The sequence below is a fragment of the Gemmatimonadota bacterium genome, from assembly GCA_016719105.1.
In the GTDB taxonomy this organism is placed as follows: Bacteria; Gemmatimonadota; Gemmatimonadetes; order Gemmatimonadales; family Gemmatimonadaceae; genus SCN-70-22.
The window spans coordinates 57672-115342 of the sequence record JADKAQ010000003.1; the positions used below are offsets into that span (position 1 = coordinate 57672).

General features: G+C 69.1%; 46 protein-coding genes (2 of these 46 cut by a window edge). 36 read left to right on the top strand and 10 right to left on the bottom strand.

Annotated features, from left to right (window positions below):
- The 12 genes from IPN47_07005 to IPN47_07060 all read left to right on the top strand — a co-directional run.
- On the top strand, positions 1-1009 hold the 3' portion of the coding sequence (locus IPN47_07005) for a hypothetical protein (GenBank protein MBK9407789.1). The gene continues 1283 nt to the left of window position 1, outside the view; the window shows 1009 of its 2292 coding nt (coding positions 1284-2292); its start codon lies beyond the left edge, outside the window; it ends in the stop codon at positions 1007-1009.
- 204 nt (positions 1010-1213) lie between these two features.
- The gene (locus tag IPN47_07010) at positions 1214-2197 is read left to right on the top strand and encodes a hypothetical protein (GenBank protein ID MBK9407790.1); all 984 of its coding nucleotides are present in this window, start codon (positions 1214-1216) and stop codon (positions 2195-2197) included.
- Positions 2194-4809: a tetratricopeptide repeat protein gene (locus IPN47_07015; GenBank protein MBK9407791.1), complete on the top strand. Its 2616-nt coding sequence runs from the start codon at positions 2194-2196 to the stop codon at positions 4807-4809. The genes IPN47_07010 and IPN47_07015 overlap by 4 nt, the downstream gene beginning before the upstream one ends.
- Positions 4806-5564, top strand: coding sequence for a DUF4159 domain-containing protein (locus IPN47_07020; protein MBK9407792.1), 759 nt, complete (start codon positions 4806-4808; stop codon positions 5562-5564). Before IPN47_07015 ends, IPN47_07020 begins: the two co-directional genes overlap by 4 nt.
- Before the next feature lie 79 nt (positions 5565-5643).
- Positions 5644-6681 (top strand): MoxR family ATPase, encoded by a 1038-nt coding sequence (locus IPN47_07025; protein MBK9407793.1) that lies wholly within the window; start codon positions 5644-5646, stop codon positions 6679-6681.
- A gap of 10 nt (positions 6682-6691) precedes the next feature.
- Positions 6692-7645, top strand: a complete 954-nt coding sequence (locus IPN47_07030) for a DUF58 domain-containing protein (GenBank protein ID MBK9407794.1) — start codon at positions 6692-6694, stop codon at positions 7643-7645.
- Positions 7642-9726, top strand: coding sequence for a BatA and WFA domain-containing protein (locus IPN47_07035; protein ID MBK9407795.1), 2085 nt, complete (start codon positions 7642-7644; stop codon positions 9724-9726). Before IPN47_07030 ends, IPN47_07035 begins: the two co-directional genes overlap by 4 nt.
- Before the next feature lie 10 nt (positions 9727-9736).
- Positions 9737-12937, top strand: a complete 3201-nt coding sequence (locus IPN47_07040; GenBank protein MBK9407796.1) for a hypothetical protein — start codon at positions 9737-9739, stop codon at positions 12935-12937.
- Entirely contained in the window at positions 12930-13343 is a 414-nt protein-coding gene (locus tag IPN47_07045; protein MBK9407797.1) for a hypothetical protein, read from the top strand. The genes IPN47_07040 and IPN47_07045 overlap by 8 nt, the downstream gene beginning before the upstream one ends.
- Before the next feature lie 38 nt (positions 13344-13381).
- On the top strand, positions 13382-13915 hold the full coding sequence (locus IPN47_07050; protein ID MBK9407798.1) for a DinB family protein: 534 nt from the start codon (positions 13382-13384) through the stop codon (positions 13913-13915).
- The gene (locus IPN47_07055) at positions 13912-14445 is read left to right on the top strand and encodes a DinB family protein (GenBank protein ID MBK9407799.1); all 534 of its coding nucleotides are present in this window, start codon (positions 13912-13914) and stop codon (positions 14443-14445) included. Before IPN47_07050 ends, IPN47_07055 begins: the two co-directional genes overlap by 4 nt.
- Before the next feature lie 103 nt (positions 14446-14548).
- Positions 14549-15292: a DUF481 domain-containing protein gene (locus IPN47_07060; protein ID MBK9407800.1), complete on the top strand. Its 744-nt coding sequence runs from the start codon at positions 14549-14551 to the stop codon at positions 15290-15292.
- Between the two features lie 103 nt (positions 15293-15395).
- Here IPN47_07060 and IPN47_07065 read toward each other — a convergent pair whose 3' ends face one another.
- Complete coding sequence (locus IPN47_07065; GenBank protein MBK9407801.1) at positions 15396-16259, bottom strand: TerC family protein; 864 nt, start codon at positions 16257-16259, stop codon at positions 15396-15398.
- A 140-nt stretch (positions 16260-16399) separates the two neighbouring features.
- Positions 16400-17314: a M55 family metallopeptidase gene (locus IPN47_07070; protein ID MBK9407802.1), complete on the bottom strand. Its 915-nt coding sequence runs from the start codon at positions 17312-17314 to the stop codon at positions 16400-16402.
- Positions 17315-17473: 159 nt separating this feature from the next.
- Here IPN47_07070 and bstA point away from each other — a divergent pair, with 159 nt between their 5' ends.
- The 12 genes from bstA to IPN47_07130 all read left to right on the top strand — a co-directional run bounded on the left by bstA (position 17474) and on the right by IPN47_07130 (position 28756).
- Positions 17474-18004 (top strand): bacillithiol transferase BstA, encoded by a 531-nt coding sequence (bstA, locus tag IPN47_07075; GenBank protein ID MBK9407803.1) that lies wholly within the window; start codon positions 17474-17476, stop codon positions 18002-18004.
- A gap of 73 nt (positions 18005-18077) precedes the next feature.
- Positions 18078-18638 carry a histidine phosphatase family protein gene (locus tag IPN47_07080; protein MBK9407804.1) on the top strand — a complete coding sequence of 187 codons (561 nt, stop codon included), beginning with the start codon at positions 18078-18080 and terminating at the stop codon, positions 18636-18638.
- A 279-nt stretch (positions 18639-18917) separates the two neighbouring features.
- Positions 18918-19520 carry a hypothetical protein gene (locus IPN47_07085; GenBank protein MBK9407805.1) on the top strand — a complete coding sequence of 201 codons (603 nt, stop codon included), beginning with the start codon at positions 18918-18920 and terminating at the stop codon, positions 19518-19520.
- 247 nt (positions 19521-19767) lie between these two features.
- Positions 19768-20214, top strand: a complete 447-nt coding sequence (locus IPN47_07090; protein MBK9407806.1) for a hypothetical protein — start codon at positions 19768-19770, stop codon at positions 20212-20214.
- 2 nt (positions 20215-20216) lie between these two features.
- Positions 20217-21020 carry an SET domain-containing protein-lysine N-methyltransferase gene (locus IPN47_07095; GenBank protein ID MBK9407807.1) on the top strand — a complete coding sequence of 268 codons (804 nt, stop codon included), beginning with the start codon at positions 20217-20219 and terminating at the stop codon, positions 21018-21020.
- A complete protein-coding gene (locus tag IPN47_07100; GenBank protein ID MBK9407808.1) occupies positions 21017-21928 on the top strand; it encodes a hypothetical protein in 912 nt (303 codons plus the stop codon). The genes IPN47_07095 and IPN47_07100 overlap by 4 nt, the downstream gene beginning before the upstream one ends.
- A gap of 4 nt (positions 21929-21932) precedes the next feature.
- Positions 21933-23267: a fumarylacetoacetase gene (gene fahA, locus IPN47_07105; protein MBK9407809.1), complete on the top strand. Its 1335-nt coding sequence runs from the start codon at positions 21933-21935 to the stop codon at positions 23265-23267.
- Between the two features lie 15 nt (positions 23268-23282).
- Positions 23283-23657 carry a RidA family protein gene (locus tag IPN47_07110; protein MBK9407810.1) on the top strand — a complete coding sequence of 125 codons (375 nt, stop codon included), beginning with the start codon at positions 23283-23285 and terminating at the stop codon, positions 23655-23657.
- A 63-nt stretch (positions 23658-23720) separates the two neighbouring features.
- Positions 23721-25568 (top strand): CocE/NonD family hydrolase, encoded by a 1848-nt coding sequence (locus tag IPN47_07115; protein MBK9407811.1) that lies wholly within the window; start codon positions 23721-23723, stop codon positions 25566-25568.
- 73 nt (positions 25569-25641) lie between these two features.
- Positions 25642-26397 carry a glucose 1-dehydrogenase gene (locus tag IPN47_07120; protein ID MBK9407812.1) on the top strand — a complete coding sequence of 252 codons (756 nt, stop codon included), beginning with the start codon at positions 25642-25644 and terminating at the stop codon, positions 26395-26397.
- 92 nt (positions 26398-26489) lie between these two features.
- On the top strand, positions 26490-27680 hold the full coding sequence (locus IPN47_07125; GenBank protein MBK9407813.1) for an acyl-CoA dehydrogenase family protein: 1191 nt from the start codon (positions 26490-26492) through the stop codon (positions 27678-27680).
- A complete protein-coding gene (locus IPN47_07130) occupies positions 27677-28756 on the top strand; it encodes a phosphotransferase family protein (GenBank protein MBK9407814.1) in 1080 nt (359 codons plus the stop codon). The genes IPN47_07125 and IPN47_07130 overlap by 4 nt, the downstream gene beginning before the upstream one ends.
- A 152-nt stretch (positions 28757-28908) precedes the next feature.
- Here the strand turns inward: IPN47_07130 and IPN47_07135 are convergent, their stop codons facing one another.
- Both IPN47_07135 and IPN47_07140 read right to left on the bottom strand, forming a co-directional pair.
- Positions 28909-30078: a thiolase family protein gene (locus IPN47_07135; protein MBK9407815.1), complete on the bottom strand. Its 1170-nt coding sequence runs from the start codon at positions 30076-30078 to the stop codon at positions 28909-28911.
- A gap of 20 nt (positions 30079-30098) precedes the next feature.
- The gene (locus IPN47_07140) at positions 30099-32405 is read right to left on the bottom strand and encodes an enoyl-CoA hydratase/isomerase family protein (GenBank protein MBK9407816.1); all 2307 of its coding nucleotides are present in this window, start codon (positions 32403-32405) and stop codon (positions 30099-30101) included.
- A 465-nt stretch (positions 32406-32870) separates the two neighbouring features.
- Between IPN47_07140 and IPN47_07145 the strand changes: the two genes are divergently transcribed.
- From IPN47_07145 to IPN47_07155, 3 genes are all read left to right on the top strand, one after another.
- Positions 32871-35462 carry an ERAP1-like C-terminal domain-containing protein gene (locus IPN47_07145; protein MBK9407817.1) on the top strand — a complete coding sequence of 864 codons (2592 nt, stop codon included), beginning with the start codon at positions 32871-32873 and terminating at the stop codon, positions 35460-35462.
- A gap of 11 nt (positions 35463-35473) precedes the next feature.
- Complete coding sequence (locus IPN47_07150; GenBank protein ID MBK9407818.1) at positions 35474-36049, top strand: nucleoside deaminase; 576 nt, start codon at positions 35474-35476, stop codon at positions 36047-36049.
- A gap of 371 nt (positions 36050-36420) precedes the next feature.
- Positions 36421-37692: a hypothetical protein gene (locus tag IPN47_07155; GenBank protein ID MBK9407819.1), complete on the top strand. Its 1272-nt coding sequence runs from the start codon at positions 36421-36423 to the stop codon at positions 37690-37692.
- Here IPN47_07155 and IPN47_07160 read toward each other — a convergent pair.
- Positions 37676-37870, bottom strand: a complete 195-nt coding sequence (locus tag IPN47_07160; GenBank protein ID MBK9407820.1) for a hypothetical protein — start codon at positions 37868-37870, stop codon at positions 37676-37678. The genes IPN47_07155 and IPN47_07160 overlap by 17 nt on opposite strands.
- Positions 37871-37987: 117 nt before the next feature.
- On the opposite strand from IPN47_07160, the gene IPN47_07165 reads away from it, so the two are divergent.
- Positions 37988-38794, top strand: coding sequence for an AraC family transcriptional regulator (locus IPN47_07165; GenBank protein MBK9407821.1), 807 nt, complete (start codon positions 37988-37990; stop codon positions 38792-38794).
- Positions 38795-38842: 48 nt separating this feature from the next.
- Here IPN47_07165 and IPN47_07170 read toward each other — a convergent pair whose 3' ends face one another.
- The 5 genes from IPN47_07170 to IPN47_07190 form a co-directional block, all read right to left on the bottom strand.
- Positions 38843-39160 (bottom strand): hypothetical protein, encoded by a 318-nt coding sequence (locus tag IPN47_07170; protein ID MBK9407822.1) that lies wholly within the window; start codon positions 39158-39160, stop codon positions 38843-38845.
- Between the two features lie 108 nt (positions 39161-39268).
- Positions 39269-40063 (bottom strand): amidohydrolase family protein, encoded by a 795-nt coding sequence (locus IPN47_07175; GenBank protein ID MBK9407823.1) that lies wholly within the window; start codon positions 40061-40063, stop codon positions 39269-39271.
- A complete protein-coding gene (locus tag IPN47_07180) occupies positions 40060-40683 on the bottom strand; it encodes an amidohydrolase family protein (GenBank protein MBK9407824.1) in 624 nt (207 codons plus the stop codon). The genes IPN47_07175 and IPN47_07180 overlap by 4 nt, the downstream gene beginning before the upstream one ends.
- 4 nt (positions 40684-40687) lie before the next feature.
- Positions 40688-41689, bottom strand: a complete 1002-nt coding sequence (locus IPN47_07185; GenBank protein MBK9407825.1) for a nitronate monooxygenase — start codon at positions 41687-41689, stop codon at positions 40688-40690.
- A gap of 110 nt (positions 41690-41799) precedes the next feature.
- Positions 41800-42612: an AAA family ATPase gene (locus tag IPN47_07190; GenBank protein MBK9407826.1), complete on the bottom strand. Its 813-nt coding sequence runs from the start codon at positions 42610-42612 to the stop codon at positions 41800-41802.
- Between the two features lie 97 nt (positions 42613-42709).
- On the opposite strand from IPN47_07190, the gene IPN47_07195 reads away from it, so the two are divergent.
- The 8 genes from IPN47_07195 to rsxC form a co-directional block, all read left to right on the top strand.
- Entirely contained in the window at positions 42710-44893 is a 2184-nt protein-coding gene (locus IPN47_07195; GenBank protein MBK9407827.1) for a S9 family peptidase, read from the top strand.
- 89 nt (positions 44894-44982) lie between these two features.
- Positions 44983-46152 (top strand): glycosyltransferase, encoded by a 1170-nt coding sequence (locus IPN47_07200; GenBank protein ID MBK9407828.1) that lies wholly within the window; start codon positions 44983-44985, stop codon positions 46150-46152.
- A gap of 548 nt (positions 46153-46700) precedes the next feature.
- A complete protein-coding gene (locus IPN47_07205; protein ID MBK9407829.1) occupies positions 46701-48572 on the top strand; it encodes a 2-oxoacid:acceptor oxidoreductase subunit alpha in 1872 nt (623 codons plus the stop codon).
- Positions 48569-49516, top strand: coding sequence for a 2-oxoglutarate oxidoreductase (locus tag IPN47_07210; GenBank protein MBK9407830.1), 948 nt, complete (start codon positions 48569-48571; stop codon positions 49514-49516). The genes IPN47_07205 and IPN47_07210 overlap by 4 nt, the downstream gene beginning before the upstream one ends.
- Positions 49506-50510 carry a hypothetical protein gene (locus IPN47_07215; GenBank protein MBK9407831.1) on the top strand — a complete coding sequence of 335 codons (1005 nt, stop codon included), beginning with the start codon at positions 49506-49508 and terminating at the stop codon, positions 50508-50510. Before IPN47_07210 ends, IPN47_07215 begins: the two co-directional genes overlap by 11 nt.
- 20 nt (positions 50511-50530) lie before the next feature.
- Positions 50531-51373, top strand: a complete 843-nt coding sequence (locus IPN47_07220) for a 4Fe-4S binding protein (GenBank protein MBK9407832.1) — start codon at positions 50531-50533, stop codon at positions 51371-51373.
- Positions 51370-56481: a 2-oxoacid:acceptor oxidoreductase family protein gene (locus tag IPN47_07225; protein MBK9407833.1), complete on the top strand. Its 5112-nt coding sequence runs from the start codon at positions 51370-51372 to the stop codon at positions 56479-56481. The genes IPN47_07220 and IPN47_07225 overlap by 4 nt, the downstream gene beginning before the upstream one ends.
- An 8-nt stretch (positions 56482-56489) precedes the next feature.
- Positions 56490-57671, top strand: partial view of an electron transport complex subunit RsxC gene (rsxC, locus tag IPN47_07230; protein ID MBK9407834.1) — the 5' portion only. 147 nt of this gene lie beyond the right edge of the window; only the first 1182 of its 1329 coding nucleotides appear in the window; its start codon is at positions 56490-56492; its stop codon lies off the right edge, out of view.

A 57671-nucleotide genomic window follows, 5' to 3' on the forward strand; every position in this document is an offset into this window, starting at 1 on the left:
GGGGCTCCTGGTGCTGGGTGGGCGGGATGCGTTAGGCGAAGGGGGATACGGCGGGACGGCGGTCAGCGACGCGCTCCCGCTGGAATTGCAGGGGGTGTCGGGCGATGCGCCGGTCCTTGCCACGCTGCAGGCGACGCCGACGGCGGCTGGGGCGGGGCACGCGGCATTGCAGCTCGCGGGCGACGACAGTGCCTCCCGGGCGCGGTGGACGGCGTTGCCGCCGCTCACCACGGTGAACCGGCTCGGGCGCGCGAAGCCCGGGGCGACGATCCTGCTGACGGGGATGGCGCCCGACGGCGTGACGTCGCGCCCGCTGCTCGCGTACCAGCGCTACGGGCGCGGGAAGGCGATCGTGTTCGGGGCGCAGGACTCGTGGCTCTGGCAGATGGAAGCGTCGATTCCGGTGGACGACCAGACGCACGAGACCTTCTGGCGGCAGATGCTGCGCTGGCTGGTGAGCGACGTGCCGGATCGCGTGGAAACGATCGTCGCGGACGAGAGTGGTCCGGGCGAAGGGGTGTCGCTGCGCGCCGAGGTGAGCGACTCCGGCTTCCTGAAGGCGAATGGAGCGACGGTGCTCGGGACCATCACGCCACCGCGCGGTGTCACGCAGGAGGTGGCGCTGGAGTGGGCGGTGGAGCGCGACGGTGAGTATCGCACGACGTACGTCCCGGACGGGAACGGGGTACACGAGGTGCGGCTCCGAGCGGTGGTCGGGCGGGACACGGTGGTGGGCGAGGCGGCCTATGTTCGCGTGGCGCCGCCGACGCAGGAGTACTTCGGGGCGGAGATGCGGCCGACGCTGCTACGGCAGCTGGCCGAGGAGACCGGGGGGCGCTACTACCCGGCCGATCGCGCGCTCGACGTGGCAAAGGACATGGTGTACAGCGCGAGCGGGGCGACGGTGGTGGAGCGGAAGGACCTGTGGGACATGCCGGTGCTGCTGGGGCTGTTGCTGCTGGCGTTAGGCACCGAGTGGGCGTTGCGGCGACGGCGCGGGGTGGCGTGATGCTCGAGCGAGCGGCGAGGAGGGCGGCGTCGACGTGTCGGACGGCGACGTCGGGACGGCGATGGAGAGCGCGATGACGCGAGGCGAGGCGTGGCGATGATGATGAGCGGGCGGAAATGGTACCGGCACCTTCGGGGGGCGGGGGTAGCGTTGTTGTTGGGGGGGGCCCCCCACGTCACGCTCTCCCGCGTCGCGTCCGCTGCCGTGCCCACCCCGGCCGGTGCTTCCGTCGTCGCCTCGACGGACATCGCGACCGAACCTGCGCCGCGCACCGCCGTGCTCATCGTCGCCGGCGTGAGCGGCGAAAAGCGCCTCGCCGATGCGTTCTATCAGTGGGCCACCACGGTGGCGTCGGCCGCCACCTCGCGCTTCGGCATCCCGGACTCGCTCGTGACCGTGCTCGCCGAGGATTCCACGCGCGCGCGGGTGCGCGCCCGCTCCACACGAGAGAACATCCTGCGGTCCATCACCCGGCTCACCGCCGGGATGACGGCGGGCGATCGCCTGGTGATCATCCTCTTCGGCCACGGCACCACGCAGGGCGACGAGTCGAAGTTCAACGTCCCGGGGCCAGACCTGTCGGGCGAGGATTTCAAGGTCGCCCTCGCCGCGCTGCGGAACGTTGGGCTGATCTTCGTGAACACGACGAGCGCCAGCGGGGACTTCGTGAAGCCACTGGCCGGGGCCAATCGAGTGATCATCACGGCGACGCGCTCCGGGCGCGAGCAGAACGAGACGCTCTTCCCTGCGCACTTCGTCGCCGCACTGACGACCGCCGGTGCCGACAGCGACAAGGACGGGCGGGTGAACCTGCTCGAGGCGTTCACGTACGCCCGGCGTGAGGTGGAGCGCGTGTTCGAACAAGGGAATCGCATCGCCACCGAGCACCCGTTGCTCGAGGACGACGGCGACGGCGTGGGGCACACCGATGCGAGCGAGAAGGGGCCCGACGGCCTGCGCGCGCGCACGGTCTTCCTCGAGCCCTCGGGTGGTGCGACGCTGGCGGCCGATCCGCGCGCGGCGCGACTCCTGACCGAGCGCCGAGAGGTGGAGGGACGGCTGGAGGCGTTGCGTGCCCGGCGTGCGACCATGAACGAAGATGCCTACCAGAAGGCACTCGAGCCCTTGCTGGTCGAGCTGGCGGAGAAGACGCGCGCCTTGCGGGCGCTCGAGGTGAAGAAGCCATGAGTGTGTACCGGCGTTGGGGAGTGCTGGCGCTGCTCGTGCTCGCGCCGCCCACGGCGTGCGCGCAGGAGGGCGACGCGGCATCGCTGGTGGCACAGGGGACGACGGCGCGGCAGGCCGGGCGATACGACGACGCGATCCGACTCGCGCAGCGGGCGACGGCGCGCGACAGTGCGCACGCCGGGGCCGCGCGCCTGCTGGCGCGCGCGCTGCGAGATGTGGGGCGCTATTCCGAGGCGAGCGAGGCGGCCGAGCGATTTCGCCGGGCGGCGAATGGTGCCACCGATCTGGACGTGCTCCTGGGCGACATCCTGCGCCTCCGCGGACGAGTGGAGGAGGCGCGCGCCGCCTACGAGCGGGCGCGACAAGGGGGCGATTCGCTCACGGCCAAGCTGCAGCTGGCGACGCTGGCCTTCGAGGGTGGGGCGCGCGACGAGGCGATGCGCGCCTTCGACGCCTTCATCGATATCTACAACAGCGGCCGTCGCGCCCTCACCGCGGACGAACTGCGCGCGGTGGCGGTGGCCTGCCGATACCTGGGGCGCAACGATCCGCAGCTCTTCAAGGATGCGCTGAAGGCGTACGATCAGGCGATTGCCGCCGATTCCAGCAATCTCGATACGCGCACCGAGCTCGGCTTCCTCTTTCTCGAGAAGTTCAACGCGGTCGACGCGCGCGCCACCTTCGCGGCGGTGCTGGCGACCAACCCGACGCACCCGCGCGCCCTGCTCGGCATGTCGCGCGTGCTGTCGTTCGACGGGCGTGGCGATGCCTCGGCACTCGTCAGGCAGTCGCTGGCGGTGAACCCGAGCGACGCGGAGGCGCGGGCGGTGGCCGCGCTCCTGCTGATCGACGTGGAGCGCTACGACGAGGCGGCGGCGGAGGCGATTCGCGGGCTCGCGGCCGACAGCGGGGCCGCCCAGCCACTCATCGCGCTGGCCGCCGCCAGGTGGCTCTCCGGCGACTCGGCCAACTTCCAGCGGGCGCTGGAGCGCGCGCACGCGCGCCTCCCCGGGGCGGCGGACGCCGAGGTGACGTTGGCCGACGTCGCGGCACGCAACCGGTTGTATCGTCAGGCGGCGGCGTTCGCCGAGCAGGGACTGTCGCGCGATCCGCGGGCGGCTCGAGCCCTCGCGCTGTTAGGCGTGAACCAGCTCCGGCTCGGTCGCGTCGTCGACGGCAAGGCCAGTCTCGACCGCGCCTTCTCCCTGGATCCGTACGACGTCTGGGCCAAGAACACGCTCGACCTGCTCGACACGTTCGACGGCTACACCGAGGTGAAGACCCCTCGGTTCGTGCTGGTGATGGAAAAGAAGGATGCCGCGCTCCTGGCGCTGTACGCGGCGCCGCTCGCCGAGATGGCGTTCGACTCGTTGGCGGCGCGCTATGGTTACCGTCCGGCCGAGCCGGTGCGCGTGGAGTTCTTCCGCAGCCACGCCGACTTCTCGGTGCGCACCGTGGGGTTGGCCGGACTTGGGGCGTTAGGCGTGTGTTTCGGACCGGTGGTCGCGATGGACTCGCCGGCGGCGCGCAAGGTGGGGGAGTTCAACTGGGGCTCGACGCTCTGGCACGAGATCGCCCACACCTTCACGTTAGGCGCGACCGACAACCGCATTCCGCGCTGGTTCTCGGAGGGGCTGTCGGTGCTGGAGGAACGGCGGGCGCGCCCCTCGTGGGGGAGCGACGTGACGCCGGAGTTCCTGGCCGCGTACGCCGCCGGGATGCTCGCCCCGCCGTCGCGCATGAACGACGGCTTCATGCGCCCGCGTTTTCCGCAGGAGGTCATCCTCTCCTACTACCAGGCGTCGCTGGTGGCCGAGTGGATCGAGCGCGAGCGCGGGGCCGCGGGGATCCGGGCGATGCTCGCCGGCTATAAGCGTGGGGCCACCACGCCAACGGTGGTGCGAGAGGTCCTGGGGCTGGACGCCGCGGGGCTCGACGCACGCTTCGACGCGTTTGTACGGGAACGCTTCGCGCGGGAGCTGGCGGCGGTCACGATGGAACAGGGCGGGGAGCGGGAGCAGGGGATCCGGTGGCGGGGGACCTTTGCCGATGCGATGCGCGCGGCGACGGCGGCCGCGGAGCGCCAGCGATGGGACGATGCGGTGCGCGAACTCGAGCGCGCGAAGACGCTGCTGCCGTCGTATGCCGGCGAAGACTCGCCCTATCGGACGCTCTCCCAGATCCACCTCACGCGCCGCGACACGGCGGGGGCGGTCCGTGAGCTGCAAGCCATGACCCAGCGCAACGAGCTGGCGTACGAGGCCAACCTGGAGCTGGATGCCCTGGCCGCGGCACGCGGTGACGTGCCTGCCGCGCTGGCGGCGCTCGACCGGACCCTGTACATCTCGCCCTTCGACCTGGGGATCCACCAGCGGCTGGCGGAGCGCGCGGCGCGCGTGGGGCGCCATCCGGTCGTGATCCGCGAGCGGCAGGCAGTACTGGCCCTCGATCCGTCGGATCGGGTGGATGCGATGTACCAGCTGGCGCTTGCGTACGCCAACGCCGGCGAGGTGAGCGCGGCGCGCCGGGAGGTGCTGCGGGCGCTCGACCTGGCCCCCAACTTCGAGAAGGCGCAGGCGCTCCTGCTTTCGCTCCAGGAGAAACGGCCATGAGACGATGGCGCAGGTGGGGATTGGCGCTGCTGGTCCTGCTCCCGGCCCTGACGGTCGCGGCGCAGGGCTTTCGCGGGCGTCGGCGCGCCCCCGGGAACGACCCCAACCCGAACGTTCCGTACGACGGACGCTTCACCTTCGTGCGGATGCGATTCGAGCCGTTAGGCGGCGGGTGGGACCTCAAGTGGGACCACGACTACCCGCGCGCCGAGACGCACTTCATGAAGATCCTCGAGGAGCTCACGACGGTGAAGCCGTTCCTCGAAGGGAGCAACATCCTGGCGTTCGACGATCCCGCGTTGTTCAAGTACCCGGTGGCGTACGTGTCGGAGCCGGGGTACTGGTCGATGAACGAACAGGAGCTGGCTGGGCTCAAGGCCTACGTGCAGAAGGGGGGCTTTCTCATCTTCGACGACTTCGCCGGCACGCCGCAGTTCCGCAACTTCGAGTTCCGATGGATGCAGGCCTTCCCCGGCATGACACTGGTCAAGCTCGATCGGTCGCATCCGCTGTTCGACTCGTTCTATCACATCGAGTCGCTGGACATGGATCACCCGTACTACGGCGCGAAGGCCGAGTTCTGGGGTGCGTTCGAGGACAACGACCCGGCCAAGCGCTTGGTCATGATCGCCAATTTCAACAACGACATCGGCGACTACATGGAGTGGTCCGACGAGGGCTTCCTCCCGATCGCGCTGAGCAACGAGGCGTACAAGCTGGCCGTGAACTACGTCGTGTACGCCATGACGCACTGAGGCACACCCGACGCGGCGCTGGCGCCGCGCTGCCGCCGACCGTTTGATCGACACGCCGACGCACTGACCCAGGAGACCCGTGACGACTACTGCCCCAGAAGGCGTTGCCCTCAACGCCCCCGACGACCTCGCCCTGGCCGACAAGCTGCGCGCCGGACAGCAACAGATCCTGACCGAGCTGCACAAGCTCATCATCGGACAGGAACAGGTCGTGGAGCAGGCCCTCACCGCGCTCTTCGCCGGCGGCAACTGCCTCATCGTGGGCGTCCCCGGACTCGCCAAGACGCTCTTGATCCACACCATGGCGCAGGTGCTCGACCTGCGCTTCTCGCGCATCCAGTTCACCCCCGACCTGATGCCGTCGGACATCACGGGGACCGACATCATCCAGGAAGATCCGGAGACGGGGCGCCGGCGCATGGCCTTCGTGCCGGGGCCGATCTTCGCCAACATCGTCCTGGCCGACGAGATCAACCGCACGCCGCCCAAGACGCAGTCGGCGCTGCTCGAGGCGATGCAGGAGCACCGGGTGACGGTGCAGGGGCGCACCTACAAGCTCGAAGAACCGTTCTTCGTCTTTGCGACGCAGAATCCGATCGAGCTCGAGGGGACCTATCCGCTCCCCGAGGCGCAGCTCGATCGCTTCATGTTCCAGGTGATCATCGACTACCTCAACGAGGACGACGAGCTCAAGGTCGTGCAGACGACGACGGCGATCCAGAGCCACGTCTTCAAGCACGCGATCACGGGGCCGGACATCATCGCCTTCCAGCGACTCGTCAGGCGCGTCCCGGTGGCCGAGTCGGTGGCGCGATACGCGGTGCACCTCGTACGGGCGAGCCGTCCCACGTCGCCGACGGCCCCGGACTTCATCAAGCAGTGGGTGACCTACGGCGCCTCCACGCGTGCGGCACAGTACCTCGTGCTCGGCGGCAAGGCGCGCGCGCTCATGCAGGGGCGCTATCACGTCTCGTTCGATGATGTGAAGGCGCTGGCCGCGCCGGTGCTGCGTCACCGCATCCTCACGAACTTTCACGCGCAGTCCGAGCGGGTGACGACCGACCAGATCATCGCCAAGCTGGTCGACGCGGTGCCGCTCCCCAAGGCCAGGCTGTAGCCGCGCGCCGATGACCAATCCACCCACCACGCCATCCTCCGCACCGCCCGAACGCCCGGACGACGCGTCGCAGGTCGGGGTCCGATTCATCGACCCCGCCGCGCTGGCGCGCATCGGCAACCTGGAGTTGGTGGCGCGGTGGGTGGTGGAAGGGTTCATCTCCGGGTTGCATCGCTCGCCGCACCTCGGCTTCTCGACCGACTTTGCCGAGCATCGGCAGTACGTGCCCGGCGACGACATCCGCCACATCGACTGGCGAGTGTATGCGCGCACCGAGCGGTACTACCTCAAGGAGTTCGAGGCCGACACCAACACCAACTTCATGGTGCTGCTCGACGTGTCGGGGTCGATGGGCTACGGCTCGGGAGCGCTGACCAAGCTCGCGTATGCGAAGTACCTCGCGGCCTCGCTCACCTACTTCTCGCATCGCCAGCGCGATCGCGTCGGCTTTGCGTCGTTCGATGAGGACATCCTCGATTACGTGCCGCCGTCGGCCAAGCACCTGCAACAGGTGCTCTACTCGATCGACCGCGCGACGCCTCGGGGGCAGGGTTCGCTCGGGCGTGCGCTGGCCAAGATCGCGGAGAGCCAGCGGCGGCGCGGCTTCATGCTCCTCCTCTCCGACCTGTACGAGGAGCCGGCACGCGTGATCTCCGCCTTGGGGCCGTTGCGCGACGCCGGGCACGATGTGGTCGTGATGCAGCTGCTCGACCCCATGGAGCGCACCTTCGACTTCAGTGATGCCGCGACCTTCGAGGACGTGGAGAGCGGCGTGCGGCTGCCGGTCGTGCCGTCGCGACTGCGCGCCGAGTACCAGCGGCTCGTCTCGGAGCACGTGGCGACGATGCAGCGGCGGCTCGGCGAACATCGCATCGACTACACGCTCGTGGACACCGGCAAGCCGCTGGACGCGCTGCTCTTCGACTACCTGCTGCGTCGGGAACGCCTGCGGACGGTGAAGTGATGCAGTTCTCTTTCCTCGCGCCGCTCTTCGCTGCCGCGTTCGCGGCGATCGCCATCCCGATTCTCGTGCACCTCGTGCACAAGGAACGGAAGGAATCGATCGCCTTTCCCTCGCTGATGTTCCTGCAGCGCACGCCGTACCAGCACGCCAGCCGGCAGCGCATACGCGACTGGCTCCTCTTCGCGGCGCGCTGCCTGCTCATCGCGCTGCTGGCCGCCGCGTTCATGCGTCCGGTGCTGGCGCGTACCGCGGAAGCGGCCGCGACCTCGACCGGCGGGACCGACGTCGTCATCCTGCTCGACCGATCGTTGAGCATGCGCTATGGCGAGCGGTGGAGCGCCGCACAGCAGGCGGTGCGCGGGCGCATCGCATCGTTGGGGCGGGAGGATCGCCTGACGATCGTCCCGTTCGATGTGCGCGCCAGCGCGGTGAACGATCCGAGCGGAGACGCCCAGCTGCTTCGTGGCGCGCTCGACTCGATTCGCCCCGTCGACGCCGGTACGCGCCTGGCGCCGGCCGTCGCGCTCGCTCGCCGACTGCTCGGGAGCTCCCGGCTCCCGAAGCGGGAACTCGTCGTGGTCAGCGACTTCCAGCGGAGCGCGTGGGACCTTGGCGATGAGGTGACGATGCCACCGGGGACGGCGATCGTCCCGGTCGATGTCGGGCAGGGACCCGTGGTGAACCGGTCGGTGCGCGCGGTCGAGACGCGGCGTGACCTCGCTGCACCGGGGGAACGGGTGATCGTGAGCGCCCGGGTCATCAACATCGGGCCGGCGGTGAAGGGGGCGGCGGTACGCCTCGAGGTCAACGGACGGGTACTCGAGACGCGCACGGTCGACCTTCCGGCCGACGCGGGGGGGGCGGTGGCGTTTGCCCCTGTCGCGGTCCCGGCGGACGGTGTGCCGGCGCGCGTGACGATCGACGCCGACGCGCTCACCGCAGACGACGCGTTTCACTTCCTGCTGCGGCGTGCGCCGACGCTCGGCGTGCTGCTGGTCGACCATGGCGATGCCCCCGCCGAGCGGGCGCTCTTCGTCGCGCGGGCGCTCGCGATCGGCGACCAACCCGCCTTCGACGTGAAGGCGGTGCGCGCTCCCCGGGCCACGCCAGCCGACCTCACGGGGCGGCGACTCGTCATTCTCAACGATGCCGGCGTGCCGACAGGGATCGGCGCCGCGCGGCTCTTGTCGTTCGTCCGTGCGGGGGGCGGTCTGCTGAATGCGTTAGGCGAGCACGGATCGATTCGCAGCTGGCCCGCCGAGTTCCGGCCGCTCCTCCCGGACTCGATCGGCGCGCCGGTCGACCGGTTGGGCGAGCGGGGCGCGGTGTTGGGCTACCTGGATCGCGCGCATCCGGCGCTGTCGATCTTTGGGGGGACGCGCAGCGGCGACTTGTCGGTCGCGCGCTTCTTCCGATATCGCCCGCTGGGGGTGCGTGAGGGGATCCTGGCCCGCTTCGACGATGGCGCGGTGGCGCTTGCCGAGCGTCGCGAAGGGCGTGGCCGCGTGCTGACGTGGGGGAGCAGCTTCGATGGGCTCTGGAACGACCTGCCGCGACAGGCGGTCTTCCTCCCGTTCCTGCAGCAGGTGTCGCAGTACGCGGCGGCCTTCCGCCCGCAGCGCGCCGCGTACGCGGTCGGCGAGTCGGTCGACCTGGCGGACGGTGCGGCCGGTGACAGCGCATCGGTCGGGAACGGTCGCTTCAGCGTGCGCGCCCCTGGTGGCGACCGGCTCGCGATCGGCGGCCCCGACGCCCCGGGCGCGCTGGAACTGCGGGAGCGCGGGTGGTACGAAGTGCGGCGCTCCGGGGCCCCTAACGAGCGGCCGCGCCTCGTGGCCGCCAACCCGGCGCCCGCGGAGCTCGAGTTCGCCACGTTCGATCCGGCGCGCCTCACCAACGCCTTGGCCCCTGACGGCACGCTGGCGACCGCTGAGGGGACGGTGGATCCGGTGCAGCGCCTTGTGGAACAGGAACGCACGCAGTCGATGTGGTGGTATCTTCTCGTCGTGGCGTCGCTCGTGTTGCTGGCAGAAGGTGTGCTGGCGAGCCGGGCGTCGCGGCGGCGGTTACAGCCCAGGTAGGAGACGCGCCATGGCCACGTTCGCCGAACCGACCATCCCACGCAGCACGCCGCCATTCGGCGTGGCACTCGCGCGTATCCGACGGCGCTGGCGCTGGCGGCACGCCGCCGTTGGGGTGGCGATCACGCTTGCGGTCCTGCTCGTGGGCTTCTGGGTGGCGGCCGCCGCGCTGCAAGGGGCGCGCTTCTCGCCCGCGAGTGTGGCGATCGCGCGCTGGGGGCTGGGCGTGGTCGTGGCCCTGGTGGCCGCGCGGTTCGTGGCCTGGCCACTCGTCAGGCAGCTGCCCGATGGGCGACTGGCGCTGTACGTGGAGGAGCGCGTTCCCGAACTGGGCGGGGCCGTCTTGAGCGCGGTCGAGGTCGCGGCCACGACGGTGCCTGACGAGGCGCGCTCGACACTCCTGACGGCGGGGCTCTTCAACGACGCGGCCCTGCGTCTCGAACGGACGCCGGCGGTGCCGGTGCTGGAGCGTCCTGCCACGCTGCGCGCACTCGCCGTCTCGGCGCTCCTGGTCGCGTCGGGGGCTGCGTTGGTCGCGCTGGGCCCGTCGTGGATTGGCCAGTCGGCTCGGCTGATCCTGACCCCGTGGCGCGATGTGGCGTCGGCTCCGGTCTACGCGATCGAGGTCACGCCTGGCGATGCGACCGTCGCCCGCGGCAGCGACTTCGAGATCTCGGCGCGCCTACGGGGATTCGAGAGCGACGTGGTGGAGTTGTCGGTGCGTCGTGGCGCGAATGGGGAGTGGGAGCACCTGGCCATGGGCCCCGGCGGCGACTCGACGCGGTTCACGGCGCGCCTCTTCGACGTCTCGGACAATGCGGAGTACTACGTCGAATCCAACGGAGTGCGCTCCGCCCCCTTCACGCTCACGGTGCGTGACCTGCCGGCGGTGCGCCAGCTCGACCTCACCCTGCAGTATCCGTCGTACACCGGACTTCCGGCCGAGCAGCTGGACGACGTGGGTGACATCGCGGCGGTGAAGGGGACGCGCGTCACGGTGACTGTGCGCGCCACACGTGCCGTGCGCGGTGGGCGCCTCGTGCTCGATCGCGACGCGTCGATCGCACTCACCCGACTCGACGACTCCACGCTCACCGGCAGCGTGAGCATCCGCCGCGACGGCTTCTATCGCGTCGAACTCGATGCACCTGACGGGACGCGGGTGGCCGGGAACGTCGACTACGTGATCGACGCGATGGACGACCTGCCGCCGCAGGTGTCGATGCGGAAGCCCGGGCGCGACGTGCGCCCCACCTCGGTCGAAGAAGTGCTGGTCGAAGCGGAGGCCAGCGACGACTACGGCGTCGGCAAGTTGGAGCTGCACTACCAGGTGAATGGCGGCGAGGAGAAGACGATCGTGTTGTCCGAGGGGCGAGGGCGGCGTCCGCGCGAGCTGAGCGCCGGCCACACCCTCTTCCTCGAGGAGCTGGCGCTGCAACCGGGCGATGTCGTGTCGTACTACGCCAAAGCGTGGGACAACGACGCCGTGTCCGGGGCGAAGTCTGCGTCGACCGACATCTACTTCCTGACGATTCGCCGTTTCGATCGCGAGTTTCGGCAGAACCAGCAGGGCGGGGGGGGCGGTGGAGCGCCCGGCGAGAACACGGGGACGCTGGTCGCGCGGCAACGCGAAATCGTCGCCGCCACGTTCAAGGCCAATCGCGATCGCCCCACGCCGGAGACGCCGGCCTTTCAGAGCGACGTGACGACGATCCTCCTCGGGCAGGGGCGGCTCCGGGAGGAGGTGCAGCAGACGCTCACCCGGCTACAGCGCCCGGCGGTGCAGGGGACCGACACGACGTTCAAGGTCATCGCGGAGATCATGCCCAAGGTGCTGGCCGAGATGAAGGCGGCCGAGGGGGAACTCGCCGTTCGCCGGCTTGGGGAGGCGCTGGCGCCGGAACAGCGCGCGTTGCGGCTGCTGGAGCGCGTGGACGCGCTGTTCAAGGAGGTGCAGGTGAGCATGCAGAACGGCGGTGGGGGCGGTGGCGGCGGTGGTGGTTCCGCCGAGGACCTTGCCGACCTGTTCGAGCTGGAAACGGACAAGCTGCGCAACCAGTACGAGCAGGTGCAGAGCGGGGCGCAGCAGCAGGCCAATCGGGAGGTGGACGAGACGCTGGAGCGGCTCAAGCGCCTGGCCGCGCGGCAGCAGCAGGAGAACGAGCGCGCTCGCCAGCGGGCACAGGCCGGGAGCGGCGGTGGTGGCGGAGGGGGCTCACAGCGGCAGATGGCCGAGGAGGCCGAGCAGCTGGCGCGGCGACTCGAGCGGCTGGCCCGCGAGCAGGAATCGCCCGAGATGCAGCAGACCGCACGCGCGTTGCAGGATGCGGCCACCGCGATGCGACGCTCTGCGGCCAGTGAAGGAAAGCAGGGGAGCGGCAGCGGGAGCGCGGCGCAGGACCGGTTGGAGGCGGCGCGTCGCCTGCTCGAGGAATCGCGCGGCGCCCAGGCGTCGCGCAGCATGCAGGGCGCTGCCGACCGCGCGCAGCGGCTGGCCGGCCAGCAGCGTGAGGTGCGCGAGGAGGTGAGCCGACTGGGAGATGGCGGCAACCGCGAGGAGCGCCAGCGGCGTGTCGACGAGCGCAAGGACCAGATGGCGCGCGAGGTGGAGCAGCTCGAGGAAGAACTCGATCGGCTCTCGCGCGATGCGTTGCGCGAGCGCGGCGCGGCGGCGCGGACGCTCAAGGAAGCGGCCGACGCGATCCGGCAGCAACGGTTGGACGACATGATCCGCTATTCCAAGGACATCGCGCGTCAACAGTCGCGCGAGACGGCGGAGAACTTCGAGGCGCGCATCGGCGAGGTGCTCGACTCGTTGGCGACCAAGGTGGCGGGTGCCGCCTCGGCGGCGGTGAACGACAGCACGCAGCGTCGCGCGCGGTCGCTGGCGCAGGCGCGTGACCTCGTGCGCTCGTTGGCGTCGCTGGAGGAACGGATGCGGGAGCGCACCGGCGAATCGGCGCAGGGCCAGCGAGGGCAGCAAGGGCAGCAGGGCCAGCAGGGCCAGCAAGGCCAGCAGGGCCAGCAGGGCCAGCAGGGCCAGCAGGGCCAGCAGGGCCAGCAAGGGCCAGCAAGGCCAGCAAGGCCAGCAAGGCCAGCAAGGCCAGCAAGGCCAGCAAGGCCAGCAAGGCCAGGGGGGCGCACAGGGGCAGGGCGGCCAACCGGGACAGGGCGGCGGCCAGCGTGGCGGTTCCCTCACGCCGATGCCTAACGGCGGCCAGAGTGGGGGACAGGGGCAGGGGCGTCCGATGGGGGGCGGACTGTCCGCAGAAGACGCCCGGCAGTTCTCGCGCGAATTGCGCGGTCAGCGCGAGGGGGCCGAGGGGTTGCGCCGCGAGCTCGCACGCGAGGGGGTCGCGACGCGCGACCTCGACCGCCTGATCGCCCGCTTGCGGGAGCTCGAGTCCGGGCGTTCCTTCAACGACCCCGAAGAGCTGGCGCGCCTGCGCGGCGCTGTGCTCGAGGGGTTCAAGGAATTCGAGTTCTCGTTGCGGCGGCAGTTGGGGGAGCGCGAGCGCGAGGGGCCGGTGCTGGGTGGTGGCAACGACGTGCCGCCGGGCTATCGCGACCTGGTGAGCGAGTACTTCCGTTCGCTGTCGCGCAAGGCCAAACCCTGACGCGTCGCGCCTCCATGTCCTCTCATCATCCCGGTCCCATGTCACACGTTCACGTCATTCGCACGACCCGTCCCGACGCGACCGAGTACGCGCCGTACTACGCGGGCTATGTGGGCCACGTCCCGACGGCGGACGTGGTGGAGACGCTGTCCACGCAGCACGACACGACGCTGGCGTTCCTGCGCTCGATCGACGAGGAGAAGTCGCTCGCCCGCTACGCCCCCGGCAAGTGGAGCATTCGCGAGGTGGTCGGGCACCTGATCGACGCGGAGCGGATCTTCACGTACCGCGCCCTGCGCTTCGCCCGCGCCGACGAAACGGCGCTCGCGTCGTTCGACGAGAATGCCTACATCACGAGTGCCAGCTTCGATGACCGATCGCTGGCCTCGTTATGCGACGAGTTCGAGGCCGTTCGGCGGGCCTCGGTCCTCCTCTTCGCCTCGCTGAATGCGACCGAGTGGCTGCGGCGCGGCGTCGCCAGCAACAACGTGATGAGCGTTCGGGCCCTGGCCTGGGTCACCGCCGGGCACGAGCTGCATCATGTGGGCATCCTCAAGACCCGCTACCTGTGAGTGAACCGGAGGCCTGGCTGCGGGGGCCGGTCCCGGGAATCGCGCCGCTGTTGCAGCCGGCGGCGCACGCCTTCCAACAGGTTCGCGAGGAAATGGCACGCCTCCTGCCGTCCCGTTCGACCGAGGAGGCGTGGACGACGCCCGGCGGGGCCCCGAGCGTGGCGTACCACGCGCGCCACCTGGCGGGGAGTACCGACCGTCTCCTCACCTATGCCCGCGGGGAGGCGCTCGTCGAGGCGCAACTGGCCCGGTTGGCCGCCGAGCGCACGGTGCCGGAGCCGCGGCCGGATGGCGCGGCGCTCTGGCGCGAGGTGGCCGAGGCGCTCGACGACGCGCTCCGCCAGCTGCAGCACTGGTCGTCACGTCCGGACGAGCTGCTCGCGCCGCGCACGGTCGGGCGGGGGCGCCTGCCGTCAACCGTGCTCGGCCTGCTCTTCCACGCCGCGGAGCATGCGCAGCGTCACGCCGGGCAGGTGACGACCACGGCGCGCATCGTGCGCGGTGGCGCCGGTGTGGCGAGCTCGGCCTAACGACCGTCCGGCGGTGCGTTGCGGCTGATCACCCGGCGGCGCTAGCTTCCCGACGGGCGGGCGAACGGATCGTCCGCCGGGATCACCGCCAGCCCAATTCCACATGACCTCGACGTTCCGTCGCTGGTGGCCGCTGGCCGCCGCGACCCTCGCCATCGCGCCGCTCCTTGCCACGCGACTCCACGCGCAGGACAAGCCCAAGCCGCGCGAACTCAACGCCGACATCGGCTACGTCAGCACCACCGGCAACACCGAGATCAGCGCCTTCAACCTCGGGGAGAAGCTCGTCCTCCGCGCCGGGAAGTGGGAGCACAAGCAGCAGTTCGGCTCCGTCTACGCCAGCCAGGACGGCAAGCAGACGTCGAACCTCCTCTTCACCAACTGGCGCAGCGACTGGTCGTTCCATCCGCGACTCGCGCTCTTCGGGTATGCGGGCTTCGATCGCAACACCTTCGCCGGCATCTCGCGCCGCTTCGAGGAGGCGCTCGGCGTCTCCGCCAAGCTCGTGACGCTGGCCAACGACGCCTGGTCGCTGGAGGCGGGGCTCGGGATGAACCAGCAGCGCGCGGTCGACGGGACGAACAAGAGCTTCGCCTCGGTGCGCAGCGCCACGGTCTACCGCCACAACTTCACGAAGGCCGCGTACTTCCAGCAGGGGGTCGAGTTCCTCCCCAACCTCGATACCTCCGAGGACTATCGCGTGAACTCGGAGACCGCGTTGGTCGCGCCGATCTCGTCGCACATCGGGATGAAGTTTGCCTACGTGATCCGCTTCGACAACCTCCCCGAAACGGGACGGGCCAAGAACGATCGCATCTTCACGTCGGGGCTGCAGTTCAACTGGTGACCTTCTGACGAGAGACGCGCGGCCGCCCGGGAGTTCCGGTCGGCCGCGCGTGTGCGTTTGGGGGCGTGCGTAGAAGTGCGCGTGGGCGCGTAGGCGCGAGCGCCTAACGCTTCCGTTTGCGCTTGCCGCCGGAGGGAGCACTCCCCGAGGCGCCCCCGGCGCCTGCTCCCGCGCGGGAGGGGCTGCGTGGCGCACCGCCGCCGGCCGTGGCGGGCGCGACGTCGCTCGTGCGCGGGGTGTCGTGCAGCCGCACGGGCGCCGCCGCGCGCTTGCGCAGCTGCAGGTTGAGCATCTCCACGAGGAACGAGAAGGCCATCGCGAAGTAGGTGTAGCCCTTGGGGATGTGATGCCCCAGCGCCTCGGCCACCAGGTTCGTCCCGATGAGGACGAGGAACGACAAGGCGAGGATCTTGATCGTCGGGTGCTGGTCGACGAAGTCGGCGATGGGGTTGGCCGCCAGCAGCATGATGCCGAGCGCGATGATGTTGGCGCCGATCATGATGGGGATGTGACTCACCATTCCCACCGCGGTGATCACCGAGTCGAGCGAGAAGACGATGTCGACGAGCATGATCTGCACGACGACCGCCGTGAGCGCCGCTTGTTTGGGCGTGGCGCCGGCGGCGTGTTCGGTCCCCTCGAGCTTGTCGTGGATCTCGTAGGTCGCCTTGCCGATGAGGAAGAGGCCGCCGAGCAGCAGGATGAGCGCCCGCCCGCTGAAGCCGATCCCGGCGATGGTGAACAGCGGGGTCGTCAGCCGCACGATCCAGGCGATCGAGAGCAGCAGCAGGATGCGGGTGAAGAAGGCGCCGAGCAGCCCCAGGCGGCGCGCCTTCATCTGATCGCCCTTGTCCAGCTTGGACGAGAGGATCGAGATGAAGATGATGTTGTCGATGCCGAGGACGACCTCGAGCACCGTCAGCGTCAGCAGGCCGATCCAGGCTTGGGGGTCGGCAATCCATTCCATGCAGTGACTCCTCGTGCGGTGTGGCGGCGCGCGCGGGTGCGCGACCATCCATCCCGAAACGTAGCCACCCCTGCCCACGTTCCGCAGGCAGGGGTGGCGAGTGCGTGTCGGCCGATGGGCGGGGGCGGGGCCCCCTGTCGTTAGGGCGTGAGGTCGGTCTGGTACGTGTTGACGAACTCGAGGAAGCGTGAGACTTCGAGGATGTTCTTGCCCGTGAAGCGAATCGTGTGGGCATCGACCCGCGTTACGATCGGGAGGTAGGTAAGCATCTCCGCGGCGCGGTAGTGCTTGAACGAGATGTCGGCGGTGACGGCGCCGCTGAGGACGTACGGGGTGATGCGCGCGCGCTTCTCGACCCCGGCCTTCACCCGCGCGCGGATCAGCGCCTGCCCGGCCTTGGGGGTCATCGTGGCGGCGGAGTGGAAGGAGATGGCGCGCTTCACGATCGCCCCCTCCATCCCGACGCCAAAGGGCGACACCTCGGCCACCGCCGCATCGTCTCCCGAGACCATCACGATCGGGACGCCGTAGTAGCCGGCGATCGCCGCGTTGATCCCCCCCTCGGGCACCTCGCGCCCGTTGAGCTTGACTCCCGTCAACGTGGCGCTCGACATCGTGTGCGCCCGTACCCCCTTCACGTTCGACGTTCCCGAGTGGTAGCCGATGAAGACCGCCGCGGCGAACGACGAGTCGACCCCCTCCATCATCATGTTGGGGCGCGGCCACGAGCGGACGATCGTGATGTCGTCGGGGAACTGGTCGATGAGCAGGTTCTCCCCGTTGCCGTGCGAATCGCTGACGACGATTTCGGTCGCGCCCGCATCTCGCGCCCCCTGGATCGCCGCGAGTGCCTCGCCCGTCATCCACTCGCGCGCGCGCTGGTACTCGAACGACGTGGGGCCGAGTTGATCGCTGCTCACCACGCCGGTGATCCCCTCCATGTCGACGGAGATGTACACCTTGAGCGCACGCTGGGCCTGCGCGGCGCGAGGGGAGACAGCTGCGACGGCGAGCAGGGCGAGGGCACAGCCGAACGCGATCGGACGACCGGACATGGAGGGCTCGGGATAGAGGACGCCAAAGGCTGCACTCCCGAACGCCGCGGCACAACCTCGCCCCCCCTCACTGGCCCGGTTTGGTTCGGTCGACCGGATGGCTAGCTTCGTTCGAACCTGCCCCATGCGCCCGTCACGTCACGCGACTTCCCCTCGATCATGACTGCACCGGACCTGCGCTATCCCATCGGCCGCTACGCGCCGCCGACCGCGTTCTCCGCCACCTGGCGCGCAGCCCAGATCGCGCGCATCGCGGCGACCCCGTCGGCCCTTCGTGCCGCCGTCGCCGGGCTCTCGGACGAACAGCTCGACACGCCGTACCGGCCGGATGGATGGACTGTTCGTCAGGTAGTGCATCACCTCCCCGATTCGCACCTCAACGCGTACGTTCGCCTCAAGCTGGCCCTCACCGAGGATCGGCCGACGATCCGGCCGTATGACGAGGTGGCGTGGGCGCAACTCGAGGACTCCCGCAGCACCCCGATCGAGGTGTCGTTGCAGCTGCTGGATGCGGTGCACGATCGCTTCGTGCGCCTGCTGCGGTCCATGAACGACGCGGACTTCGATCGGCGCTACGTCCACCCCGACTCGGGGGAGCATACGCTTCACCACCTCCTCGGGTTGTATGCGTGGCATGGCGACCATCACGTGGCCCACGTGACGGCGCTGCGCGCGAGGATGCAGTGGTAGTGGGCAGCGCACCCGTAGGACCAGTGATGCTGAGTCGGAACCCAGACACCCTTGGCCGGAGCAACCGCGCGACATGATCTCCCTCAAGCTCATCGCCCCCTTGGCGCTCGCCGCGCTGGTCGCGACACCCCTCGCGCAACGCGAGGCCGACACGGTCGTTCTCGTCGTGCGCCACGCCGAGAAGTCGGCGCCGAGCGGTGATGTCCCGCTCTCGGCCGCCGGCGAGTCGCGCGCGCAGGCCCTCGTAGCCATCGGGCGCGAGGCGGGCGTCTCGGCTGTCATCACGACACAGTTCCAGCGGACCCGGCAAACCGCGGCTCCCTTGGCCACGGCGTTGGGGATCACCCCGGAGGTGATCGACGTGAAGGGAGGGGTCGCCGAGCACGTGGCCGGGATCGCGCAGGCGATCAAGACTCGGCACGCCGGGCGCACGGTGCTGGTCGTCGGACACAGTAACACCGTGCCGGCCATCGTCACCGCGCTGGGGGGCCCCAAGCTCCCCGACCTCTGCGACGACTTCTACGATGATCTCTTCACCGTCGTCGTCTCGTCCGACGGCTCGGCGCGCGTGGTGCACGCCAGATACGGCGCACCGTCGACCGTCGGCGCGGCCTGCGCGGCGATGACCAGGTAGCTCCGGACGGGGTCGACCGACCTGACGAGCCGCGCCGTTAGAGAGCTGGGCGCGGTCGGGGAGTGAGCGTCGGGGAGTGTCTGGCTGGTGAGGACGGGCGTCCTGGTCGTGTCCCGCTCAAGGGACGCCCCCCTGTCAGCGAAAGAGGACACTCGGTAGTACCTTAGGGCGTGTGCTCCCAGTGAAAACGCGTGTCGAGCACATGGCCTGGTCCGTGCATTGGAGCGGGTCACGGAGGCGCGAGAGTGCCGGTCGTTGGACTGTCCCACAGTCGGGGGAATGATGCGAACCAACCTCGTACGAAAGCTCGTTCCGATCGCGCTCGTCGCGATGGCGTGCGGCCGGGGTGCGTCCGACTCGGCCACGATCACTGACGACCTGAGGAAGGACCTCGAGGCGGCGTCCTCGGCGCGTCCGGAGCTCGCCAGTGCCTCGGGCGCGTATCAGGCGACGCGTTTCGTGTCGGAGATCGAGCAGTCGAACGGCGCGGCGCCGGTGCAGCGCGCCCCGGCCCCTCGTCGCGTGGCGGCACGATCGGCCAATCTCCAGCAGAACGAGACGCATTCGCCGGCGCCTGAACCGCAGCAGGAAGTGCAGGTCGCCGAGACGCCGGCCGAGACGCCGCAAGCGCCGGCTCCGCAGAGCGACGTTCCGAGCGTCCCGTCGGTCGCCCCGCGTCCCTCCGCGCTCCCGGTCGACGTGCCCTCGATGCAGGGGACGGGGAACGGTGGCGGTGGTGGCGGTGGGATCGGTACGGGACGCGGTGGCGAAGGGATCGGCGACATCATCGGCGTCGTGATCCGTGGGGGAGGGGTCGGCGTCGATCACTGCCCGCCTCGCCGCCGCGGGCGTCCTCGCTTTCCGGGAAACTGGATGCGCTGATCGCGGTTTGCGTGGTGGGGCGAGCGGGGCGAGGGAGCGTTAGGCTCCCTCGCCCCGCGTCGCATCGGTGACCGCGCGTCGGGCAGGTGGGGCCGCGGGGCGCCGACCGCGTGAGCCCGTCGGCTCTCCGCGACGCAGCGACTCACTGGCGGCAATAGGTCGGCAGCGCCATACTCCGCCACGCCGAGGGAGACGATTGCCCTCGTGGCGCGCCGTTGCGCCTGACCAACGCCTTCCCGAGAACCCCGTGCTGACGAAGGACTATCCGGACCACTACGACGCCGAGCTCGTGCTCAAGCTGTACGACCTGCGGCGTGAGCCCGTCATGCGCGAGTCGCGCACCTTGATCAACGGCACCTTCCTCCCGACGTCGCTCGACGAGGTGATGGCCGTGACCAAGCACGATCATCCGCTCAACGCCGCCTGGCGTCAGTGCACCTCGTTCTGGGAGATGGTCTACGCGATGGCGCGACACGGGGTCATGCACGCCGACTTCATGCTGGAGAGCAACGGCGAGGGGCTCCTGCTCTACACGCGCATCGAGCCATGGCTCGCCGAGTATCGCGAACGGGCGGGGAACCCGCTGGCGTTTCGCAACGCCGAGTGGGTGGCCAACGAGACCGAGATGGGACGGACCATCGCCGAGCGATTCCGGAAGCGTGTGCGTGCTGCCCTCGCCGCCGCGGGGAAGTGACGATGCCGACCAAGCCAGTGGCCGATCCGCAGCCGTTCATCGTGCGACGCTCCTCCATCCAGGGGCGCGGCGGGTTCGCCTCGCGCAACATCGCGGCCGGCGAACGCATCGTGGAGTACGGGGGCGAACGCATTAGCTGGAAGGAAGCCGACACGCGCTACGACGACGACGCCCAGCGCCGGCACCACACGTTTCTCTTTGCCGTGACGTCGCGCACCGTGATCGACGGAGCGGTGCAGGGGAACGATGCGCGCTTCATCAACCACTCGTGCGATCCCAACTGCGAGGCGATCGACGACGACGGGCGCATCTACATCGAGGCGCTGCGCGACATTGCAGCTGGCGAGGAGCTGTACTACGACTACGCCTACGCCCGCGACGAGAGCACGACGGCGGAGGACGAGAAGCTGTACATGTGCCGCTGCGGGACGGCGGCGTGTCGCGGCTCGATCCTCGAACCGCCCAAGCAGAAGAAGGAACTCCCGAAGACGCATCACGTCGCCGCGCGGCATCCGCACGAACACGTGGGAGCGACCTCGCCGGCGTCAGCGCTGACGTCCCGGTCGAAGTCGAAGGCCAAGACGAAGACGACGAAGACGAAGGCCAGGACGAAGACGAAAGCCGGTTCCAAGACCAGGACCAAGGCCACGACCGGGACCAAGGGCACGTCGAAGACGAAGGCCAAGTCCGGGACGAGAGTGAAGGTCAAGGCGAAGGCGAAGGGGACGTCGAAGGGGACGTCGAGGACGCCGTCGAAGCCGCGCGGCCGTTCGGGAGGCGCGCGCCGGCGGTCCCGCTCGCGATGACCAACGGGCTCCTCGCGCATCGCGCGGTGCGCGCGCTGCTGGGCGCGGCGATCGACTATGCGGGGCTCTTCCCGCCGGCGTCGCTCGATCTGGCCACCGTGGTGGCCAACTACCGTGCCTATCGCGACGGGCCGGACGCGTGGGCGCTGGGGCGGCTGGTCGTCCCCGCCGCGAAGCTCCAGGCGCTGGCCGCGGAAGGGGCCGACGCGTGGCGTGCCGACGGTGGTCGCGGGGCGTCGCCGTGGCGCATCAGCGCGCTGTCCGGCCCCGCCGCGTCGGCCGATGCCGCCAGCATTGCCGAGTTCAATGCGGCACACGCCCCGCTGGCGATGGTCGACAGTGTCGAATCGCGTGCGACGTCGATCGAGCAGGTGCAGCAGCTGGCGGGGACGTTCGACGAACTGCAGCACTTCGTCGAGATCCCGCTCGCGGTCGACGTCGTTCCGCTCCTCGCGGCCATCCAGGCCATTGGCGCGCGCGCCAAGATGCGCACGGGCGGCGTGTCGCCCGACGCATTCCCGGCCGCTCGCGACGTGGCGCGCTTCCTCCACGGGTGCTCCGTGTTAGGTCTCGCGTTCAAGGCGACCGCGGGGCTGCACCACCCGATGCGTGGCGAGTACCGGCTCACCTACGCGCCGGATGCGCCGCACGGGACGATGTTCGGCTACCTCAACGTCTTCCTCGCGGCGGCGCAGGCGCGTGACGGCGCCCCGCTCGACGCGATCCTGCGAACGCTCGAGGGGCGCGAGCGAGCGATGCTCGGCATTCACGACGACGAGATTCGCTGGGAGGGAGGGCGCGCGTCGCAGGCCGCGATCGCCACCATGCGCCACGATTTTGCCCTCGCATTCGGCTCCTGTTCGTTCCGCGAGCCGCTGGACGACCTCGGTACCCTGTACGCCACCTGACGCCATGCTGAACGAGACGCATCGTCCCGACCTGCGATCGTGGGTCGCCAGCGCCAACGATGGCGCCACCGATTTCCCAATCCAGAACCTTCCGTATGGGGTGTATCGGCGCCGGCGGAGCGACGAACCGTGGCGAGTGGGGGTGGCGATCGGGGCGATGATCCTCGACGTGGCCGCGGCCCACCAGGCCGGCTTTCTGGACGGCGAGGCCGGGCGCGCCGCACGGACCTGCGCCTCGCCGTCGCTGAACGGGCTCATGTCGTTAGGTCCGACGTCGTGGTCGGCACTCCGTCGTGCCGTGAGCGAAGTCCTGCGCGACGACACCGACGCCGGGCGCGCGGCGCGCGGGCGGGCCGGGTCGCTCCTCCTGGCGCAGGAGGCGGCCGAGATGCGGCTGCCGGCCGACGTGAGCGACTACACCGACTTCTATGCGTCGGTCTACCACGCGACCAACGTCGGTTCGATGTTCCGTCCCGACCACCCGCTCCTTCCCAACTACAAGTGGGTCCCGATCGGCTATCACGGCCGCGCGTCGTCGCTCGTGGTGAGCGGAACGCCGGTCGTCCGCCCCCACGGACAGCTGGCCGGCGACGAGGGGGCACCACCCAGCCGGGCGCCGAGCCGCCGGATGGACTACGAGGCCGAACTCGGGATCTTCGTGGGGCGTGGCAACGCGTTAGGCGACGTGATCCCCATCGAGGAGGCCGCGGACCACTTGTTCGGCGTGGCCCTCCTCAACGACTGGTCGGCGCGCGACATCCAGGCGTGGGAGTACCAGCCGCTGGGGCCCTTCCTCGCCAAGAACTTCGCCACGACGCTGTCGCCCTGGGTGGTGACGTTCGAGGCGTTGGCCCCCTTTCGCGTGCCGGCGTTCGCGCGGGCCATCGGCGATCCGGTCCCGCTCCCCTACCTCGCCGATGCGGCCGACCAGGCGCACGGCGGGATCGACCTGCAGATTGAAGTTTGGCTGCGCACCGAACGCATGCGCAACGAGGGGCTCGACGCGGTCCAACTCTCGCACGGCACGTCGCGCGACCTGTACTGGACCATGGCGCAGCTCCTCACGCATCACGCGAGCAACGGGTGCAACCTGCAGCCCGGCGACCTGCTGGGGAGCGGGACCATTTCGGGGGCCGACAAGACGAGCCGCGGCTGCCTGCTCGAACTCACCTGGCGGGGCACCGAGCCGATCACCCTCCCCAATGGTGAGGTGCGTCGCTTCCTCGAGGACGGTGACGAGGTGATCCTGCGCGCGCACGGCGTGCGCGCGGGGCACGTCTCGATCGGGCTCGGCGAGTGCTCCGGGATCGTGCGCCCGGCCATCCCCCTCACCTTCTGATCCACGGAGTCCACCATGCAGATCGTAACCACCGAGGCGGCCCCGCTGCCTGCCGGTCACTACTCGCAAGGGATCGTGCACAACGGCGTCGTCTACGTCGCCGGCCAACTCCCCATCGTCCCCGGGAGCAGCGATCGCACGGTGGGGTCGATGGCGCAACAGGCCGAGCAGACGCTGCGGAACGTCGAAGCGGTGCTGCAGGCGGCCGGCAGTGGGCTCGACAAGGTGCTGCAGATGACGATCTACGTGAGCGATATCTCGCTGTGGGGCGAGGTGAACGTGGCCTACGCGCGCGTGATGGGTGACCACAAGCCCGCGCGCGCGGTGGTGCCGGTGAAGGAGCTGCACTACGGGTACCAGATCGAGATCCAGGCGATCGCGGCGCTCTAGGTCGAGACGCAGGATGCACGGACCACGGGAAGACGAGATCGACGGCCTTTATCGGAGGGCGGTATGCGCACGGGTTTCGCTGGGATAGTCGCGGCGGTTGTACTCCAACTCGCCACAGCTGCACTGCCGGCACAGGACACGACCTTCACGCGCACGGAGGTCATGATTCCGATGCGCGACGGCGTGAAGCTGTACACCAAGATCTTCGTCCCGAAGGGGACGACGCAGCCGCTCCCGTTCATGTTCATCCGCACGCCGTACGGCATCGACGGGTTCGAGGCCGCGGGCATCGCGCGCGGCTACGGCTTCCTGGCCAAGGACGGCTACATCTTCGTGTCGCAGGATGCGCGCGGGAAGTTCAAGTCCGAGGGGGAGTTCGTCATGCAGCGCGCGCCGCGGCAGGATCGCAACGATCCCAAGGCGATCGACGAGAGCACCGATGCCTACGACAGCATCGAGTGGCTCCTGAAAAACGTCCCCGGCAACAACGGACGCGTCGGGATGACCGGGGTGTCGTACCCCGGGTGGCTCACCGCCATGGCGATGCTCGATCCGCACCCCGCGCTCAAGGCCGTGTCGCCGCAGGCGTCGCCATCGGACATGTGGCTCGGCGATGACTTCCACCACAACGGCGCGTTCCGGCTGAGCTACGGCTTCGAGTACGCGACGATGATGGAGTCGGGGAAGGACGTGACGCAGTTCTCCTTCGATGAGTACGACACGTACGACTGGTACCTCAAGCTCGGGTCGCTCAAGAACGTCAACGACAAGTTGCTGAAGGGGAAGATCCCCACCTGGAACGACTTCTCGCGCCGGCCTGACTACGACGCCTTCTGGCAGCGCCAGGCCATGAAGGGCTACCTCACGCGCGTCAGCATCCCCACGCTCAACGTCGCCGGCTGGTGGGACCAGGAGGACTTCTACGGCCCCATCACCATCTATCGCGAGTTGGAGAAGCACGATCGCGGCAACCAGAACTTCCTCGTCGTCGGCCCGTGGAACCATGGCGGGTGGATGGGCGGCGATGGCGCCTCGTTAGGGAACATCCAGTTCGGCCAGCCCACGGGGCGCTTCTTCCGCGACTCGATCATGGCACCGTTCTTCGCGAAGTACCTGCACGACAAGGGCTCGCTGTCGCTCCCCGAGGCGCTGGTCTTCGAGGCCGGCGCCAACGAGTGGCGCCGCTATGGCGCGTGGCCCCCCAAGGAGGCGGTGTCGTCGCGCGCGCTGTACATGCGCGAAGGGGGAGCGTTAGGCTGGGAACCGCCGAAGTCGACGGGGCCCAACGCGTACGACGCGTACGTGTCCGATCCCTCCAAGCCGGTCCCATATCGCCCGCGTCCCATCGCGGCGACCTACGGGGCAGGCTCCACCTGGAGTCGCTGGCTCACCGACGACCAGCGCTTTGCCCACAACCGCCCTGACGTGGCCTCGTGGGAGCTCGCCACGCTCACCGAGGACCTGACGATCGCTGGCGACATCAGCGTCACCTTGCACGCCGCCACCACCGGGAGCGATGCCGACTGGATCGTGAAACTCATCGACGTCTATCCGGATACCGGGATGACGCCGCTCTTCATGAACGGCTACCAGTTCATGGTCGCCAACGAGGTCTTCCGCGGACGCTATCGCAAGAGCAACGAGAAGCCCGCGCCGATCACCCCCAACACGCCCACCGACTTCACGATCGACCTCCACACGCAGGCGTACACCTTCAAGAAGGGGCACCGGGTGATGGTGCAGGTGCAGAGCACCTGGTTCCCCCTCATCGACCGCAATCCGCAGAAGTTCATCCCGAACATCTTCGAGGCGAAGGAGGGCGACTTCACCGTCGCGACGCAGCGCATCTACCGGTCGGCAAGCAAGCCGTCGAAGATCGTCCTCCCGGTGGTGAATCGCGTGGCGCAGTAGCGGTGCTTCCACCTCGCGCGCTTGGCGGGGGGCCGCCAGATTCCGCGCGGACACCTTTCCAACACGCCTCCTCATGACGCACGACCTCTCCGGCAAGATCGCCCTCGTCACTGGTGGCACCCGCGGCATCGGGCGCGCCATCGCCGCCGCCCTCGCGGCGGCAGGCGCCCACGTCATTGTGAGCTCGCGCAAGGAGCCGGCGGTGCAGCAGACGGTCGACGCGCTGCGCGCCGCCGGCCACTCGGCGGAGGGGATGCCCTCGAATGTCGGGCGGCTCGACGAGTTGCACGCCCTCGCCGACCGAGTCCTCGCCGCGCATGCTGGCATCGACATCCTCGTGAACAACGCCGCGACCAACCCCGTCTACGGTCCCGTCGAACAGACGTCGCCGGAGGCGTTCGCCAAGATCATGGACGTCAACCTGCGCGCGCCGTTCGAACTGGCGAAGCGCATGCTCCCGGCGATGGTGGCGCGCGGTGGCGGATCGATCATCAACATTTCCTCGATTGGTGGCGTCTCGCCGGAGCCCAACCTCGGCATCTACAGCGTGAGCAAGGCGGCGCTGCTCAGCCTAACGCAGGTCATGGCCAAGGAGTGGGGCGCGCGCGGCGTGCGGGTCAACGCCATCTGCCCGGGGCTGATCAAGACCGACTTCAGTCAGGCCCTGTGGGGGAACGAGAAGGTCTTGCAGCATGTGATGGCGACACAGCCCATCGCTCGCATGGGAGAACCCGAGGATGTCGCCGGACTCGCCCTCTTCCTGGCCTCGCCTGCGTCGTCGTTCTGCACCGGCGGGACCTACATGGTCGATGGCGGCGTCACGATCTAGACGGGCGGGCGCGAGCCGCGCTGCACCGCCCGACCACGGCCCGCCACGCGCGAGCCTTCCACTGACCATCGCCCGCCACGGGCGGGCCCTGCATGCCTAACGAACCGACGCTGCGGGCCCAGGTCCGCCACTTCGTCGACACGGTCCTCCTGCCGCTCGAGCATCGCTACCTCAACGAGCCGTGGTCGGCGGTGCTCCCCGCGCTCGATGCCGCCCGCGCCGAGGCGCGCGCGCGCGGCATCTGGGCTCCCCATCTCCCGCACGACCTCGGCGGGCGCGACCTTCCGTTCCTCGACTTCGCCGCCATCAGCGAGGAACTCGGGCGCACCCCCATCGGGCACTACGCGCTCAACTGCCAGGCCCCCGACATCGGGAACATGGAGTTGTTGCATCGGCATGGCAGCGCCGAGCAGCAGCGGCAGTGGCTCGCGCCGCTGGCGCGCGGCGAGATCCGCTCGTGCTTCGCGATGACCGAGCCCGAGCGCGCCGGATCCAACCCGGTCTGGATGGAAGCGCGCGCCGAGCGCGTGGGCGACGAGTACGTGATCACCGGGCACAAGTGGTTCACGTCGGCGGCCGATGGTTCGGCCTTCGCGATCGTCATGGCGGTGACCGATCCAGGCGCCCCGCCGCACCAGCGTGCCTCGCAGATCATCGTCCCGACCGACACGCCGGGATATTCCCTGGTGCGCAACATCAAGGTCATGGGCGACGAAGGCGAGGGATACGCGACGCACGGCGAGGTGCGCTTCGAACGCTGCCGCGTCCCCGTCACCAACCGCATCGGGGACGAGGGGGCGGGCTTTGCGCTTGCGCAGGAACGCCTGGGCCCGGGACGCATTCACCACTGCATGCGCTGGATGGGGATCTGCGAGCGCGCGCTCGACCTCACGTGCCGCCACGCCGCGACCCGCGAACTGTCACCCGGGGTCGTGCTCGGCACAAAGCAGAGCGTGCAGCACATGATCGCCGATTCGCGCGCCGAGATCGACGCGGCGCGGCTGCTCATCCTCGACACGGCCCGACAGATCGACGCGCACGGGGCCAAGGCGGCGCGCGAAGCGGTATCGGCGATCAAGTTCTTCGCCGCCGGCGTCCTGCAACGCGTGCTCGACCGGGCCATCCAGGTGCACGGTGCGCTCGGCATGACCGACGACACGCCGCTCGCCTACTGGTTCCGCCACGAGCGCGCCGCGCGCATCTACGACGGCGCCGACGAGGTGCACAAGAGCGTGGTGGCGCGCCGGATCCTCAAGGGGTATGGCGTCACCGTGCGCGAATGAACGAGGGGGCGATCGACCGCCCGGTTCCCGTGCGTGAGGGGGAAGCGCTCGACGCCGGGGCGTTAGGCGCCTTCTTGCAGGCCCACGGGCTGGCCAGCGCCGGGGACGTCCGCGTCTCGCAGTTCCCGCGCGGCTTCTCCAACCTCACCTACCTCGTGGAGTGTCGCGACCGCACGTTCGTGCTGCGGCGGCCGCCGTTCGGCGTGGGGAAGGGGGTCGCCCATGACGTGGTGCGCGAGGCGCGCCTGCTGGCCGCGTTAGGCCCGGTGTACGCGCGCGTCCCGCGCATCTGCGCCATCTGCGACGACCCGTCGGTCCTCGGCGCGCCTTTCTACCTGATGGAGCGCGCCACCGGGATCATCCTGCGCGACCGCCTTCCGGAGGGGCGCGACCTCGATGCCGCCACCATGCGCCGCATCTCCGAGGGGGCGATCGACACGCTGGCGGAGATCCACTCGATCGACTACCGCGGCGCGGGGCTCGACGGGCTCGGCAATCCCAACGGATATGTCGAGCGGCAGGTCTCGGGGTGGATCCGTCGCTACGAGGCGGCACGCACGGGCGACCAGCCCGCGGTGGAGCGCATCGCCAGGTGGCTCGACAGCTCGCGCCCCGGCGAGAGTGCGGCCACGCTCGTGCATAACGACTTCAAGTACGACAACCTCGTCCTCGACGTCGACGACCCCGCACGGGTGGTGGCCGTGCTCGACTGGGAGATGGCGACCATCGGCGACCCCCTGATGGACCTCGGGACGACGCTCGCCTACTGGGTGGAGGCGGGGGACCCGCCGCTCCTCCGGGCGCTGGGACTCGGTGTCACGGCGCTCCCCGGCAACCTCACGCGGACGGAGGTCGTGGCTCGTTATGCGGCGATGACCGGGCGCGACGTGTCGCAGCCCGTCTTCTACTACGCCTTCGGGTTGTTCAAGGTCGCCGTCATCGCCCAGCAGATCTTCGCGCGCTACGTGAAGGGGTTCACGAAGGATGCGCGGTTCGCGCAGCTCGATCGGGCGGTCGCGGCGCTCGGTGAGGTGGCGGTGCGCGCCGTCGACGCCGGGAGCGTCGCGGCGCCGTGAGGGCGCGGGAGGGACGCGGGGACCGGGACGTCGTCGGTACGCTCGGCCGCCTCGCGCCGGATTGCCCCTGACGACCATGCCGAATCGTGACGGCCCCGGCACGAGCTGCGCCGGGGCCGTACGGGGCGGGGAAGGTGGTGGTGGCGCCGCCGTCAGGCGGGGAAGACCTCGAACACCCCCGCCGCCCCCATCCCGCCGCCGATGCACATCGTCACCAGCCCGTAGCCACCGCCACGGGTCCCGAGTTCGTGCACGAGCTGCGTGGTGAGCTTGGCCCCGGTCGCGCCTAACGGGTGCCCCAGCGCGATGGCACCGCCGTTCACGTTCACCCGGTCCATGGGGAACTGCAGGTCGCGCGCGACCGCCAGCGCCTGTGAGGCGAAGGCCTCGTTGAACTCGATGAGGGCGAGCTGCTCGACCCCGATCCCCGCCTTGGCCAGCGCCTTGGGGACCGCCTTGATCGGACCCACGCCCATGATGTCGGGATCGACCCCCGCCACGGCGTAGCCGGCCAGCCGGGCCAGGGGACGCAGCCCCAGGGTCCTGGCGCGTGACTCGCTCATCAGCGCCACCGCCGCTGCTCCATCGCTGTAGGGCGAGGCGTTGCCGGCGGTGACGCTCCCCCCCATCATGAAGGCGGCGGGGAGCTTGGCCAGGCGCTCGGCACTCGTGTCGGTGCGCACCAGCTCATCGACGGCGAAGTACCCCTCCTCGACCTCCTTCTTGGTCCCCCGCCAGGTGACGCGCTCCACGGGGACCGGGACGATCTGGTCGGTGAACGCCCCTCGCTCGAGCGCCCGCGCGGCCTTGGCGTGGCTCTCATAGGCATACTGATCCTGATCCACGCGACTCACGCTCCAGCGCTTGGCCACGCGCTCGGCGGTGAGCCCCATCGCGATCATCTCCTCCGTCATTCCGTGGTGGAGTCGCGCGTGGTAGCCCGACATCGGGACCTGGCTCATCATCTCGACGCCGCCGGCGACGATGACGTCGGCCATCCCGCTCATGATGGCCTGCGCGCCCATCGCGATCGTCTGCAGCCCGGAGGAACAGAAGCGGTTGACGGTCACGGCCGGCACATCGACCGGGAGGCGTGCGCGCAGGACGGCGAGGCGCGCGACGTTGAGTCCCTGCGCCCCCTCGGGCATCGCACATCCCCAGATCACGTCGTCGATGGTGCGCGGATCCAAGTCGGCGCGCTTGATCGCCTCCTGCAGGACGATGGCCGACAGGTCGATCGGGTGCACGCCGGCGAGCGAGCCGTCCTTCTTGCCGCGCCCCACCGCGGTCCGCACCGCGCTCACGATCACTGCGTCTTGCATGTCTCTCGTCTCCGTCGGGGCTAGTTGCGAAGCGGCTTGCCGGTCTTGAGCGTGTGCACGATGCGCTCCTGCGTCTCCTTGGTGCCGAGGAGAGTGAGGAAGGCCTCGCGCTCGAGGTCGAGCACGTCCTGTTCGGTGACGTCGCGCGGCGGGCCGTCACCCCCCGACAGCACGTAGGCGACGTGCGTGGCGATCGTCACCTCGTGCGCCGTGATGTAGCCGGCCTCGCGCATGGCCCACACGCCGTACTGCAGGTTCCCCATCGCCTCCTTGCCTAACGCACGGATGGTCATCGGCGGGGGCGCCACGTAGTCGGGGGCGAGGTCGAGCACCCGCGCCTTGGCGTCGGCGAGGAGCCGGTCCCGGTTCATCGAGATGCGATCGGACTCGCGCAGGAAGCCCAGCGTACGCGCCTCGAGGGCGCTGGTGCTGGTGGTCGCCATCGTGATCGTCTTGAAGGCGCGCTTCACCGCCTCGAACGGATCGGCCTCCTCGTACGCGGCCAGCTCCTTGGTGAACCGGAAGAGGAGCTCCTTGGTCCCGCCGCCGCCCGGCAGCAGGCCGACGCCGACCTCGACGAGCCCCATGTACAGCTCGGCGTGTGCCTGCACGCGGGCCGCGTGCAGCGAGAACTCGCACCCGCCGCCGAGGGCCAACCCGAACGGCGCCGCGACGATGGGGAAGGGGGCCCGCCGCACCGACATCACCCCCTGCTGGAACGTGTGGACGGCCTGCTCGAGCCGTGTCCAGTCCCCGTCCTGCACCCCCTGCACGACGGCGCCCAGGTCGGCGCCGGCCGAGAAGGTGCGGGGGTCGCAGTTGCCGATCACCAGGCCGGCGTAGCCGCCAGCCGCAATCTTGTGCTGCGCCTTCTCGAGCAGGGCGAGCACCGGCGCCCCCAGCGTGTTCATCTTCCCGCGGAACTCGAGCAGGAGGACACCATCCCCCAGGTCGAGGATCGCCGCCGACTCGTTCTTGTCGACGGCGCCGTTGCGCAGGTGGACGAGCGGGAGATCGATCTGCGCCGGGATCGGCTCGATCGGCGCATAGTCGCCGGCAAAGGTGAGGGCGCGCGGCCCGCTGCTCAGGTCACGATAGAAGGACTCCTGCGCCTTGCGCAGCAGCACCGGCTCGGCGAGTCCGCGCTGCGCCAGCCCTGCGCGCACGAAGTCGAGCCCCATCGCATCGAGCTGGCGGAACGGACCCATCTCCCAGGCGTAGCCCCACTCCATCGCCCGGTCGACCGAGACGATGTCGTGCGCCAGCTCGGGGGTCTTCTCGATCGTGTAGTGCCCCACCGTCAGGAGCAATGCGCGCAGGAACTCCGCGTGCTTGCCACCAGCCGTCGTCAGCGCCTTGAGGCGCTGCGGTAGCGGGGCCTTCTCCACGAAGGCCAACTCGGGAAAGCTGGCCTGCTGCTGCGGGCGGTAGTCGAGCGTCTTCCAGTCGAGCGTGAGGATCGCCTTCTTCTCCTTCTTGTAGAAGCCGGCCCCCGTCTTTTCCCCCAGCCGCCCCGACGCCACCAGCGCTGCGACCCAGGCGGGGAGGGCGAAGTCCTCACCCGTCGTCGCCCCCGTCCCCGTCGCCACGTGCGACAGGACGTCGATCCCCGAGATGTCGCCGGTGCGGAACGTCGCCGACTTGGCCCGCCCGATGAGCGGACCGGTGAGCGCGTCCACCTCGTCGATCGTGAGGTCGAACTCCTCCATCAGCCGCAACGTGCGCGTCATCCCATAGATGCCGAGCCGGTTGGCGATGAAGCCCGGGACGTCCTTCGCCAGCACCACTCCCTTGCCCAGCACGCGCTCGGCGAAGTCGCGCGTGGCCGTCAGCACGTCGCTCGAGGTGTCGGGCGTGGGGATGAGCTCCAGCAGGTGCAAGTAGCGCGGCGGATTGAAGAAGTGCGTCCCGAGGAAATGTCGGCGGAACCCCTCGCTGCGCCCTTCGAGCAGCAGCTGCATCGGGATCCCCGACGTGTTCGATGCGATGATCGCCGTCGGCTTGCGCACCGCCTCGAGGCGCTCGAACAGCACGCGCTTGGGCTCGACCTGCTCGATGATGGCCTCGACGATCCAGTCGCAATCGGCCAGGAGGTGCAGGTGATCCTCCGTGTTCCCGGTCTGCACAAGCGCCGCGCGCGACGCCTCCATGAACGGCGCCGGCCTCGCCTTGAGCGCGCGCTGCAACGCGCCGCGCGCCACGCCATTCCTGTCCGGATCTCCCGGGATGTCGAGGAGCACGACGGGGAGCCCCGCCGACGCGGCGAGCGCCGCGATCCCACTCCCCATGGCGCCGGCCCCGATCACACCGACCTTCGCGATGCGCATGTCCGTTTCACTCGAGATGTAGGAAAAGCCACGACACGACGCGACGGCAACACCACTCCGGCTCGGCATCGCCCGGACGCCGTCCGGGCGCGCGCGGTCTGGCCAGAGCACCACCTAAGCACCGCGGACGCGCTGCCAGATCGCTGCCAGATCGCTGCCCGCGCGTCGCGTCGCCCTGTCGCGGTCGCCACCAACTTCGGCGATGGCCGAATGGCAGGCGGAAGATTCCACCTCGACTGTATCCGCGGTAGTGGCAAAGCGCCGCCTGCGCATCGTCGTCCCCCCCCGCACCTCCAGCTCCGCGGCACCTGCACCTGCACCTGCACCTGCATCAGGACCGCCACCTGCACCGGCGCCGTGAACGCGCGGTGGCAGCGTGCACGGCCTCTTCCGTGCAATGCCGTGTTCGACTACGCTCCTCGCATGCCTCGCTCGCTGCGCCCGATCGTCCTCGCCGCGTCACTCATGGCCGCGTCCGTCGCCGGTGCGCAGCCCTCCCGCGATTCCCTCGCGGGCCCCGGCGTTTCGCTGGCGCTGGCGACCCAGCGCGCTGCCCGTGTGCGCGACGTCCGTTACGACCTCGTCATGGACGTCACCGCCGCCGATTCGGCGACTGGGCGCGTGGCGGTGCGTTTTCACCTGCGTCGCCCTGCCGAGGTCATCCTCGACTTCCGCGGCACGTTGCACGGGCGCGTGCGCGCCAACGGACGGGCCCTCCCCGCCGTGACGCACACCGGCGCCCACATCCGGGTTCCGGCCAGCGCCCTGCACGCGGGGAACAATCGCCTCGATTTCGACTTCGCTACCCCAATTGCGGCTGCCGGCGCCAGCATCATCCGCGTCAAGGACCCGGCGGACTCGGCCACGTATCTCTACACGCTCCTCGTCCCCTCCGATGCGAGCCTCCTCTTTCCCTGCTTCGACCAGCCCGATCTCAAGGCCCGGGTCACCCTCACGCTCACCACCCCGTTCGGCTGGAAGGCCGTCGCGAACGGGACGCGGCTCCGCAGCGCCTCGACCTCGCGCGGCGTGGTGACGACGTTCCGCGAGACCGAACCGATCAGCACCTACCTCATCGCCTTCGCCGCTGGCCCGTGGGAGGAGCTGCAGGCCAAGGGGAGCCGCAAGCCGATCTCGCTCTTCGTCCGGAAGTCGCGCTTGGCCGACGTCGACGCCGATTCGATCATCCTCGCGAACGATCGCGCGGCGAGCTGGCTCGAGGACTACTTCGGGACCCGCTTTCCCTTCCAGAAGCTCGACCTCGTGCTCGCCCCGGCCTTCCCGTTCGGCGGGATGGAACACCCGGGGGCCGTCTTCTACAGTGAGGAGCGCTTCGTCTTCCGCGAACGCCCCACGCTCCCGCAGCGGCTGGGGCGCACCGCCACCATCTACCACGAAATCGCACACCAGTGGTTCGGCGATCTCGTGACGATGCAGTGGTTCGACGACCTCTGGCTCAAGGAGGGCTTCGCGACGTACATGGCGGCCAAGATGCAGGACGCGATCGACCCGTCGTCGGAGGCGTGGAAGACGTTCTACCTGCGCAACAAGCCCGCGGCGTACGCCGTCGACGCCACCGACGGGACTACCCCCGTCTGGCAGCGCCTCTCCAACCTCGATCAGGCCAAGAGCAACTACGGACCGATCGTCTACAACAAGGCGCCCGGGATCCTCAAGCAGCTCAACTTCCTCGTCGGCGACGAGGCATTCCGCGACGGATTGCAGCTGTTCATCCGGCGGCATTCGTACGCCAACGCCACGTGGCGCGATCTTCTGGACGCCATCAGCGTCCCCGCCAAGCGACCGCTGAGGACTTGGGGGGACGATTTCATCCTGCGCCCGGGGCTCCCCGTGCTCGAGCAGAAGCTCGAGGTCCGTGACGGCAAGATCGCCCGCTTCGCGATCGTGCAGCGACCGGCACGTGCGCTCTCCGGCGCGCGGCCGTGGCCCATGCGCCTCGAACTGCTCGTGCTCGCAGAGCGCGGGGAACCGCAACGGATCCCGCTGACCCTCACGCGCGATACGACCGTGGTGGAGGAGCTGACCGGGCGTCCGGCCCCCGAGCTCGTCTTCGCCAACTCGCGCGACTACGCGTACGCCCTCACCCTCCTCGACCCACGCAGTGCCAGTGCCCTCGAGCGGGACATCGGAAGCGTGCGCGATCCGTTCCTGCGCGCGATGCTCTGGGGGGCCATGTGGGACCTGGTGCGCGAGGCGTTGGTGGCGCCGGAGCGCTTCATGCGCATGGCGCTGCGCGAACTCCCGCGCGAGCGCGACGAGCAGATCGTGAGCGGGATCGTCGGGCGCCTCTCGCGCGCGACCAGTGCCTACCTCTCCCCGGTCTCGCGCGACGCCTTCCTCCCCGATGTAGAGCGCACCTTGCTGGCCGGGGCCAACCGTGCGGAGTCGCCGTATGGCATTCGCAAGGCGCACTTCGATGCATGGGTGCGGGTGGCGTCGACCGGTTCCACGATGGACCAGATGGTCACGATGCTCGACAGCGCGAGCGTGGCCGGCGAACCGCTTCGCCCGCCGACCCGCTGGGCGATGATCACCCGCCTGATGGCGGTAGGGCATCCCGCCTCCGACTCGTTGCTCGCCCTGGAGCGCGCGCGCGACCGATCGGCCGAGGGGGTGCGTCGCGCCTTCGTGGCCGGCGCCGCGCGCCCGAACGCAGCGACCAAACGCGACTACTTCGAGCGCTACTTCGCTGACTCGACGCTCAACGAGGATTGGGCGACCGCGTCGCTCGAGGGGTTCAACGCGCTGGAGTCGCAGTCGCTCTCCCTGCCGTACCTCACTCCGGCGCTCGACTCGCTCCCGTGGATTCAGCGAAACCGCCGCATCTTCTACGTGGGCGCCTGGATTGGCTCGTTTGTCGAGGGCCAGTCGAGCGACACGGCGCTCGCGACGGTGCGCGCCTTTTTGGAGAAGCGCCAGGAACTCCCGCTCGACCTTCGCCTCAAAGTCCTGCAGTCGGTCGACGAGCTCGAACGAACCGTTCGAATTCGCCGCACCTTCGGAATCGCCGCGCCAAGCGCGTCACCCGATCACTGAACGAGGCCACGATGACACCGCTCCAGCTGTCGATCACGCTCCCCGGTTGGGCGGACGAGCTGGAGCGGGTCGGTGAGGTCCATGCCGACCCCACCTCACGCATGGCGCTCGCGGTGGAAGCGTCGCGTCGTAACGTCGAGATGGGGACTGGCGGTCCGTTCGGGGCCGTCCTGTTCGGCGCCGCCACGGGACGCCTCCTGGCGCTCGGCGTCAACGCCGTGGTCCGGCTCCGCAACCCGGTTCTGCACGCCGAGACGATGGCGGTCATGCGCGCCTGCGCGCGATACGAGACCTTCACGCTGGCGCACGGCAGCGGAACGGACGAGCCGGTCGACCTCTACTCGTCGTGTGAACCGTGTGCGATGTGTCTGGGGGCGTTGCTCTGGAGCGGTGTGCGTCGCGTCGTCTTTGCCGCGCGTCGTGACGACGCCGAACGACTCGGCTTCGACGAGGGGCCGGTCTTCCCGGAGACCTTCGCGTACCTGCGCCGACGCGGCGTCGTCGTGGAGCAGGGGCCGCTTCGATCTGAGGCGCGCGACGTGATGGCCCACTATCACTCGGCAGGCGGCCCCATCTACAACGGCTGAAAGGTGCGGCGCGGTGGCGAGGCACCGGCGCTACAACGACCGCCAAATCCACGCGAAATCGCTTCCGTCGCGAACGAAACTGAGGCGCCGGTGCATCGATTCCCCCTGGCGTTCCGTCCGGCCGGTATTGCGTGATGCACGACACATTGCGGGATGCCGTGCGGCCGCGACGAAGCGCGGTTGGCGCCGCGCGAGAGGCGCACCTCGTAAAGCGTTGATAGTGAATGTCTTGTGATGCAGTGCCTCGCTTCCGTTGTTACCTGTATGTTGGTGACCGGCACGACGTCTGCTCAGTTTCTGTTACGAAGCCTTGTGCTATCACCCGAGGAGGCGAATTATTGCCTCCCAACTCATCCCGGTGGTTGGAGCCTATGCTCGCTCCGCTCAGCCCGCTCGACGCCTATCGCTTCGACCTCGACCGGCAACACCGCCGGTCCGAGTTCGGGAATGCCGATACCGTGTGGCTTCTCCTGGCGCACTGTCTCGGTCGCATCAGCAAGGTCGGTGATGCCGTGCGAGACCAGTTGGCGCTTCAGTCGGCCAACGCGCTTCGCGATCTGGCCGAGTCGGCGCCGGACGGCGACGCTCACGAAGGGGCGCACATCAACGACCTGCGGATGATGATCGCCGGACTGTCGGCGATCGAAACGCGCGCCGGCGCCGATGCGGTCTCTCGCGCCTGCCGCGGATTCGCGGCGCGCATGGCTGAGTCCGGGGCGCTCTCGGTGGCCTACTCGGTCATCGGCTTTGCGCGAACGGTCGCGGCGGATGCCTCGGACCGCGAGCGCGGGCTGCTGGTGGCCGATCAGGCGCGCATCGCGCGTCAGCTGGGTGAGTTGGACAGTGCCGACGAGCTGTACCGTACCGCGAGCGCCATTGGCGAGCGGTCGACCGACGCCGAGCTGCTTTCTCGCGCCTCGCTTGGACGTGGGGTCATCGCCCGCGTGCGCGGCAATTACCCGCGTGCACGCGCGTTCTTCCAGCACGGCCTCAACCTGGCATCGAGCGCTCACGCGACCGAGCTGGAGTTCTTCGCGCATCAGGGTCTGACGATTGTCACCTGCGTGACCGGTGACTCCGACGCGTCGATCACGCACGGGTGGGAAGCGTTCCGTCTCGCAATGGGCGACCGGACGCGCGAGGCCGAAACGCTGACGAACCTCGCCCAGCTGTGCCTCGAGTACGGCTATCCGCGCGCGGCGCTACGCGGCTTCGTGGCCGCGCTGACGCGCACGGACCTCCTCCGCATCCGCCTCTCGGCGCTGGGTGGAGCCGCCCTGGCGGCCGGACGACTCGAGGAGCGCGCACTGCTCGCTCGAGTTCGGAGCGATCTCGAGCAGACCCTCGAGGGGTCGGCGCTTCCGTACGAGAACGCGCAGTCGCTGTACCACCTGTCGGCCGCGTATCTCGCCCTGGGTGATGACGTGACGGCTGAGCGTTACCGGCAGGACGTGCAGAAAATCGCGACGGCCCGTGGCTATCACGAGCTGCAGCATCAGGTTGAGCGTGCCGAACTCGCCCGGGCCGCCCGAGTGGCGGCCCAGCGCGAGCTTGGACACACTTCGCGAGGAGTTGTGACTACGTTGGAGGCCTTCGAACCTGAAGCCGAGGCACTCGCCTTCGCGACTACACGTGCGGATTGACGAAGTCGACGTGCGGATTCACGAAGTCAACGTGCGGGTTCACGAAGTCGGGGTTCACGCACTGAGCTGACTTCGCGTCGCAACGAGCCGCACCCTCGGGGCCCATCGGCGAGGAGGAGCAGGCGGCCAGGCTGGCGGCGACGACGAGGTAGGCGGCGAAACGGGTTGCGCGGTTCATACGATGGCCTCTGGGCGAAGTGGTGGGTGGGGGAAGTCTGTCACGTCTTCTCGTTCGACACCGACATCGTATGGGGAGTCCCCATACACGGTGTAACCTCCAGGTCAGAATCACCGCATGATCGTTGCGGCGCTCGTCTGGGATCCTGCGTCCCAGGCTCGACTGCGGGACGCGCTACGCGGACAGGCGACCGTCCGATTCTGCGAGCGGCAGTCCGAGGTCATCGCCCTCGTCGAGAACAACCTCGCCGGGGTGGCGGTCGTCGACATGCGCGACCGCGATGGCCAGTCGACGCTTCCGATGGTGCGTTACGTCCGCGAGTCGTATCCCAGCGTGCCGGTGCTGCTGTACTTCGCGATCTCGCCCGATACCTCACGCGACGTGCTGGCCTTCGCGCGGGCCGGGGTGAATGACCTGGTGCTGCGGGACGTCGATGACCTGCGTTACTCGCTGCGCACCGCGCTCTCGACGGCAGCCGATCACTGCTCGGCACGCGCGATCCTCGCGGAGCTGGAGCCGCTGCTCCCCGCGAGCGTCCTGCCCATGGTGCGGTACTGCCTCGAGAACGGTCGACGATCCATGACCGTGGAGCAGGTCGCCGATGCGCTTAACGTGCACCGCAAGACGTTGGTTGATCGATTAAGCGCCTCTCACCTTCCCACGCCGAGCGCGTTGATCGCTTGGTGCCGGTTGATCATCTCGGCGCGACTGTTGGAGGACCCGGGGCGCTCGGTGGAGCAGGTGGCGCTCCTCCTCGATTTCCCGTCGGGGACGTCGATGCGGAACATGATGAAGCGTTACACGGGGTTGCGTCCCGGTGAGATCCGGGAGAACGGCGGAGTGCGCTGTGTGATGCACGCGCTCAAGCGCGAACTGACGGTGGTCTCTGGGGGCCCAGGCGGGGGCAACCGGGCTGCGAGCTGAGGCGAGACGCCGAGCCGTCGGGGGGGGGAACGCGGCTCAACGGCGACGTCAGGGCTCGGGGCGAAGCGGGTGCGGGCGAGCGACGGCGAGGAGCGGGCCGTCCAGCAACTCGAGCACGACGGTCTCCCCCGCGAGGAGCGAGGTGAAGAGCGCCGACGAGACGAAATGATGGGTGTGCCCGGCTGCGCCCCCGCCTTTCTCGCACTGGCAGGCCATGACCTCCAGCGTCACCTCGCCACGCTGCACGTCGACCTCGACCGGCAGGGTGGCGCCAAAGACGGCAAGCCGACGCGCGGTGTCGCCGGTGATTTCGAGCCGACCATCTCGCGGCGTCTTCCGCGAGACCTCACGAACCTCGAGCAGCATCGTGACCTCGGGCGCGCGCGAGGCGGCGTGGACGCCGCCGGGATGCGCGCTGCAAAGAGTTTGGGGGAGACCCGTGCAGGCACGTGACGGGTGGCACGTCCGCGCGCGTCATGGCACGCGCTTGCCGCCCTGGATGACGACGCGCACGTCGCGCATCACGGTCATGTCGGTGAGGGGGTTGCCGCGCACGAGGATGATGTCGGCGAAGCGCCCGGGGGCGAGGACCCCGATGTCCTGCTCGCGCTTGAGGAAGCGCGCCGGCCAGAGCGTGGCCGACTGGATCGTCTCCATGGGCGAGACGCCGAACTCCACGAACTTCACCATCTCGCGCCAGGTGGCGTCGTTGTGGAACATCGCCGGGATGCCGGCATCGGTCCCGATCATGAGGCGCACCCCCGTCTCCCGCAACTGGCGGAACTTGGTGGGGAGGATCGGGAGGCGCGACGGGAAGAGCGCGTAGTACGGCAGCTGCGGGATCTGCGACAGCGACCGGCGGATCTCGGCGCCCATGTCGTTAGGCATGAAGGCCCGCCACGACGGATCGTCGAGGCGTTCCGGGAAGACGGTCCCGGCCTCGTACAGCGTGAAGAGCGGCGAGACGGTCGGGGTCCAGTACAGCGAGGAGTTGCGCTCCCGCATCTGCTGCAGCACGTCGTCGGGGTACCCCGGCGCGGTGCCGAGCCCGGTGTGCTCGAAGTTGTCGACGCCGTGCTTGAGGCCGACGCGGATCTCGGCCATGCGGTGCGCGTGTGCCACCACCGGCTTGCCGTTCTTGTGCGCCGTCGCGACCACGGCGGCGACCTCGGCGTCGGTCATCTGGTCCTGGTCGATCAGCTTCACCACGTCCACGCCGGCGTCGATGATGCGCTGCACCTTCTGGCGCGCGTCGTCTGCGCCCGTCACCCCCAGCGGAACGCCTCCTCGTACGGCTCGTACGCCGCGTGCTGGATGAACGGGCCCGAGACGAAGAGGCGCGGGCCGGGAATCTCACCAGCTGCAATCCGGCGCTTCACCGTGAGAATGTCGTCGAGCCGGGCCCCGAGGTCGCGGGCCGACGTCACACCGGCCGAGAGCAGCTGGCGGGCGGCGATCGGCATGACGACCGAGGCGTCCTTCGTGCCGTACAGGTCATCCCATCGCTTGTAGTCGCCGTGCCCCACGATGTGCAGGTGCACGTGCATGTCGATGAGCCCAGGCATCACGGTGTGCCCGTTGGCGTCGATCACCGGCGTCCCCGGCGGGATCGTCACCTCGCCTTCGCGTCCGACGGCGAGGATGCGCTCGCCGGCGACGAGAATGACGCCGTTCTCGAGCACGGGCCCGCCGTATCCGTCGATGATGCGCCCACCGACGACGGCGAGCGTGGGACGAGCGCCCGTTGCGACGCGAGCCTGCGCCTGCGCCGCGGCCACCGGGAGGAGGGCGACGAGTGTGCACGCGAGAATCGCGCGGCACAGCAGGTCGCGCGCGACACGCGTCGCGCGCACGAGGGGAGGGGCGACGTGGGGGCGCGAGAGCGGCATCGGATCAGGAGAGGTGGGAAGCGACGGCGCCCGGAATGCGCGCCTGACGAAAGCGTTCGAGGATGGTGGCGACGGATTCGATGGCTTCGACTCCGGCGACGCTACGACCGGCCTGCCAGTAGTCACGGGACGCATCGCCGCGCGCGTTGGACTGCTTGAGCGACAGGATGCTCCGCGCGGCGTAGAGTGTGCGCATCCACTTCTTGGTCCGTCGCCCGCGCAGCATGAAGCGCGCGAGCGGACCGGCGCGCAGGCCGATGCGCTGGATGTAGGGGGTGTTGATCACCGCGACCGGCACGCCGGTCAGCCGCTCGGTGAGGACGATGTCCCGCTCCTCGGCCTCGACGATGGCCTGCTTGTAGCGCGCGTGCGCGGTACACTCGGTGGTGGCGATGAAGCGCGTCCCCATCTGCACGCCGACGTAGCCCGCGGCGAGGGCGCGTACGTAGTCGTCGACGTCGCCCACGCCACCGGCACAGACGAGCGGGAGGCCAAAGGGGGCAAGCTCGTCGTACAGCGCTTCCATCGTGCGCGACCCGGCATGCCCGCCCGCGCGCGCGTTCACGCCGATGAGGCCATCACACCCGGCATCGGCGCCCTTCTGCGCCCACTTGGCCTCGGTCACATCGTGGTACACGATGCCGCCGGCGGCGTGCACGCGGTCGCACACCCATCGGGGGTTCCCCAGCGACGTCACGAAGAAGCGCACGCCTTCCTCGAGGGCGATCTCGACCCAGCGCACCATGCGTTCGTGGTAGGTGCGGGCGCTGGACTCGATGAGGGCGTTCATCCCGATGGGGCGTCCGCCGGCCAGTCGGTGCATGAGGCGCACCCCCTCGCGGTACTCGTGCCCGTGCACGTAGGTGAGCGAGATGGGTTGGTAGATGCCTAACGCTCCCCCCGCGGAGACGGCCGCGACCAGCTCGGGATTGGAGCAGGGGTACATGGCTCCGCACAGGATCGGGAGCGCGATGCCGGCGTGCCGGGTGAGGGCGGTCTCCATCAAGTGGCGGGTCGGATGCCTAACGGGTGGGTGGGGCGCGCCAAGCGGCGTGCCCGGAACGAAGTGCTGCACAACGTATCGCCGCGAGTGCCCGGTGACGAGACGTGGCCGGGTCACAGGTGGCGCAGGAAGCGCTCGGGGTTCGCCAGGAAATCGCGGGTCAGCGACACATGCTCCAGCTCCTCGTAGGGTACCGGCTGCACGGGCGTGGCATCGAACGAGTAGATCGTCGCACCGGGGAAGGCGAGCAGGATCGGCGAGTGCGTGGCAATGATGAACTGCGACGACTGCGCGACCATGTCCGTGAGCATGGCCATGAAGGCCAACTGGCTCTGGGGCGAGAGCGGGGCCTCGGGCTCGTCGAGCAGGTACAGGCCGTTGGGAGCGAAGCGCGACTGGAACAGCTTGAGAAAGCTCTGCCCGTGCGAATTGGCGTCGAGATCCACGCCGTAGCGCGCTTCCATGTCGCGCAACGAGGCGGCAATCGGGCCGAGGCGAAGGGCGCGGGCGTGGTCGGAGCGGTCGCGATATTCCTCGTCGATGGCGGCCTGCTCCACCAGGAAGGCGGCGCGCATGCGCGCGATGGTCCTGGTGAAGCCGAAGAAGTCCTCCGCCCGGAGGAAGAACCCGCGCCGCGCGCGCGCGGCGCGCCAGATGAGGGTGATCGCCGTGGCCAGCGTGCGCTGCGCAGCCAGCGTCTCGTCGGCATCAACGCGCAGTTCGCTCCCCACCGAGGGGAGCCCCGACGCCGCGGCGATCGCCTCGAGCAACGTCGACTTCCCCGAGCCGTTCTCACCGACGAAAAAGGTGACCGCCGACGGGAAGGCGAGCTCGCCGAGCGACCGGATGGTGGGGACCGAGTAGGGAAAGACCTCCGATTGGAGCTCGGACGGCGGGCGAAGTCGGAGCGATCGCAGTGGCAGCATTGTGAGCGCTCGCGTCGTATAGGGGCGGACGGTACTGGCGCCACTCGGCGCCCGGCCGGAGTTTAGCGCCTGAATCATCACGTCCGGAGTCCTCACCATGCGAACGTCTGTCCGCGTAGTCCTCGCCCTGGGTGCCGTGGGAGTCGCCGTCCCGGCGGCCTGGGCCCAAGGGAGCCCGCGCGCCTTCACTCCCGCCGACTGGTACAAGGTCACGACCTTGTCCTCACCGGCGGTCTCGCCCGATGGCAAGCGCGTCGCCTTCACGGTGACGACGGTGCGCGAAAGCGAGAATCGTCGACACAGCGAAGTGTGGGTCGTGTCGACGGCGGGTGGCGAGGCCCAGCGCTTCACCGCGCCGGGGTACGAATCGTCCAACCCGCGCTGGTCGCCCGACGGGTCGTGGCTGCTCTTCGCCTCGCAGCGTCCCGGCGGCGGACGCGGACGCTCGTGGGGGCTGCGCATGGACGAGCCGGGGGGCGAAGCCGTCGCGACCGATCGATACCCGGCCGGCTCGGTACCTAACGACAAGCGTTTCGTGGTCTGGAGCGAGGGGGGGGCCCCGGACTCTGCTGGTGTCGACACCACGCGTCGCGATCCGTTCGGGCGCATGCAGCCCATGGCCCGCCCGCCGTACGGCGCGATCACGCGCCCCCTCGAGCCGGCGCGCTTCGACGGGCGGCACATCACCGAGATGCGCTACAAGTCCAACGGGCCTGGCTTCCTCCCCGGGCCACGCGAGAAGCGCATCTATCGTCCCGCGCAGCTCTGGATGCAGCTGCTGGACGGCGCCGCCAAGAAGCAGATGATCGACAGCACCGCCTACTCGCGCCGCGGCGCTGCGGTGTCGCCTGACGGCAAGTGGGTCGCCTTCATTGCCGACGCGGGGCTCCGTCCCGACTCGGTGGTGGAGGCCGAGCGTGACTCGCTGGCGCGCCTGCCCTACAACGCCAAGCGTGACGAGGCGCCGCGCAACGACGCCGACATCTTCGTGGTCGCCGTCACGGGCGGCACGCCGCGCCGCCTGACGAGTGCGATGGGGAGCGAAGGTGACGTGCAGTGGTCGCCCGACGGGAAGTGGATCTCGTTTTCCAGTGCGCCGACGCGGGTGAACAGCGAACGGCTGTACGTCGTCGATGCCAACGGGGGGACGCCGGTCAACCTGCTGGGGGATTGGCAGTACGAGCCCGGGTCGCATGCCTGGCTCCCCGACGGACGCATCGCGATGAGCGCCGAGGTGGGGGGGCGCAGTGCACTCTTCCACATCGATCCGCAGACCAAGGCGATGAAGGAAGTGCTGGGCGGGCGCCGCCAGATGCGCGGCTTCAGCATGGATGACGCGGGGAAGGTCGTGGCATACGTCGCCACGAGCATGGACAAGCCGACGGAACTCTACATCGCCAATGCCGACGGCAGCGGGGAGCGTCGCCTGACGAGCTTCAACGACGCGATCGTCAAGGACGTCGCCTTCAGCGATGCCGAGCGCTTCACGTACAAGAGCGTCGGCAACCTGGAGATCGAGGGGTGGCTGATGAAGCCGTACGGCTACCAGCCGGGGAAGAAGTACCCGGTGGCGCTGTACATCCATGGCGGGCCGCACTCGGCGTACGGCGAAGGGTGGTTCGACGAGTTCCAGAACCTGGCCGGGGCGGGGATGTTCGTGCTCTTCACCAATCCGCGCGGCTCGTCGGGCTATGGTGCGAAGTTCACCTTTGCCACCCGCGGGCGCTGGTTTGCCGAGGACTACCAGGACCTCATGAAGGCCGTTGACATCGTGGCCCTGCGCCCGGACGTCGATTCCACGCGCATGGGCGTCACCGGTGGTTCGTATGGCGGCGTGATGACGGCGTGGGTGACGGCCAAGACGACGCGCTTCAAGGCGGCGCAGGCCGATCGCATGATCAGCAACTGGTGGTCCTGGTATGGGACGAGCGACGCCCAGGGGCTCACCGAGTTCGAGTTCTTCGGCAAGCCGTGGGACAACCCGGCGATGTACGACTCACTCTCGCCCATCCGGCACATCCGAAAGGTCAAGACGCCGACGTTGATCGTGCAGTCCGAGGAGGATCATCGCACGCCGATGACGGACGCCGAGCAGTGGTACGTCGGCCTCAAGAAGCAGGGGACGCCGGTGGAGCTCGTTAGGTATCCGCGCTCCACGCACGACCTGTCGCGCACCGGCGAGCCCTGGCTCCTGGTCGACCGGCTGGGGCGGTTGCGGCAGTGGTTCGGCTACTGGCTCCTCGACCAGACGGCACCCAAGGCGGCGATGGGTGGCTCGTAGTCGCAACTGACCGACGGGCGGCGCTGCAAACGGCGTTCGCCTGGTGCATCTTTCGCGCGGTGCGGAACCCTCCGCACCGCGCGCTTCGTTTGCCCCACGTGATCGTCGTCCTCGCTGCCCTGCAGGGGCTCGCCCTCCTCCTCGTCATCGTCCGGCTCCTCCCCGGGCGTCGCCGTCGTCCTCCCGTCGCCCCGATCCCCGAGGGGGTGGAGGGGACGTCGGTCTCGGTGGTCGTCGCCACGCTCAATGAGGCCAGGCGCATCGGCCCGTGCCTGGCGGGGCTGGCGAAGCAAGGGGCGCCACTCCGTGAGGTGATCGTCGTCGACTCGCACTCGAAGGACGCGACGCCGGCGATGGTTGAGGAAGTTGCAGCTCGCGACCCGCGCTTCCGCCTCGTGAACGATCCGCCCCTCCCGGCCGGCTGGGTGGGGAAGGTGTGGGCGCTGCAGCATGGGCTGGGCGAGGCGACGAGCGAGTGGGTCCTGGGGATCGACGCCGATACCGAGCCACAGCCAGGGATGGTGGCCGCCGTGGTGCAGGCAGCACAGGCGATGCGCTACGACGTCGTGTCGTTTGCACCGCAGTTTGCCGACATGACGAGCGCCGAGCAGTGGTTGCAGCCGTCGATGCTGCTCACGCTGGTGTATCGCTTCGGGGCGGCGGGGATGGCCGACCCACCCCCCGATCGCGTGATGGCGAACGGACAGTGTTTCCTGGCGCGGCGCGAGGTCCTGTTGGCGAACGGCGGCTATGAGGTGTCGCGGCAGTCGTGGGCCGACGACGTCACGCTCGCGCGCTCGCTCGCGTCGCGTGGGGTGCGCGTCGGCTTCCTCGATGGCTCGCGCCTGTACAAGGTGCGGGCCTACGACAGCCTGGGGCACATGTGGCGCGAGTGGGGGCGCTCGTTCGACCTGAGCGATGCGACCACGCGCGTGCGCCAGTGGTTCGATGTGCTTTACATCGCCCTGGCCCAGGGGATGCCGTGGCTGGTGCTGCTGGCCTTCGCGCTCGGCGCGCTTTCGGCACAGACACCGGCGGGGCTCGTACTCCTGCGCCTCAACCAGACCCTCGTGGCCATACGCGTGCTGATGCTCCTCGCGCTGTGGGGGAGCTACGAGCGTCGATCCATGGGGTTCTGGCTGTCGCCGTTCGCCGATCCCGTCGCGGCCTGGCGCCTGATTCTCTCGACCGTGCGTCGCCCAACAGGATGGCGCGGGCGCACCTTCACGTTAGGGAGCGCCCCCGACCCGTCGCGTTAGCACGCCGTTCGACCGGCGTTCCGCACGTCCGGATCCCGTCGACTCCGTGGCACCACGTGAGACGACGAGGTGATCCCAGCCGTCCCGGGCGCGCGGGGGATTCTATGGTAGGGGAGGGCGATCGCCGTTAGGCGGTCGGCGCGGTCCCGCGCGTCGCGCCTGGGCGGACGTCCGACGACGCGCGTGTCGTCGTTCGGCGGACGATGACGCCGGGGATTTCACGCACGGGAGGTCCGGCGGACGTGCACGGCACGGAACGCGCGCGAATCGCTCATGCGGTCGTCAGCGTTTTCCCGCTTTTTCCCCGGATTCTGTCAGCGGGATTCCCTACAGACGATTCCTGCCCCCGGTACGATGCTTTCCTCTGTCGGCACGCAACGACCGGAGGCGCTGTTCCCTGCAGCGCTCGACTCGGCGGGCAGTGAACTCCGGACTGGCCAACATTGAGGGCGCATCACGGCACGTGCGACCGGCCGACGGTCGGATGCGCCGCCCCGGAGGAGTCTGTCGTGTCCGTGAGCAACGAGGTCGTGGTGAACGGCAGTACCCTGGCCACACGCGCGGCACCCACCATCCGCCGGCTGCGCGAGCACACCGTCGAAGTCGTCTCCGACTCCGGTGAAGGGGCCCAAAAGTGCTCGCAGATCTTCGGCGCGGTGACGGCAAAGATGGGGAACGGCGTCTGGACGGTGGAGATCATCCCGGCCGAGATCCAGCCCCCCGCACGCGTGCCCGAGGGAGCGAGCGGCAATCGAATCCGCATCGGCGCGGGGCAGGTGACCAATTGGGGCGATGAAACCAACCTCGTCGTGGCCTTCAACGAGCAGGTGCTGCTGGCACGGCATCGGCTGAAGGCACTGGCCCCCGACGCGACCGTCCTCATTGAAGACAAGTGGGCGACCCACGACGACCCGGAGATTCGCGAGCAGTGGACGCGCGCGATGGCGGAGCTGTCGTCGACCGGCTATCGCCTGGTGATGGTCCCGATGGAGGAGCAGTGCCTCACGCTCGTGGACGACCCGCGCAAGGGCAAGAACATGTTCGCCCTCGGGATGCTCTCGTGGATCTACGACCGTGACCTTGAGCGCGTGTACGAGCAGATCGCGCACACCTTCCGCAAGAAGTCGGAGGCGGTGTACCAACGCAACGTCGAGCTGGTGAACCTCGGGTACGCCTGGGCCGCCGAGCACCTGGACTTCCGCATCGCGATCCCGCCGGAGCCTAACGAGCAGGCGATGGTGGTGATGAACGGCAACGAGGCGCTGGGGATGGGGGCCATCGCGTCGGGGATGGAGCTCTGCGCGATGTACCCGATCACCCCGGCTACGTCGGTGTCGCACTACCTGTCCGAGGTCTTCGAGAAGTTCGGCGGCGTGGTGCACCAGGCCGAGGACGAGATCGCCGCCGCCGGGGTCGCCATTGGCGCCTCGTATGCCGGCAAGGTCGCCTTCACCATCACCTCCGGCCCCGGGCTCGCGCTCAAGACCGAGTTTCTCGGGCTGGCGATCATGACCGAGATCCCGCTCGTGGTGGTGGACGTGCAGCGTGGGGGGCCGAGCACCGGGCTTCCCACGAAGGTCGAGCAGTCGGACCTCCTCGCGGCGCTGTATGCGCAGCCTGGCGACGCCCCGCGTGTCGTGCTGGCGCCGGCGACCATCGAGGAGTGCTTCCATATCATGGTCACGGCGCGCCGGATCGCCGAGGCGTTCCGCTGCGTGGTGATGGTACTCTCGGACGCGAACCTCGCGACCGGGGTGCAGCCCTTCCCGCGCCCGTCGCTCGATGTGCGCTGGCAGGCTGACGCGCTGGATCTCGGCGCCGTCCCTGAGGGAACGAAGGCCTACGCGTGGAATGCGGACACGGGGCTGTCGCGCCGGGTGATCCCGGGGCAGGGAGGCGGCATGCACACGGTCACCGGGCTCTCGCACGACGAGGGGAGCAAGGTGGCGTACAGCGCCGGCGTGCACGCCAAGGGGATGGCGATGCGCTCGCGCAAGCTCGCCGTGCTCGGCTCGCTCCTCGCGCCGCCGACACCCTACGGGGCCGATGCAGGCGACCTGCTCATCATCGGGTGGGGGAGCACGAAGGGGGCGATCGAGGAAGCGGTGGACCGGGCCCGCGCTGCGGGGGGGTCGGTGGCCTCGTTGCACCTGCGCTTCCTCTCGCCCATGGAACCGGGGCTCGCAGAGATCTTCCGGCGCTTCCGCAAGGTGGCGACGGTGGAGATCAACTACAGCGACACGGTGGGCGACCCGTACATCACCGAGGAGAACCGGCGCCGCGGACAGCTCTCCTGGCTGCTGCGCGCGCAGACGCTCGTCGACGTCGACTGCTGGACGCGTACCCCCGGCGAGCCGCTTCGCCCTGCGGCGATCGTCGAGGCCATTCACGACCTGATGCCGGCGCGAGGTGACGCATGAGTGCCTGTTCCCTGCACGTCCTGGCGACGGACGACAGTCGCACGTTCGGAGTCAGTGACTACGAGGGCGCGCGCGCGCGCTGGTGCCCTGGATGCGGCGATCACTCCGTGCTGGCGTCGGTCGAGAAGCTGCTGGCGAGTGAGCAGCTCAAGCCGGAGGAGACGGTCTTCGTCTCGGGGATCGGCTGCTCGTCGCGCTTTCCGCACTACCTGAGTACCTATGGCTTCCACGGGATCCACGGGCGCGCCCTCCCGGTCGCGACGGGGATCAAGCTGCACCGTCCGGAACTGTCGGTGTTCGTGGTGATGGGCGATGGCGACTGTACGTCGATCGGGGCCGGGCACTGGGTGCACACGCTGCGCTACAATCCCGACATGGTGGTCATGATGCTCGACAACGGCATCTATGGCCTCACCAAGAACCAGACCTCGCCGACGACACCGCAGGGGCTGCCGAGCAACACGCAGCCCGGGGGGTCGATCCTGATGCCACTCAACCCCCTATCGGTGGCGCTCGGGATCAGCAACGCGTCGTTTGTGGCGCAGACGGCGGAGTTCGTCCCGGCGCATCTCTACGCGACGCTCAAGGCGGCCTTCCATCATCGCGGCCTCTCGTTCGTGCGCATTCTGCAGCGCTGCCCGGTCTTCACGCCGGGGATCTTCGCGGAGGCGGTCAAGAAGCCGGCGTTGGTGGAGCTGTTGGTGCACGACGATGGCGTCGTGGTTCCCGAGATCGAGGCGATCTACAAGTCGCGAATCGCGCACGACCCGCGCGACATCGACCGGGCGCGCCACCTGGCCGATGCGACCGAGACGATCAAGCTGGGCGTGTACTTCAAGGATCCTTCGCGCCCCCGCTACGAGGAGGTGCGCCGAGTGACACCCCGCACGCCGCAGGAACGCAACGACCTTCTCAATGCGGAGTTCGATCGATATGCCGTCTGATGCGCGTGTCCAGATGGCGCTGGAGCGCCTGGCCCGCCCGATCGGCGAGTTTCGCTCCACGGTGGCAGGGGCGCTGTCGCAGGCCGAGGCGTATCTCGCCGACCAGGAGCCCGACGCCGCGAAGCAGGTGGAGCGCCTGCGGCAGGAGTTGGGGCTCTTCGCCGAGGGACGCATCGACGTGGGGCGGTTCAACGCCGTGGCGGTGCAGCGCCCCGCGCTGTCGATGGCGCACCGTGACCGGCTGCAACGGGCGGTCGACGTCCTCCGGGACGTCCTCGAGCGAGGGGGCACCTTGCACGTGGTCGACGTTCCGTCCGGGGCGTCGGTGACGCAGGCGGTGGAAGGCGCGCTGTCGCGCGCCGGGCGCGCATTCGGGGCGGTGCTGGCGATCGAGTTGCTGAGCGGTGGGCGGTACGTCCCGGCGCAGCACGACACCCTGCTCGACCAGCTGGCGTTCCGCACGTGGACCAAGGCGGAGCGACGCTTCGCCCCGCCGCTCGTGGTCACGGTGGACGGCGCCGACCTGCACATCGGCGGGCTCGCCGACTTCCTCGACGGGCGCGAGAAGCTCGTGCTCGTCGTGCGCGGGGCGTCTCCTCCGGCGCCACTGGTCCGGCTCATCACGCCGGGGACGATGGTGCTGCAGACGAGCGACGACTCGGGGCTCGACCTCGTGGCGACGACGAGCGGGACGGCGATCGCCGCCCTCGTGCCTGCCGATGCGGCGCGCTTCCTTCACGACCCGGCCCAGGGACGGGAGCCGTGGCAGCGGCTGACGGTCTGGCACATGCCACCGGCGCCCAAGCACGCGTTAGGCGGGTTGAGCGCGTGGCAGATGCAGGAAGACCTGCGGCAGCTGGAGGCGCTGGCCGCCGGGCCCACGACGACGGCGCCGCTCGGCGGGACGACATCGGGAAGCGCGCCCGGCCCCGAAGCGGTGGATGTCCTTGCCCGGTGGCTGTTGAGCCAGGCGGACCTCACGGGCGCCGCCTGAGACGTCGTCGGAGCGATGCGATGATCGTCACTTCGATACTGATCCTGGGCGGCGTGGGGCTGGCGTTCGCCATCCTCATCGCGCTGGCCAACAAGCGGCTGAAGGTCTGGGAGGACCCGCGCATCGACGTCGTGGCGTCGATGCTTCCCAATGCCAACTGCGGTGCCTGCGGCCTCCCCGGCTGCCGGGCGTTTGCCGAGCAGGCGGTGGCGGGGGTCATTGCCCCGGCCAAGTGCACGGTGTCGAACGAAGCGGGAGTCGTCGCCATCGCCAACTACCTGGGGGTGGACAAGGGGGAGGCCATCAAGCGCGTTGCGCGCCTGCGCTGTGCTGGCGGCACCGACGTCGCGGTCCAGCGCGCCGATTATCGCGGGCTGCAATCGTGCGCGGCCGCGGCCGCGGTCGCCGGTGGCGGCAAGGGGTGCACGTGGGGATGCCTGGGCCTCGCCGATTGCGAGGTCTCGTGCGACTTCGATGCCATTCGCATGAGTGCGACCGGCATTCCGGTGGTGGATCCCGGCAAGTGCACGGCGTGTGGCGACTGTGTGGAGGCGTGCCCGAAGGACCTCTTCGTGCTCATGCCCGTCTCGCAACACCTGCTGGTGCAGTGCCGAAACCTGCTGTCGGGCGATGAGGTGCTGGAGCAGTGCAAGGTGGCCTGCACGGCGTGCGGGCGATGTGTGCAGGACTCGGCGCCGGGGCTCATCAGTGTGGCCTCGGGCGTCGCCGTGATCAACCATGACATGATCGCGCAGGAGACCGCGCGGGCAACGGAGCGTTGCCCCACGGACGCGATCGTGTGGCTCGAGGGGGCGCAGTGCGCCCCGATTCGTCGTACTTCGGCTCGGAGTGCCGTCGCATGAACATCTGGCCTGGCAAGAGTGTCGCGCAGAGTGCGTCCGCCCCTGCATCTCCCCCCCCGTTCCCGGGGGTGGTCGAGGCAATGGATGGCAGCGCCGCAGTGGTGGAGATGGAGACTGCGGCCAGCGAGGCCGCGGGCGCGTATCCCATCACCCCGTCCACGCAAATGGGAGAGGGGTGGGCCGCGGCGGTCGCCGACGGCCGGCCTAACGTGAACGGACGCCGCCTGCTCTTCTTCGAACCCGAGGGAGAACATGCCGCCGCCGCCGTCACCGCGGGGATGAGCATGATGGGGCTGCGCGCGACGAACTTCTCCAGCGGACAGGGGATCGTGTACATGCACGAGTCGCTGTACGCGGCGGTGGGCAAGCGGCTCACGTACGTGCTGAACGTCGCGGCGCGCGCGATCACGAAGCAGGGCCTGAACGTGCATGCGGGGCACGATGACTACCACGCCATCGACGACACCGGGTTCTTCCAGGTGTTCGCCAAGGACGTGCAGGAGTCGGCGGACCTCAACCTCATCGCGCATCGCATCGCCGAGCTCTCGCTCAACCCCGGCGTCTGCGCGCAGGACGGCTTCCTCACCAGCCACGTGATCGAATCGATCCGCCTGCCGGAGCGCGAGCTCGTCAAGCAGTACCTGGGCGATCCGTCCGACGTCATCGACTCACCAACACCGGCGCAGCGCCTCGTCTTCGGCGAGACGCGCCGCCGCATCCCCGAGATGTTCGACCTCGACTACCCGGCGATGCTGGGAGTCGTGCAGAACCAGGACAGCTACGCGCAGGGCGTGGCGGCGCAGCGGCCGTTCTACTTCGACCACATCGTCGAGCTCACCGATCGGGCGCTCGACGAGTATGCGGCGCTCACGGGCCGTCGGTACGCGCGGGCCAGCGGCTACCGCACCGACGATGCGGAGTACGTGATCGTGGGGCAGGGGTCGGTGGTCTCGAACGCCGAGGCCGTCGCCGACTACATGCGGACAGAACGGAACGTGAAGCTCGGGGTGGTGAACGTGACGATGTTCCGCCCGTTCCCGGCCGACTACATCACCCGCCTGCTCAAGGGAAAGAAGGGGGTGGTGGTACTGGAGCGCACGGACCAGCCGCTCGCGGTCGACCTGCCGCTGCTGCGCGAGATTCGCGCGGCGATGGGGCAGGGGGTCGAGAACTCGCGCGCCGGGCGCGGGGAGGCGCTGCCGTATCCCAGGCTGGCCGCGGTGTCGCCTGACGACATGCCGTCGTTCTATTCGGGTTGCTACGGACTGGGGAGCCGCGACCTGCAGCCCGGCGACCTCATCGCCGCCGTGGAGAACATGCTCCCGCGTGGCGGCCATCGGCGCCAGTTCTACCTGGGAGTCGACTTCATCCGCAAGGGGACCAACCTCCCCAAGCTCCAGATCTGGCAGGAGCAGCTGGCGGACAGCTATCCGCAGTTGGCCACGCTTGCCCTTCCGTCGGCGGGTGACGTGAACCTGATGCCCAAGGGGGCGCTCTCGATCCGCATCCACTCGGTGGGCGGGTGGGGGGCCATCACGATGGGGAAGAACCTGTCGATGACCGCCTTCGAGCTGTTTGGGGTGTTCATCAAGGCGAACCCCAAGTACGGCTCCGAGAAGAAGGGGCAACCGACGACGTTCTACGCCACGCTCGCGCACGACCCCATCCGGCTCAACTGCGAGTTGCGGCACGTGGACGTCGTGCTGTCGCCCGACCCCAACGTCTTCCGCCACTCCAACCCGTTCGCCGGGCTGGCCGAAGGCGGGGTGTTCGTGCTGCAGAGCGAACTGACGCCCGAGGCGCAGTGGACGGCGCTCCCCGTGTGGGCGCGCACGGCCATCGTCGAGAAGCACATCAAGTTCTACGTCCTCGACGCGTTCAAGATCGCGGCGAGCGAGGCGTCAGACGCCGAGCTGCGCTATCGCATGCAGGGGACCGCCTTCATGGGGGCCTTCTTCAACGTGTCGCCGCTGGCCAAGTCCGAGGGGATCGACGAAGCCGCGCTGTTCAAGGGGCTGCGCGACCAGCTGACCAAGAAGTTCGGGAAGAAGGGCGAACGTGTCGTGGAGGACAACGTTCGGGTCATCCGACGCGGCTTCGACGAGGTCAGGGAAGTCACGCCGTTCGCGGTGGCGATGGACGAGGCCTTCGTGGGCGAAGTGCCCGAGATCCCCGACGTGATGAACACGCCGAACGCCGAGCAGGGGGTGGGGAACCCCGGGCGCTTCTGGGAACAGGTGTGCGGGCTCTGCAAGCTGTCGCAGGACGGCATTGCCGATCCGTTCGCCGCCATCAGTGCCATCCCGGCCGCCACTGGCGCCGTGCGCGACATGTCGGGGGTGCGACTCGAGGTCCCGGACTTCATCGCCAGCAAGTGCACCGGCTGCGGGCAGTGCTGGACGCAGTGCCCCGATTCGGCAATTCCCGGTTTGGTGAACAGCGTCGAGGAGATCATCGGCGCAGGGATCGACACGGCGACGAACGGGGTGCCGCTGGATCGCGTGCGCCAGATCGCCAAGCCGCTGGCCAAGGAGGCGCGGCGCCAAATGGACGCCCTGCCGACGCTCGCCTTCTCCGATGCGCTGGCTGCCGCCCTCCCGATCGTTGCCGGCAAGATGGGCTTCGAGGGCGAGAAGCGCGCGGCGCTCGACGCCGAGTTCAAGAAGGTCCACGCGGCGATCGCCGAGTTCCCGTTCACGCGGACCAAGCCGTTCTACGACGTATTGGAAGGGAAGGCCAAGGGGACGGGAGGGCTCCTCTCGATCACGATCAATCCCGAGGCGTGCAAGGGGTGCAACCTGTGCGTCGAGGTCTGCCCCGACCACGCCCTCGTCACGGTCAAGCAGGATGCGCCGACGCTCTCGCGTCTGCGCAAGAACTGGCACTTCTGGAAGCACCTGCCGGATACCGACGACCACTTCATCAACGTCTCCAACATCAACGAAGGGATCGGCGTCCTCTCGTCGCTCCTGCTCAAGAAGGAGACCTATCGCTCGATGGTCGGGGGCGACGGCGCATGCATGGGATGCGGCGAGAAGACCGCCGTGCACCTGATCGTCTCGACGATCCAGGCGCTGATGGGGCCGCGTGTGGACAAGTACGTCGCTCGGCTCAACACGCTGGTCGCCGGCCTGGAGGAGAAGTCGCGCGCCCTGCTGCTCGAGGGGGCCGACATGGAAGCGATGACCGCTGCCGTCAGCGGCAACAACGTCGCCGTCCCCGTCGATCCGTCCAAGAAGGAGCGCCTCGCGCTCCTGGCCCGCGAGATCCACGCCCTGAAGGACCTGAGCTGGCGCTACACCGAGGGACCCGCGGGCAAGGGACGCGCGCGCCTCGGCATGGCCAACTCCACCGGCTGCTCGTCGGTGTGGGCCAGCACCTATCCGTACAATCCGTATCCGTTCCCCTGGGTCAACCACCTCTTCCAGGACGCCCCGTCCATCGCCATCGGCGTGTTCGAAGGGCACATGCGCAAGATGGCCGACGGCTTCGTCCACGTGCGACGCGCCGAGCGGCTGCTCGACGACTCGTACGATGCGGCGACGCTCGAGCCCGAACTCGCGATCTTCGACTGGAAGCTCTTCGACGACGAGGAGTTCGCCATGTGCCCGCCGATCATCGCCATGGGCGGTGACGGGGCCATGCTCGACATCGGCTTCCAGAACCTCTCGCGCCTCATGGCGTCGGGGAAGCCGATTCGCGTGGTGGTGCTCGATACGCAGGTGTACTCCAACACCGGCGGGCAGTCGTGCACGAGCGGGTTCACCGGCCAGGTGGCCGACATGGCGGCGTTTGGTCCCGCGCAGCACGGCAAGACGGAGATGCGCAAGGAACTCGCGCTCATCGCCATCGCGCATCGCGGCACCTTCGTCCACCAGTCCTCACCCGCCTCGGCGTCGCACCTCATCGCCGGGGTGATCAAGGGGCTGCAGAAGCGGCGTCCAGCCGTCTTCAACATCTATACGCCGTGCCCGGTGGAGCACGGGCTGGCCGACGACTGGTCGCAGCATTCCGCGCGGCTCGCGCTCGAGGCACGTGCCTTCCCGTTCCTCACCTTCGATCCCGATGCCGGATCGTCGGTGGCGGATTGCCTGAGCCTCGACGGCAACCCGTCGGTAGAGACGGCGTGGCCCGAGTACGAGCTGCGCTACACCGATGAAGCGGGGAAGGAGCAGGAGATGACGCTCCCCCTGACGATCGCCGACTGGGCCGCGACCGAGGGGCGCTTCAAGAAGCACTTCAAGGAGATCAAGCAGGTCACCGACGACCTGGTCCTATTCCATGAGTACCTGGCGCTCGACGCCGACGGGCGCGAGGGCAAGGTGCCATACATCTATACTGGCGGCGGCGACCACAAGCTGCATCGTCTCAAGGTCTCCTCGGAGATGGTGCAACTGGCCGAGGAGCGGTTGCAGTTCTGGGCCGAGCTCAAGGAGATGGCGGGGATCGAGCAGCCGGCATCGGTGCGCGAAGCGCTGGCGGCCTCGCTTGAGGAGGAGTTCACCGCCAAGGCGGCGATGTTGACGCGCGAGTACGAACAGCGCATCACCGACCTCAAGGCGACCTATCCCGCCCTGGTGGCGCGCAAGCTGGCCGAGGGGTTGCTGCGCAGCGCTGGCGGACAGCACCTGGCGCAGGAGTTGATGGCCAGCATGTCGACGCTTGCGTTGCCGCCGCTGGTGCTCCCGGCGAGCGCGGGGAATGGCGCGACAGCCTCCCCGGCCGCGGCGGCCAGCGTGCCGGCGCCGGCCGCACCGCCAGCCGCAACCTCAGCACCTGCCGTTGCCGCGGCACCGGCTGTTGCCGCGGCGCCCGCCACACCGGCTCCCGCAAGTGCCGCCCCGGCCGATGACGACATGGCCATCGAGCCCTACGTGGAATCGGCGCGCTGCACGTCGTGCAACGAGTGCACGAACCTCAACAAGAAGCTCTTCGCCTACAACGCCGACAAGCAGGCGTTCATCAAGGACCCCAAGGGCGGGACGTACGCCCAGCTCGTGCAGGCGGCGGAAAAGTGCCCCGTCGGCGCCATTCATCCGGGCACTCCGCTCAATCCGAAGGAGAAGGATCTCCCGAAGTGGATCGAGCGCGCCAAGCCGTTCAACTGAGGCGCGGCATGCTCACGCGAGGTGGGTTTCGGCACGGGGTGCACCCGGAGGAGCGCAAGGAACTGACCCATGCGCTCCCCATCCGGCGCATGCCCTTTCCGGACGAAGTGGTACTCCCGTTGCGACAGCACGCCGGCAAGCCGGCGAAAGTGCGCGTCAAGGTGGGCGATCACGTCGAGCGCGGCGACAAGGTGGCCGATGCCGATGGCTTCGTCTCCGTTCCCATCCACGCGTCCGCGGCGGGACGCGTGGTCGACATCGACTGGGCGCCGCACATCGATGGCACGATGGCGATGGCGGTGCGCATCAAGCTCGATCCGCATGCGATGCACGTACCGCGGCCCCGGCTGGTCCCGCGCTGGGAAGGGCTGACGCCGGAGCAAGTGATCCAGGCGGTGCAGGATGCCGGGGTCGTGGGGATGGGGGGGGCTGCCTTCCCCACGCACGTGAAGCTCGCCCCGCCCAAGGACGTGACGATCCACACGCTGATCATCAACGGCGCGGAGTGCGAGCCGTACCTCACGTCTGATCACCGCACGATGGTCGAGTATCCGGCCCGCGTCCTCTTTGGCGTGCGGGTAATCATGCACACGTTAGGCGTGCAGAAGGCGGTGATCGGGGTGGAGCGCAACAAGCCCGACGCCATCGCCGCCCTCACCGCGGCCCTCCCCAAGGACCTCGACCTCACGGTATTGCCCCTGACGGTGAAGTATCCGCAGGGCGCCGAGAAGATGCTGATCCACGCCGTGACCGGGCAGGAGGTCCCGTCGGGCAAGCTGCCGGCCTCGGTAGGCGTGGTGGTGCAGAACGTCGGCTCGGCCGCGGCCATCGCCGAAGTGTTCGAGACGGGGCTGCCGCTCATCGAGCGCATCGTGACGGTGAGCGGGGAAGGGATCCGGAAGCCGGCCAACCTCATCGTACCCGTGGGAACGCGCCTCATCGACCTGCTGGACTATTGCGGCGGGCTCACCGACGATGCCGCCGAGGTGATCGTCGGCGGGCCGATGATGGGACTCGCGCAGGGCAACCTCGAGGCGCCGGTCACCAAGGGGACGACCGGCGTGGTGGTGCTCACCCGCGAGCAGACGCGGCAGCCCGAGGTGTATCCCTGCATCGGCTGCGGGCGCTGCCTCGAGGCGTGCCCGGTCTTCCTCAACCCGTCGGAACTTGGGCAACTCGCCCAGCTCCAG

What these genes read in the sequence shown, in the direction of transcription:
- IPN47_07015 (MBK9407791.1), top strand. Translation starts at nt 2,194, where the DNA reads ATGAGTGTGTACCGGCGTTGGGGAGTGCTGGCGCTGCTCGTGCTCGCG.
- IPN47_07020 (MBK9407792.1), top strand. Translation starts at nt 4,806, where the DNA reads ATGAGACGATGGCGCAGGTGGGGATTGGCGCTGCTGGTCCTGCTCCCG.
- IPN47_07030 (MBK9407794.1), top strand. Translation starts at nt 6,692, where the DNA reads ATGACCAATCCACCCACCACGCCATCCTCCGCACCGCCCGAACGCCCG.
- IPN47_07040 (MBK9407796.1), top strand. Translation starts at nt 9,737, where the DNA reads ATGGCCACGTTCGCCGAACCGACCATCCCACGCAGCACGCCGCCATTC.
- IPN47_07045 (MBK9407797.1), top strand. Translation starts at nt 12,930, where the DNA reads ATGCCTAACGGCGGCCAGAGTGGGGGACAGGGGCAGGGGCGTCCGATG.
- IPN47_07050 (MBK9407798.1), top strand. Translation starts at nt 13,382, where the DNA reads ATGTCACACGTTCACGTCATTCGCACGACCCGTCCCGACGCGACCGAG.
- IPN47_07060 (MBK9407800.1), top strand. Translation starts at nt 14,549, where the DNA reads ATGACCTCGACGTTCCGTCGCTGGTGGCCGCTGGCCGCCGCGACCCTC.
- IPN47_07065 (MBK9407801.1), bottom strand. Translation starts at nt 16,259, where the DNA reads ATGGAATGGATTGCCGACCCCCAAGCCTGGATCGGCCTGCTGACGCTG.
- IPN47_07070 (MBK9407802.1), bottom strand. Translation starts at nt 17,314, where the DNA reads ATGTCCGGTCGTCCGATCGCGTTCGGCTGTGCCCTCGCCCTGCTCGCC.
- bstA (MBK9407803.1), top strand. Translation starts at nt 17,474, where the DNA reads ATGACTGCACCGGACCTGCGCTATCCCATCGGCCGCTACGCGCCGCCG.
- IPN47_07080 (MBK9407804.1), top strand. Translation starts at nt 18,078, where the DNA reads ATGATCTCCCTCAAGCTCATCGCCCCCTTGGCGCTCGCCGCGCTGGTC.
- IPN47_07085 (MBK9407805.1), top strand. Translation starts at nt 18,918, where the DNA reads ATGATGCGAACCAACCTCGTACGAAAGCTCGTTCCGATCGCGCTCGTC.
- IPN47_07095 (MBK9407807.1), top strand. Translation starts at nt 20,217, where the DNA reads ATGCCGACCAAGCCAGTGGCCGATCCGCAGCCGTTCATCGTGCGACGC.
- IPN47_07100 (MBK9407808.1), top strand. Translation starts at nt 21,017, where the DNA reads ATGACCAACGGGCTCCTCGCGCATCGCGCGGTGCGCGCGCTGCTGGGC.
- fahA (MBK9407809.1), top strand. Translation starts at nt 21,933, where the DNA reads ATGCTGAACGAGACGCATCGTCCCGACCTGCGATCGTGGGTCGCCAGC.
- IPN47_07110 (MBK9407810.1), top strand. Translation starts at nt 23,283, where the DNA reads ATGCAGATCGTAACCACCGAGGCGGCCCCGCTGCCTGCCGGTCACTAC.
- IPN47_07115 (MBK9407811.1), top strand. Translation starts at nt 23,721, where the DNA reads ATGCGCACGGGTTTCGCTGGGATAGTCGCGGCGGTTGTACTCCAACTC.
- IPN47_07120 (MBK9407812.1), top strand. Translation starts at nt 25,642, where the DNA reads ATGACGCACGACCTCTCCGGCAAGATCGCCCTCGTCACTGGTGGCACC.
- IPN47_07125 (MBK9407813.1), top strand. Translation starts at nt 26,490, where the DNA reads ATGCCTAACGAACCGACGCTGCGGGCCCAGGTCCGCCACTTCGTCGAC.
- IPN47_07130 (MBK9407814.1), top strand. Translation starts at nt 27,677, where the DNA reads ATGAACGAGGGGGCGATCGACCGCCCGGTTCCCGTGCGTGAGGGGGAA.
- IPN47_07135 (MBK9407815.1), bottom strand. Translation starts at nt 30,078, where the DNA reads ATGCAAGACGCAGTGATCGTGAGCGCGGTGCGGACCGCGGTGGGGCGC.
- IPN47_07140 (MBK9407816.1), bottom strand. Translation starts at nt 32,405, where the DNA reads ATGCGCATCGCGAAGGTCGGTGTGATCGGGGCCGGCGCCATGGGGAGT.
- IPN47_07145 (MBK9407817.1), top strand. Translation starts at nt 32,871, where the DNA reads ATGGCCGCGTCCGTCGCCGGTGCGCAGCCCTCCCGCGATTCCCTCGCG.
- IPN47_07150 (MBK9407818.1), top strand. Translation starts at nt 35,474, where the DNA reads ATGACACCGCTCCAGCTGTCGATCACGCTCCCCGGTTGGGCGGACGAG.
- IPN47_07155 (MBK9407819.1), top strand. Translation starts at nt 36,421, where the DNA reads ATGCTCGCTCCGCTCAGCCCGCTCGACGCCTATCGCTTCGACCTCGAC.
- IPN47_07160 (MBK9407820.1), bottom strand. Translation starts at nt 37,870, where the DNA reads ATGAACCGCGCAACCCGTTTCGCCGCCTACCTCGTCGTCGCCGCCAGC.
- IPN47_07165 (MBK9407821.1), top strand. Translation starts at nt 37,988, where the DNA reads ATGATCGTTGCGGCGCTCGTCTGGGATCCTGCGTCCCAGGCTCGACTG.
- IPN47_07170 (MBK9407822.1), bottom strand. Translation starts at nt 39,160, where the DNA reads ATGCTGCTCGAGGTTCGTGAGGTCTCGCGGAAGACGCCGCGAGATGGT.
- IPN47_07180 (MBK9407824.1), bottom strand. Translation starts at nt 40,683, where the DNA reads ATGCCGCTCTCGCGCCCCCACGTCGCCCCTCCCCTCGTGCGCGCGACG.
- IPN47_07190 (MBK9407826.1), bottom strand. Translation starts at nt 42,612, where the DNA reads ATGCTGCCACTGCGATCGCTCCGACTTCGCCCGCCGTCCGAGCTCCAA.
- IPN47_07195 (MBK9407827.1), top strand. Translation starts at nt 42,710, where the DNA reads ATGCGAACGTCTGTCCGCGTAGTCCTCGCCCTGGGTGCCGTGGGAGTC.
- IPN47_07210 (MBK9407830.1), top strand. Translation starts at nt 48,569, where the DNA reads ATGAGTGCCTGTTCCCTGCACGTCCTGGCGACGGACGACAGTCGCACG.
- IPN47_07215 (MBK9407831.1), top strand. Translation starts at nt 49,506, where the DNA reads ATGCCGTCTGATGCGCGTGTCCAGATGGCGCTGGAGCGCCTGGCCCGC.
- IPN47_07220 (MBK9407832.1), top strand. Translation starts at nt 50,531, where the DNA reads ATGATCGTCACTTCGATACTGATCCTGGGCGGCGTGGGGCTGGCGTTC.
- IPN47_07225 (MBK9407833.1), top strand. Translation starts at nt 51,370, where the DNA reads ATGAACATCTGGCCTGGCAAGAGTGTCGCGCAGAGTGCGTCCGCCCCT.